This is a genomic window from Actinoplanes awajinensis subsp. mycoplanecinus, from assembly GCF_001509495.1.
Classification (GTDB): Bacteria; Actinomycetota; Actinomycetes; order Mycobacteriales; family Micromonosporaceae; genus Actinoplanes; species Actinoplanes palleronii.
In genome coordinates, this window is record NZ_LLZH01000317.1 from 1 (window position 1) to 57,217 (window position 57,217).

The 57,217-nt window shown below is 72.8% G+C and carries 43 protein-coding genes and 1 pseudogene; 28 read left to right on the plus strand and 16 right to left on the minus strand.

Annotated elements, in window-relative coordinates:
- From ADL15_RS57240 to ADL15_RS41320, 8 genes and pseudogenes are all read left to right on the plus strand, one after another.
- Positions 1 to 109, plus strand: a pseudogene (locus ADL15_RS57240) (DUF6531 domain-containing protein); the annotation flags it as partial.
- A gap of 508 nt (positions 110 to 617) precedes the next feature.
- Positions 618 to 4,133 (plus strand): RHS repeat-associated core domain-containing protein, encoded by a 3,516-nt coding sequence (locus tag ADL15_RS41290; protein ID WP_067703962.1) that lies wholly within the window; start codon positions 618 to 620, stop codon positions 4,131 to 4,133.
- On the plus strand, positions 4,133 to 4,510 hold the full coding sequence (locus ADL15_RS41295; RefSeq protein ID WP_067703965.1) for a hypothetical protein: 378 nt from the start codon (positions 4,133 to 4,135) through the stop codon (positions 4,508 to 4,510). The genes ADL15_RS41290 and ADL15_RS41295 overlap by 1 nt, the downstream gene beginning before the upstream one ends.
- Before the next feature lie 3 nt (positions 4,511 to 4,513).
- Positions 4,514 to 4,885 carry a hypothetical protein gene (locus ADL15_RS41300; protein ID WP_157441946.1) on the plus strand — a complete coding sequence of 124 codons (372 nt, stop codon included), beginning with the start codon at positions 4,514 to 4,516 and terminating at the stop codon, positions 4,883 to 4,885.
- 36 nt (positions 4,886 to 4,921) lie between these two features.
- Positions 4,922 to 5,395, plus strand: a complete 474-nt coding sequence (locus ADL15_RS41305) for a hypothetical protein (RefSeq protein ID WP_157441947.1) — start codon at positions 4,922 to 4,924, stop codon at positions 5,393 to 5,395.
- A gap of 348 nt (positions 5,396 to 5,743) precedes the next feature.
- Positions 5,744 to 6,250 carry a hypothetical protein gene (locus tag ADL15_RS54715; RefSeq protein WP_067703973.1) on the plus strand — a complete coding sequence of 169 codons (507 nt, stop codon included), beginning with the start codon at positions 5,744 to 5,746 and terminating at the stop codon, positions 6,248 to 6,250.
- A 32-nt stretch (positions 6,251 to 6,282) separates the two neighbouring features.
- A complete protein-coding gene (locus ADL15_RS41315) occupies positions 6,283 to 9,990 on the plus strand; it encodes an RHS repeat-associated core domain-containing protein (protein ID WP_067703976.1) in 3,708 nt (1,235 codons plus the stop codon).
- Positions 9,972 to 10,448, plus strand: a complete 477-nt coding sequence (locus tag ADL15_RS41320; protein WP_067703979.1) for a hypothetical protein — start codon at positions 9,972 to 9,974, stop codon at positions 10,446 to 10,448. Before ADL15_RS41315 ends, ADL15_RS41320 begins: the two co-directional genes overlap by 19 nt.
- Before the next feature lie 72 nt (positions 10,449 to 10,520).
- On the opposite strand, the gene ADL15_RS41325 is transcribed toward ADL15_RS41320, so the two are convergent.
- Positions 10,521 to 14,699 (minus strand): FtsK/SpoIIIE domain-containing protein, encoded by a 4,179-nt coding sequence (locus ADL15_RS41325; protein WP_067703982.1) that lies wholly within the window; start codon positions 14,697 to 14,699, stop codon positions 10,521 to 10,523.
- Between the two features lie 75 nt (positions 14,700 to 14,774).
- Between ADL15_RS41325 and ADL15_RS41330 the strand changes: the two genes are divergently transcribed.
- Positions 14,775 to 15,971 (plus strand): acyltransferase family protein, encoded by a 1,197-nt coding sequence (locus ADL15_RS41330; protein WP_067703985.1) that lies wholly within the window; start codon positions 14,775 to 14,777, stop codon positions 15,969 to 15,971.
- Positions 15,959 to 16,516, plus strand: coding sequence for a dihydrofolate reductase family protein (locus ADL15_RS41335; protein ID WP_067703988.1), 558 nt, complete (start codon positions 15,959 to 15,961; stop codon positions 16,514 to 16,516). The genes ADL15_RS41330 and ADL15_RS41335 overlap by 13 nt, the downstream gene beginning before the upstream one ends.
- 318 nt (positions 16,517 to 16,834) lie before the next feature.
- On the opposite strand, the gene ADL15_RS41340 is transcribed toward ADL15_RS41335, so the two are convergent.
- The 3 genes from ADL15_RS41340 to pgi all read right to left on the minus strand — a co-directional run bounded on the left by ADL15_RS41340 (position 16,835) and on the right by pgi (position 21,027).
- Entirely contained in the window at positions 16,835 to 18,163 is a 1,329-nt protein-coding gene (locus ADL15_RS41340) for a carbohydrate-binding protein (RefSeq protein ID WP_067703991.1), read from the minus strand.
- A 125-nt stretch (positions 18,164 to 18,288) separates the two neighbouring features.
- Positions 18,289 to 19,365, minus strand: coding sequence for a winged helix DNA-binding domain-containing protein (locus ADL15_RS41345; RefSeq protein WP_232344875.1), 1,077 nt, complete (start codon positions 19,363 to 19,365; stop codon positions 18,289 to 18,291).
- A 33-nt stretch (positions 19,366 to 19,398) separates the two neighbouring features.
- Entirely contained in the window at positions 19,399 to 21,027 is a 1,629-nt protein-coding gene (pgi, locus tag ADL15_RS41350; RefSeq protein WP_067703997.1) for a glucose-6-phosphate isomerase, read from the minus strand.
- A gap of 140 nt (positions 21,028 to 21,167) precedes the next feature.
- On the opposite strand from pgi, the gene ADL15_RS41355 reads away from it, so the two are divergent.
- The 7 genes from ADL15_RS41355 (at position 21,168) to ADL15_RS41385 (ending at position 30,555) form a co-directional block, all read left to right on the plus strand.
- Positions 21,168 to 23,063, plus strand: a complete 1,896-nt coding sequence (locus ADL15_RS41355) for a glycosyltransferase family 39 protein (protein ID WP_067704001.1) — start codon at positions 21,168 to 21,170, stop codon at positions 23,061 to 23,063.
- Positions 23,064 to 23,128: 65 nt separating this feature from the next.
- Positions 23,129 to 24,070, plus strand: a complete 942-nt coding sequence (locus ADL15_RS41360) for a hypothetical protein (RefSeq protein ID WP_067704005.1) — start codon at positions 23,129 to 23,131, stop codon at positions 24,068 to 24,070.
- Positions 24,067 to 24,201, plus strand: a complete 135-nt coding sequence (locus ADL15_RS56705; protein ID WP_269748429.1) for a hypothetical protein — start codon at positions 24,067 to 24,069, stop codon at positions 24,199 to 24,201. Before ADL15_RS41360 ends, ADL15_RS56705 begins: the two co-directional genes overlap by 4 nt.
- A 33-nt stretch (positions 24,202 to 24,234) precedes the next feature.
- Complete coding sequence (locus tag ADL15_RS41365) at positions 24,235 to 25,575, plus strand: SWIM zinc finger family protein (protein ID WP_067704007.1); 1,341 nt, start codon at positions 24,235 to 24,237, stop codon at positions 25,573 to 25,575.
- The gene (locus ADL15_RS41370) at positions 25,572 to 28,325 is read left to right on the plus strand and encodes a DUF6493 family protein (RefSeq protein WP_067704010.1); all 2,754 of its coding nucleotides are present in this window, start codon (positions 25,572 to 25,574) and stop codon (positions 28,323 to 28,325) included. Before ADL15_RS41365 ends, ADL15_RS41370 begins: the two co-directional genes overlap by 4 nt.
- Positions 28,326 to 28,927: 602 nt before the next feature.
- Positions 28,928 to 29,659, plus strand: a complete 732-nt coding sequence (locus ADL15_RS41380; protein ID WP_232344876.1) for an RNA polymerase sigma factor — start codon at positions 28,928 to 28,930, stop codon at positions 29,657 to 29,659.
- Positions 29,656 to 30,555 (plus strand): CU044_5270 family protein, encoded by a 900-nt coding sequence (locus ADL15_RS41385; RefSeq protein ID WP_067704016.1) that lies wholly within the window; start codon positions 29,656 to 29,658, stop codon positions 30,553 to 30,555. The genes ADL15_RS41380 and ADL15_RS41385 overlap by 4 nt, the downstream gene beginning before the upstream one ends.
- 61 nt (positions 30,556 to 30,616) lie before the next feature.
- Here the strand turns inward: ADL15_RS41385 and ADL15_RS41390 are convergent, their stop codons facing one another.
- Positions 30,617 to 31,657 carry a glycoside hydrolase family 26 protein gene (locus ADL15_RS41390; protein ID WP_067704019.1) on the minus strand — a complete coding sequence of 347 codons (1,041 nt, stop codon included), beginning with the start codon at positions 31,655 to 31,657 and terminating at the stop codon, positions 30,617 to 30,619.
- Positions 31,658 to 31,822: 165 nt separating this feature from the next.
- Between ADL15_RS41390 and ADL15_RS41395 the strand changes: the two genes are divergently transcribed.
- Complete coding sequence (locus tag ADL15_RS41395; RefSeq protein ID WP_067704022.1) at positions 31,823 to 32,974, plus strand: dipeptidase; 1,152 nt, start codon at positions 31,823 to 31,825, stop codon at positions 32,972 to 32,974.
- 378 nt (positions 32,975 to 33,352) lie between these two features.
- On the opposite strand, the gene ADL15_RS41400 is transcribed toward ADL15_RS41395, so the two are convergent.
- A complete protein-coding gene (locus tag ADL15_RS41400) occupies positions 33,353 to 34,780 on the minus strand; it encodes an APC family permease (protein ID WP_232344877.1) in 1,428 nt (475 codons plus the stop codon).
- Positions 34,781 to 34,968: 188 nt separating this feature from the next.
- Between ADL15_RS41400 and ADL15_RS41405 the strand changes: the two genes are divergently transcribed.
- Positions 34,969 to 35,235: a hypothetical protein gene (locus ADL15_RS41405; protein ID WP_067704028.1), complete on the plus strand. Its 267-nt coding sequence runs from the start codon at positions 34,969 to 34,971 to the stop codon at positions 35,233 to 35,235.
- Between the two features lie 10 nt (positions 35,236 to 35,245).
- Here the strand turns inward: ADL15_RS41405 and ADL15_RS41410 are convergent, their stop codons facing one another.
- Together ADL15_RS41410 and ADL15_RS41415 are read right to left on the minus strand one after the other, a co-directional pair.
- Entirely contained in the window at positions 35,246 to 35,839 is a 594-nt protein-coding gene (locus ADL15_RS41410) for a response regulator (protein WP_232344880.1), read from the minus strand.
- Positions 35,840 to 35,895: 56 nt separating this feature from the next.
- Positions 35,896 to 37,224 (minus strand): sensor histidine kinase, encoded by a 1,329-nt coding sequence (locus ADL15_RS41415; protein WP_157441948.1) that lies wholly within the window; start codon positions 37,222 to 37,224, stop codon positions 35,896 to 35,898.
- A gap of 131 nt (positions 37,225 to 37,355) precedes the next feature.
- On the opposite strand from ADL15_RS41415, the gene ADL15_RS41420 reads away from it, so the two are divergent.
- From ADL15_RS41420 to ADL15_RS41430, 3 genes are all read left to right on the plus strand, one after another.
- Positions 37,356 to 38,255: an ABC transporter ATP-binding protein gene (locus ADL15_RS41420; RefSeq protein ID WP_067704045.1), complete on the plus strand. Its 900-nt coding sequence runs from the start codon at positions 37,356 to 37,358 to the stop codon at positions 38,253 to 38,255.
- Entirely contained in the window at positions 38,252 to 39,046 is a 795-nt protein-coding gene (locus ADL15_RS41425) for an ABC transporter permease (RefSeq protein ID WP_067704047.1), read from the plus strand. Before ADL15_RS41420 ends, ADL15_RS41425 begins: the two co-directional genes overlap by 4 nt.
- Before the next feature lie 249 nt (positions 39,047 to 39,295).
- Positions 39,296 to 41,581, plus strand: a complete 2,286-nt coding sequence (locus ADL15_RS41430; protein WP_232344878.1) for an immune inhibitor A domain-containing protein — start codon at positions 39,296 to 39,298, stop codon at positions 41,579 to 41,581.
- Here the strand turns inward: ADL15_RS41430 and ADL15_RS41435 are convergent.
- Positions 41,554 to 42,246, minus strand: a complete 693-nt coding sequence (locus ADL15_RS41435) for a cyclase family protein (RefSeq protein WP_067704050.1) — start codon at positions 42,244 to 42,246, stop codon at positions 41,554 to 41,556. The two genes, ADL15_RS41430 and ADL15_RS41435, sit on opposite strands and share 28 nt — an antisense overlap.
- A 59-nt stretch (positions 42,247 to 42,305) precedes the next feature.
- Here ADL15_RS41435 and ADL15_RS56090 point away from each other — a divergent pair, with 59 nt between their 5' ends.
- The 5 genes from ADL15_RS56090 to ADL15_RS41455 all read left to right on the plus strand — a co-directional run bounded on the left by ADL15_RS56090 (position 42,306) and on the right by ADL15_RS41455 (position 49,590).
- Positions 42,306 to 43,280 carry a helix-turn-helix domain-containing protein gene (locus ADL15_RS56090; protein WP_083972423.1) on the plus strand — a complete coding sequence of 325 codons (975 nt, stop codon included), beginning with the start codon at positions 42,306 to 42,308 and terminating at the stop codon, positions 43,278 to 43,280.
- Entirely contained in the window at positions 43,277 to 45,832 is a 2,556-nt protein-coding gene (locus tag ADL15_RS41440; RefSeq protein ID WP_067704052.1) for a VIT domain-containing protein, read from the plus strand. The genes ADL15_RS56090 and ADL15_RS41440 overlap by 4 nt, the downstream gene beginning before the upstream one ends.
- Before the next feature lie 797 nt (positions 45,833 to 46,629).
- Complete coding sequence (locus ADL15_RS41445; RefSeq protein ID WP_067704055.1) at positions 46,630 to 47,559, plus strand: RICIN domain-containing protein; 930 nt, start codon at positions 46,630 to 46,632, stop codon at positions 47,557 to 47,559.
- A gap of 271 nt (positions 47,560 to 47,830) precedes the next feature.
- Complete coding sequence (locus ADL15_RS41450) at positions 47,831 to 48,484, plus strand: response regulator transcription factor (protein WP_067704059.1); 654 nt, start codon at positions 47,831 to 47,833, stop codon at positions 48,482 to 48,484.
- Positions 48,481 to 49,590, plus strand: a complete 1,110-nt coding sequence (locus ADL15_RS41455; RefSeq protein ID WP_067704062.1) for a sensor histidine kinase — start codon at positions 48,481 to 48,483, stop codon at positions 49,588 to 49,590. The genes ADL15_RS41450 and ADL15_RS41455 overlap by 4 nt, the downstream gene beginning before the upstream one ends.
- On the opposite strand, the gene ADL15_RS41460 is transcribed toward ADL15_RS41455, so the two are convergent.
- Genes ADL15_RS41460 through ADL15_RS41480 form a run of 5 tightly spaced genes read right to left on the minus strand, consistent with a single transcriptional unit; the run spans position 49,562 to position 53,410 of the window.
- Positions 49,562 to 50,782, minus strand: coding sequence for an ABC transporter permease (locus ADL15_RS41460; RefSeq protein ID WP_067704065.1), 1,221 nt, complete (start codon positions 50,780 to 50,782; stop codon positions 49,562 to 49,564). The genes ADL15_RS41455 and ADL15_RS41460 overlap by 29 nt on opposite strands.
- 29 nt (positions 50,783 to 50,811) lie before the next feature.
- On the minus strand, positions 50,812 to 51,471 hold the full coding sequence (locus tag ADL15_RS41465) for an ABC transporter ATP-binding protein (RefSeq protein WP_067704068.1): 660 nt from the start codon (positions 51,469 to 51,471) through the stop codon (positions 50,812 to 50,814).
- On the minus strand, positions 51,468 to 52,481 hold the full coding sequence (locus ADL15_RS41470; protein ID WP_067704071.1) for a peptidoglycan-binding protein: 1,014 nt from the start codon (positions 52,479 to 52,481) through the stop codon (positions 51,468 to 51,470). Before ADL15_RS41470 ends, ADL15_RS41465 begins: the two co-directional genes overlap by 4 nt.
- Positions 52,478 to 52,936, minus strand: coding sequence for a hypothetical protein (locus tag ADL15_RS41475; protein ID WP_157441949.1), 459 nt, complete (start codon positions 52,934 to 52,936; stop codon positions 52,478 to 52,480). Before ADL15_RS41475 ends, ADL15_RS41470 begins: the two co-directional genes overlap by 4 nt.
- 60 nt (positions 52,937 to 52,996) lie before the next feature.
- Entirely contained in the window at positions 52,997 to 53,410 is a 414-nt protein-coding gene (locus ADL15_RS41480; RefSeq protein ID WP_198171255.1) for a DUF2000 domain-containing protein, read from the minus strand.
- A 50-nt stretch (positions 53,411 to 53,460) separates the two neighbouring features.
- Here ADL15_RS41480 and ADL15_RS41485 point away from each other — a divergent pair, with 50 nt between their 5' ends.
- On the plus strand, positions 53,461 to 54,267 hold the full coding sequence (locus ADL15_RS41485) for a helix-turn-helix transcriptional regulator (RefSeq protein WP_067704080.1): 807 nt from the start codon (positions 53,461 to 53,463) through the stop codon (positions 54,265 to 54,267).
- 152 nt (positions 54,268 to 54,419) lie between these two features.
- Here ADL15_RS41485 and ADL15_RS41490 read toward each other — a convergent pair whose 3' ends face one another.
- Together ADL15_RS41490 and ADL15_RS41495 are read right to left on the minus strand one after the other, a co-directional pair.
- A complete protein-coding gene (locus ADL15_RS41490) occupies positions 54,420 to 56,006 on the minus strand; it encodes an amidohydrolase (RefSeq protein WP_067704083.1) in 1,587 nt (528 codons plus the stop codon).
- 102 nt (positions 56,007 to 56,108) lie between these two features.
- On the minus strand, positions 56,109 to 57,217 hold a 1,109-nt coding region (locus tag ADL15_RS41495; RefSeq protein WP_232344879.1), incomplete at its 5' end, for an L-lactate permease.

The following is a 57,217-nucleotide window of genomic DNA, read 5'->3' on the forward strand; positions in this document are numbered from 1 at the left end:
GAGCGGCAACTTCGTACACCAGGCTGTTGATCTTGAAGGGTTTGCTCGGGTCTACAACAGCCGGTCCTCGACCGTCGGCGCGTTCGGACCGGGCTGGTCGTCGTGGGCCGACACCCGCCTGCGCCTGACCGAGAACGGCGCCGAATTCCACGGACCGGACGGGCAGATCGCGTTCCTCGGCCGGCAGGGCACCGGCTACGGCCGCGTCGTCGGCATCGCGGCGACCCTCGACGACGACCTGAGCCTGCGCTGGTTCGACGGCCGGGTGTGGCAGTTCGACGACACCGGACGGCTGCTGACCGCGAACGATCTGAGTTTCGGCTACACGGACGGCCGCCTGACCAGCGTCGGCGATCTTTCCGTGGCCTGGACCGGCGAGCGGATCACCACGGTCGGCGACGTCGCGTTCGCCTACGACGAGTCCGGTGCCCTGATCGGCGACGGCACCCACCGTTACGAAGTGGACGACGGCCGGGTCACCGCGGTGATCGACGCCGACGACGTCGTGCACGCCCGCAACACCTACGACCCGGACGGACCCGGACGGCCGGGTACTGACTCAGACGTCGCGGTTCGGGCACCTCACCCGCTACGTCTACCTGCCCGGACACGTCACCGTGGTCGGCGAGACCGACGTCTACGTCCACGACGACCGGGGCCGCCTGCTGTCAGTGACCGACGCGCACGGTCAGACGCTGCGCCGCACCTACGACGAGTGGGGCCACCCGGTCGCGGTCACCGACCGCAACGGCACGGTGGTCACGATGAGCTGGGACGACCGGGGTCATCTGCTGCGCCGGGACGGGTTCTCCTACCGCTACGACGATGCCGGCCGGGTCGTGGAGGTGGCGTTCGGCGACGCGGCGGTCCGCTACCGGTACGACGGCGCCAACCGCACCCCGTCCGACATCGTCGACGGCGAGGGCGGGGTGACCCGGCTCGAGGTGCGCGGGGACCTGGTCCACCGGATCGTCGATCCGGACGGGGTCACGGTGGACTTCGGCTTCGACGACGCCGGGCGGCTGGTCGCGACGACCGACGCGGACGGCAACACCGCGCGCCTGGAACGCGACGGGCTGGGCCGGGTGGTCACGGCGATCACGCCGCTCGGCCGGCGCACCACGTTCGAGTACGGCCCCGGCGGCCACCTGGTCGCACAGACCGATCCGGACGGGGCGCGCTGGCAGTGCGAGTACAGCCGCGCCGGCCGCGCCACCGCGAGGATCGACCCGCTGGGCGCCCGGCACGAGATCAGGTACGGCCCGCACGGCGAGGCCGAAGCGATCGCGGATCCGCTCGGCAACGTCACCACCCGCGGGTACGACGACCTCGGCAACCTGTCCCGGCTGACCCTCCCGGACGGCGCCGAGTGGCGGTACACCCACGACGCGATGTCCCGGCGGACCGGCATCACCGACCCGGCCGGCGCCACCTGGCTGCGCGAGTACGACCAGGTCGGCAACCTGACCGCCGCCGTCGACCCCACCGGCACCCGGTACTCGGCGACCGTCGACGCACACGGCCGGGTCACCGGTCTGTTCGACGGGATCACCTCGGCCACCTTCGAGTTCGACCCGCTGGGCCGGACCACCGCCCAGCTCCGCCCGGACGGCGTCACGGCCCGCGCCGGGTACGACAGGTGCGGGCGACGGGTCACCATCGAGGACCCGGACGGCGGCGTCACCCGGATCGACTACACCCCGGCCGGTCGACTGCGGCGCACCGTGTCACCGGCGGGCCGGGTCACCGGGTACGAGTACGACCGCTGCGGACGGCTGATCACGGTCGCCGGCCCGGACGGCGCCACCACGTCCCTGCGGTACGACGCCGCCGGGCAGTTGATCTCCCGCGGCGACACCACCATCGAGTACGACCCGGCCGGCCGGCCGATCCGGTACACCCGGCCCGGCGCCGGTGCGGTGACCGTCGAGTACGACCCGGCCGGTCGGCCGGTCGCGGCGTCCTCGCTCGCCACCGGCCCGCGCCGGTTCGGCTACGACGCGGCCGGGCGGATGACCACGGCCACCGACGCCCTGGGCGCCACCACCCGGTACCGGTACGACTCCGGCGGCCGCCTCATCGCGATCACCGACCCACTCGGAGCGGCCAGCACGTTCCGGTACGACGAGGCAGGCCGGCCGGTCGCCGCCACCGACCCGCTGGGCCGGACCCGCACCACCGAGTACGACCCGGCCGGACGCGTGGCGGCGCTGACCGACGCGGCCGGTCGCCGGCAGCGCTTCCGGTGGGACCGGTCCGGCCGGATGCAGTCGACGGCGGCCGACGGCGGCGCGCCGATCGTGGTGGAGCGGGACTCCCTCGGCCGGCCGATACGGGTCGTCGAGGGCCACCGGTCGGTCGCGCTGAGCTGGGACGGGTTCGGGCGGATGACCGGGCGGGAGCGCGACGGGCTCCGGCTGACCTGGAGCCATCCCGCGGACGGCGGGCCGGTCACGGTGCGGGGGCCGGACGGGCGGGTCGTCGACGTACCCCGGCGGGCTCCCTCGCCCGACGGCGACCGCGACGAGTCCGGGCGGCTGCGGTCCGCGGGCGGGCACCGGTACGAGTACGACGCCACCGGCCGGCTCCGGCTCGCCGACGGGGTGACGTTCGAGTACGACGCGAACGGTCGGCTCACCCGCGAGCGGGGCGCCGGACGGGACGTGGGCTATCGCTACGACGCGGCCGGCCAGCTGCTGTCCCGCACCGACGGCGACGCGCGGACCCGGTTCGAGTACGACGCCGACGGCTGCCGTACCGCCGCGATCGGACCGGACGGCCGCGTCGACTATCGCTGGGACGCGTACGGCCGGCTGACCGGCGTCGGCGACATCGTCGTCGAGGTGGATCCGCTCGGCGAGCTCGCCTCGGTCGGCGGCGTGCCGGTCTGGTGGAACAGCGCGGACCCGATCGGCGCGCCGTGCTGGATCGGCGGCGACCCGGTGGTGACCGGCGGCGCACCGGACGGCCGGGACGACTGGGGCTCACCGGCCGCCACCGCGCCGGGCGTCGGATTCCGCGGCGAGCTGGAGTTCGGCGGCCTGGTCTGGCTGCGTAACCGGGTGTACTCCCCGGCCGACCGCACGTTCCTGTCCCCCGATCCGTTGCCCGGACTGCCCGGCACCGGCTGGGCCAACCATCCGTACCACTACGCCGGCAACGATCCGGTCAACCTCACCGATCCGCTGGGCCTGCGTCCGGTCACCGACGCCGAGCTGCGCGCCTATCGCGACGAGATGAGCAGCGGCTTCTTCGAGGACGCCGGCGAGTGGGTCGGCGACAACTGGGAGTACATCGCGGCCGGCGCAATGATCGTCGGCGGTGTCGCGCTGATGTTCACCGGGGTGGGCGGCCCGGCCGGGATCGCGCTGATGGCGGCGTCCGGCGGGCTGCTGTCCGCCGGGATCAGCGCCGGGGTGCAGAAATACACCACCGGTGGCGTCGACTGGGCACAGGTCGGCAAGGACGGGTTGATCGGCGCGGTCTCCGGGGCGGTCGGCGGCGGGGCCGGCATGCTGGTCGGCAAGAGCGCCCTGCTGGCCACCACGAACCCGCTGATCCGCGGCGCGGTGGCCGGCACGGCCAGCAGCCTGACCGCCGGGGTGACCGGGCGGTTCGCGGCCGGCGAGGACCCGTTCGACCCGCGCGGGCTCGCCACCGACCTGCTGATCGGCGCCGGGACCGGCGCGGTCGGCGGGCGGCTCGGCTCGCGCCCGCCGAAGGCCCCGGAACCGCCGAAGGTCCCGGAGCCGCCGAAGCCACCGGAGTTCGTCTTCCGCGGCGGCAGCGACACGGCCCCCAACCTGACCCCGCAAGCGGCCAAGGACCCGACCGGGTTGAGCACGTTCGACGACCCGCTGACCGCGATGGGCAAGGGGAACAAGGCCCAGATCATTCGTACGGACGAGCTCGGGCCGGGCCTGCGCGCGGTGCCGGACCCGCCGCCGCCCGGTCACGTGTCGATCCAGCCCACCGACATGTCGAGGCTGCCGGAGTGGCAGAACACCAGGCCCGCGGTGGAAGCCGGCGCGGATCCGCACCCGTTCACCACGCAGGTGAAGGACGCGATCGGGGGCGTCGTTCGCAAGGATCGGCAGGGAAACCTGACATGGCCTGATTGGTGGGATGGGTAATGCCGGAGGAATGGCTCGCGGCCCAGGAGGCCCTGGTCGGCCTGTTGCGGAGCGAAGGTGATCGGCTGCTGAAGGCCGATCCGACCCTGCTCGCGAACGCGAGTGGCTGGCGCACCGCGCGCGGTGGGTTGTCCTGCTGGCTCAACGTCCGCCGGGCCGATCGGCCGGACGAGCCCAGCATGGAGATCACCATCGCGCTCGAGGGCGCGGGCGGCCGGTATCGCGCCGAGAGTGACATCGGCACCTCCGACGGCCAGGTCGTCGAGCTGCTGCAGACCGGGCCGGAGCTGCGCGGCCTGGACGAGTTGCTGCCACTGCTCCGGGACTTCTACGGCCGGCACGCCGACCTGATCTGGCATCTGGCGCGAGAGGAGTGACGGTTGGACGAAATGCGGGCGGTGCGGGACTCGCTGGTGGATCTGCTGCATCTTGAGGGGGATCGGCTGCGCCGGGCGGAACCGGATCTGCGGCTCTATGCCGGCAGCCGGCACCTGCCGACCGGTGTGCTGTCCTGCTGGCTCACCGTGACGCCGCCGGACGCGGCGCGGCCCAGCATGGAGATCAGCATCGATCTGCTCGGGGAGACCGGGCGGTACCGCCTGCGCAGCGACATCGCCACGTTCGGCGGGCGGATCGACGCCGAGTGGGATTCCGGCCCGGAGCTGCGGCCGCTGGACGAGCTGGTCCCCTCGCTCCGGCGGTTCTACACCCTGCACGCGGACCTCAGCCTGCGCCTGGCCCGGGAGGAGTGACCCGCCCGCCTCCAGCGACCGAAGGACGTGATCCGGATGAGCACTGACGATCGACCCGTCGCCGCGGTGGTGCTGTCGGCCGCCGCCGAAGTGCAGCTCGCCTTCGACGAGCTGGCGGTCTGGGCGCGCGAGCAGCGCGGCATGTCCGGAGTAAGGCCGACCTGCGACCTGCACCGCGGCAACCTGAACCGGGCCCTGGAGGTCGACTGGTACCTCAGCGTCCGGCACACCCGCAGCACGTTCGACCTGGAGTACTGCCTGGAGGCCACGCACGAGGACGGCGAGTGGCTGATCCGGTCGGCGGGGTGCGCCGCGGGCCACGATCCGAACGGCAGCGAGCGGATCTACGAGCTGCCGGACCGCTACGCCGTCACCGACCGGGAGTTCGTCGACGAACTGGTCGGCGCCTGCCGGACGCTCACCGACCACCGCGCCAAGATTCTCGACCTGTTCCTGACCGTTTATGTCCAGGGCTTCACGAAGCCCGGCCGGCCGACGCGGAGGGCCTGATGGGAACCAGTTCGGCACAGCCGGACGACCTCGACGACTTCGTCCGGGACAGCCGCGCCGCCGATGACGAGCTGCGCACCCGGTCGACCCAGCTGCGCAGCGCGTACGGGGAGTTCCAGGACGGCAACCAGTGGGGGCACCTCGACGCGACGTCGCTGCTCACCGCGTTCGGCACGTACATCGACCTGAACGAGGCCGACGCCAAGTGGGTCGCGCAGATCGCCAAGGCGTTCCGGGCCGCGGGTGGGGACGGTGACCTCGCCCGGCTTCCGGATGCCGCGATCGCCGCGAGCCTGCGGGCGGCTGGTCTCGGCGGCGGGCGCGCTTCGGTCACTTTCGACGACCCGATTGCGTACGGGTTCCCGCCCACCAGCGGGTTCGCCGACGATCCGGTCAACACGGCGAGCGGCCCGCCTGCGCCTGACCGAGAACGGCGCCGAATTCCACCGACCGGACGGGCAGATCGCGTTCTTCGGCCGCCAAGGAGCGGGCTACGGCCGGGTCATCGGCATCGACGCGACCCTCGACGACGACCTGAGCCTGCGCTGGTTCGACGGCCGGGTCTGGCGCTTCGACGACACCGGACGGCTGCTGACCGCGAACGATCTGCCCTTCGGATATGCCGACGGCCGCCTGAGCAGCGTCGGCAACGCCGCCGTGACCTGGACCGGCGAGCGGATCACCTCGGTCGGCGCCACCACCTACCACTACTCCGAGACCGGCGAACTGCTCGACGACGGCACCCACCGTTACGAAGTGGACGACGGCCGGGTCACCGCGGTGATCGACGCCGACGACGTCGTGCACGCCCGCAACACCTACGACCCGGACGGACATCGCGGTTCGGACACCTGACCCGTTACGTCTACCTGCCCGGACACGTCACCGTGGTCGGCGAGACCGACGTCTACGTGCACGACGACCGGGGCCGCCTGCTCGCGGTGACCGACGCGCACGGCCAGACGCTGCGCCGCGCCTACGACGAGTGGGGCCACCCGGTCACCGTCACCGACCGCAACGGCGCCGTGGTCACCATGAGCTGGGACGACCGCGGCCACCTGCTGCGCCGGGACGGCTTCGCCTACCGCTACGACGACGCCGGCCGGGTCGTCGAGGTGAGCGCCGGCGACGCCGCGATCCGCTACCGGTACGACGGCGACAACCGCACCCCGTCCGACATCGTCGACGGCGAGGGCGGGGTCACCCGCGTCGACGTCCGCAACAACCTGGTCCGCCGCGTCGTCGACCCGGACGGGGTCACCGTGGACTTCGGCTACGACGACGCCGGGCGGCTGATCACCACCACCGACGCCCTCGGTAACACCGCCCGCCTGGAACGCGACGCCCTCGGCAGGGTCACCGCGGCGGTCAGCCCGCTCGGCCGGCGCACCACGTTCGACTACGACACCCGCGGTCACCTGGCCGGACGCACCGACCCGGGCGGCCGCACCTGGCGTTACCACCACTCGCCCGGCGGCCGGCTCCGCGCCGTCACCGGACCGGACGGTGCCCGGCAGGAGACCGAGTTCGGCCCGCACGGCGAGCCCGCGGCGTCGATCGACCCGCTCGGGCACCGCACCACGCTGCACTACGACGAGCGCGGCAACCCGGCCCGGCGGATCCTCCCGGACGGCACGAAGTGGGACTTCACCCACGACGCCATGTCCCGCCTGACCAGCACCACCGACCCGGCCGGCGCGACCTGGCTGCGCGAGTACGACCCGATCGGCACCCTGGTCGCCACGATCGACCCGGCCGGGGTGCGGCGGACCGCGACCGTGGACGCGAAGGGCCGGATCGCCGCCCTGCACGACGGCCTGACCGGCAGCACGTTCGACTACGACCGGCTCGGCCGCGCCACCGCCCACCTGCGCCCGGACGGCACCGGCGCGCACGCCGGGTACGACCGCTGCGGCCGCCGCACCACCGTCACCGGCCCGGACGGCGGTGTCACCCGGGTCGAGTACACGCCGGGCGGCCGGGTCGCCCGGACCGTCTCACCCACCGGCCGGGTGACCGTTTTCGAGCACGACGAGGCGGGCCGGCTCGCCGCCCGGGTCGACGGCGCCGGCCGCCGTGTCGACTTCCGGCGCGACGCCGACGGCGCCCTGGTCGCCGTGGTCCGCGGCGACCTGGTGAAGACCTTCGAGTACGGCGCGGACGGCCGCCTGACCGCGCGGGTGACACCCGGCCGGGGCCGCTCGACGTATGCGCACGACGCGGCAGGGCGGATCGTGGCGATCACCGACGCGACCGGCGGCACCCGGCGCTTCGTATACGACCCGGCCGGCCGGATGACCGCCGCGATCGACCCGCTCGGCGGCCGGACCACCTACGAGCACCATCCGCGCGGCTGGGTCACCCGGGTCACCGACCCGCTCGGCGCGACCGTCACGTTCGGCTACGACGAGGCGGGCCGGCTGATCCAGCAGGTCGACCCGCTCGGCCGCCGCACCAGCGTCGAGTACGACCCGGCCGGGCGCATGATCAGCCGTACCGACGGCGCCGGGCGGACCGTCCGCTGGTCGTACGACCCGTCCGGGCGGGTCACCACGATCACCGCCGGGGACGGGTCGCCGCTGACGTTCCGGCGGGACCGGCTGGGCCGCCCGGTGTCCGCCTCGGAGGGTGACGACCGGGTGGAGCTCGGCTGGGACCGGGCCGGGCGGCTGATCTCCCGGTCGCGGGGTGGGCGGACCGTCCGGCACCGGTACGACGCCGACGGCCGCCGGACCGCGCTGATCTATCCGGACGGCTCGGAGGCCGGCTACACCTACGACGCGGGTGGGCTGCTCGCCTCGGCCGGGACGGTCACCCTCCGCCGGGACGCACTCGGCCGGCTGATCGAGGCGGCCGGCGCGGACGGCCGGCTGACCTGGGAGTACTCGGGGGCGCTCGGTTCCGCGTACACCTTCATCGGCCGCATCGGGCGGCGCGCCGCCCACCTGGACCACGACGCTGCCGGGCGCGTCGTCCACGACGGCACGCGCGCCTACCGCTACGACGCGGCCGGGCAGCTGATCGCCGCCGGCGAGACCCGGTTCCGCTACGACGCGGCCGGGCGCCTGGTCCACGACGGCGCCGCGACCTGCACCTACGACGCCGCCGGGCAGCTGATCTCCCGCGGCGACACCACTTTCGGGTACGACGGAGCCGGTCGTCGCGTGCGCGAAGGCGACCGGGAGTACCGCTGGGACCGGTTCGGCCGGCTCTCCTCGGCCGGTGGCCTGCCGGTCCGCTTCGATCCGCTGGGTGAACTCGCCGAGGTGGCCGGCCAGCCGGTCTTCTGGGAGCCCGGCCCGGCCGGGTCACCGTGCTGGCTGGGTGATCGTCCGGTCAGCACCGCGGGCGGCGCACCCTGGTCGATCGGCACCGACCGGCTCGTCCCCGACTGGCAGGGCACGCCGGACGACCGGGACGCGTGGGGCGCGCCGGCCCGCGCCGAACCCGGCATCGGCTACCGCGGCGAGCTGGAGTTCGCCGGGCTGACCTGGCTGCGCCACCGCGCCTACGATCCGGCCACCCACGCGTTCCTCAGCCCCGACCCGTTGCCGCCGGTGGCCGGTACGGCGTTCGCCGCGAACCCCTACCACTACGCCGGCAACGACCCGATCGGTCACGCCGACCCGCTCGGCCTGCGCCCGGTCACCGACGCCGAGCTGCGCGCCTACCGCGACGAGATGTCCAGCGGCTTCTTCGAGGACGCCGGCGAATGGGTCGGCGACAACTGGGAGTACATCGCGGCCGGCGCGATGATCGTCGGTGGCATCGCGGTGATGGCCACCGGCGTCGGCGGCCCGATCGGCGCCGCCATGATCGGCGGAGCCCTGCTCAGCGCCGGCAGCAGCGCCGGCATCCAGAAATTCACCACCGGCGAGGTCGACTGGGGCCAGGTCGCGGTGCAGGGCCTGATCGGCGGAGCCGCGGGCGGTCTCGGCGCCGGCGCCGGGATGCTCGCCGGCGGCGCCCGGTTCCTGGGAACCAACCCGTTCGTCCGCGGCGCGGTCGTCGGCGGCATCGAGAACGTGGTCGGCGGCGCGGCCGCCCGGGGCTTCAGCGGCGAGGACCCGTTCAACCCCGGCGGTCTGGCCACCGACCTGCTGCTGGGCGGCGTCACCGGCGGCGTCGGCGGCAAGCTCGGCGCGGGCGGGCGCCAGGGCGGCGACGTGCCGGAGACCATCCCGATCTACCGGGGCACCCGGCACGTCCTGGAGAACGACATCGCCGAGGAGACCGGGATGGTGATGAGCGACGCGGCCCGGCGCGCCTACGCGGAGACCGGGTCGCTCGACGAGGCGATGGCGGCGTCCCAGCGCGCCCACGACCGTGGGGTCGCGGAGTGGGGCAGCGAGGACTACTACGCGCAGGCGCACGGTGCGTTCGGCACCGAGATCGAACAGGTCTCCGGCCAGCGATCCTTGATCTCGTTCACCACCGACCCGAAGGTCGCCGAGGACTTCGCCAAGGGCGGGACCGTGTGGACCACCAACGTCTCCCCGGACCAGGTGATCCCGCAAACCCTGCCCGGGGCGGGAGAATCGGAGGTCCTGATCCGGCACATGATCGAGGTGGAACGGTGGACCGGCAGTTCCTGACCCTGGACGGCATCCGGATGACCTACCTGCCGGCCGGTGTGCTCGCGCCGGCCGGTGAACTCATCCGGAACTTCGACGAGTTGGAGGATCGTGGGCTGGCCGGGCACCCGCGGATGCGCCGGGTGCTGACCCGGCTGCGGCCGAACCTCTCGCTGCTCTACTACTACCTGCACTTCAGCGACGGCGCCGACCTGGCCGCGCTGGACGACCGGGTGGCGGCCGGTGTGGCCACCGACGACGACTTCCGCGGTGCGCTGCTCGGGGAGGCGCTGACCATCTCCTGCCCGCACTGCGCGGCGATGCTGCGGGTGGTCGAGGTGGAGCCGGGCCACCCGTTGTTCCACCGGGACCGGATCCGCCGGCTGAACGAGCACGTCTTCCAGCGGGAGTGCCCGGTCTGCCACCAGACCATCCCGCACTACATCCTCGAACAGATCGACCTCGAGCCGGCCGACTAGGCGGCCTGGCCGAGAGCGGTCAGCAGGTCGAACGCCGGGCCGGCAGCCGGCCGAGAGGGGCGCCCGAGCCGGTCAGCCGCTGACCGCGGCCTGCACGATGTCCCACTCACCGTTGTGGATCAGGTAGCCGCGGCCGGGGCCCAGCCGGACCGGCGCCCGCCGGGGCAGTGTCACGCCGAGCAGGTCGCCGTCCAGGTCGACGTTCGGGCGCAGCAGCAGCCCCACCTTGGACCGGCGGACCGTCTGGGTCCAGTGGCCGTAGAGCGTGCGCAGCGCGTCCGAGCGCCCGGCCACGATCACGTGCAGGTCGGGCCGGCCGGCCGAGAGCAGCCCGGCGATCGCCGAGTCGGTGTCGTCGAACCCCTCCGCGTCGTCGATGAACAGCACCGCCGGGCCGTCGACGGTGCGCAGGTCGGCGAGCATCGCGGTGGCCGCTCCCCCGGCGGCGGCGAACCGGTCCAGGTCCGCGCTCTCGCGCAGCGGGGAACGGCGGCCGCCGGTGGCCGCGAGGTGGGCCCGGCCGCGCAGCACCGCGGCGAGGCTGAGCAGGGTGCTGCTCTTGCCGCTGCGGGCCGGGCCGGTGATCAGCGCGTGGTCGCCCTCGTAGAGCACCAGCTGCGCGGCCTCGAGATCGGACTCGCGGATGCCGACCGGCAGCCGCCACGGCTCGCCGGCCAGCGACGGCGGCGGCAGGTCGGCGGCGGCGACCGCGGCGGGCAGCACGCCGATCCGGGCGGCCAGCACCGGCGCGTCCGGATATTTGGCGGCGACCGCGGCGACCATCGCGGCCGGGGACGGGGTGGGCCGGCCGACCTGCGCCTGCAGTGCGGCCGGCAGGGTGACCATCCGGCCGGGCACCCGGGCCGGGACGTCCTTGCGGGTCAGGCCGGCCGCGACGTAGTCGTACGGGTCGGGCAGACGGAACAGCCAGCGCTGGGTGGTCACCGAGGTCCACGCGGGCGGGACGGTGCTGAACCGGTCGGCGGTCACCGCGAACGTGATCCCGGCCGCGGTGCCGTCGGCGTAGAGCCGGGTCAGCAGGTCCAGCACGGCCAGGCCCTCGACGTCGTCGAACTCCGCGCGCATCGCGGCCAGGTTGTCGATCAGCACCACGATCGTGCGGCGCGGGCCGGTCGCGGCGGTCCGGCGCCGGTCCAGCTCGGCGCGCAGGTGCCGGATCAGCCGGACCTGCCGTTCCCGGTCGTCGGCGGCGATCACCGCGCCGGTCTGCGGGAGCCCGTCGAGGACGGCCAGGTCACCGGTGCCGTAGTCGATCGCGTACAGCTCCAGCTGCTCCGGGCCGCGGGCGACGGCCAGGCTGAGCGCGAGCGACTGGAGCGTGGTCGTGGTGCCGCTGCCGGTGATCCCGAACAGCAGCAGGTTGCCCTCGGCCGGATCCCAGCCGGCCGGGTGCTGCGCCTGCCGGTCCGGGTCGTCGGCGAGCGCCACGGTGGCCCGCCCCGGTTCCGGTGGCAGCGTGGCCAGGTCGAGGTCGCCGCTGAGCGGTTCCGGCCAGGGCCGCCGGGGTGCCGGCAGACCCGAGGCCGCTGCGGCGATCGCATCGACGAGACGCGCCAGGTCCGTGCGTTTCTCTTCGGTACGAGGTGCGGGCCCCGACGTCACCGCCCCGCCGAACGTGAACGGCGCCACCGCGACCGGCGCGTCGTCCTCACCCCCGGACACCGCGGTGACCAGCGCCGTCTGGATCGGCACCACCTCACCCGGCCCGAGCCGCACGTACGCCCGGCCGGGCAGCAACCGGCTCAGCTCGGCCGCCTCCCGGATCCCGATCACGTCGATCGAGTCGGCGGCGTCCTGCACCCGCAGGGCGATCCGCAGGTTGGTGTTCGTGCGGATGTTGTCGTTGACCGCGCCGGACGGCCGCTGCGTCGCCAGGATCAGGTGCACGCCCAGGGTGCGGCCGCGCTGCGCGATCCCGACCAGGGCGGTCAGGAAGTCCGGTAGTTCCTTGGCCATGGTGGCGAACTCGTCGATCACCACGACCAGCCGGGGCATCGGCTCGGTGGCGCTCGCGCCGCTGCGGACGTACTCGATCAGGTTGTCGCAGCGCACCTCCCGCAACCGGCGCTCGCGGTGCCGCAGCTCCGCCTCCAGGGAGCGCAGCGCCCGCTCGCCGAGCTGCTCGTCCAGGTCGGTGACCATGCCGACGGTGTGCGGCAGCCGCGCGCACTCGTCGAACGCCGCGCCGCCCTTGTAGTCCATCAGCACGAACGTGAGCCGGGACGGGTCGGCGTTCGCGGCGAGCGCGGCGACCAGGCTGCGCAGCAGTTCACTCTTGCCGGAGCCGGTGGTGCCGCCGATCAGCCCGTGCGGGCCGTCCCGGATCAGGTCGAGGGTGAACACACCGCGGTCGGTCACCCCGAGTGGCGCGGTGATCGCGACCGGGTCGGCGCGCCGCCAGCGCTCGGCGACCCCGGCGGCGTCCACCCCGGCCAGCCCGATCATCGGCAGCAGCCGCACGCCGTCGGGCAGCCCGGCGCCGGTGCGCTGCAGCTCCGGGTCGTCGAAGCGGGCCAGCCGGCGCGCACAGGTCCGCGCCTGCGGCACGGCCAGCCCGGCGAGCAGCACGTCCGGGACGGCGAGACCGTCGGCGGGCCGTCGTACGATCGCGTCCCCGTCCGGATCGACGATCTCCAGCACGGTGTCACAGGCCGCCGGCAGGCGGTCGACGCTCGCGGCCAGCACGATCCCGGCGACCGGGACCACCGCGGCGGCCTGGCCGAACGGCGTGCGCGGGGCGACCCGGGCCTGGTTCAGCAGGTCCCGGGCCGGTGCCCGGGCACCCTCGGTGAGCACGTCGGAGTCGAGCACGACGAGGGCGGTGCCGAGCGCGGCACCGGCGGCCAGCTGCCGGGCCATCGCCTCGCCGCTCTCCCGGGTGTGCGCGAGCCAGCGGCCGGAGTCGTCCGGGAGCCGGGTGTGCGGCAGCCACTTGCACCAGTCCCACTCCGGTTCCCGGCCGTCGTCGACGAGCACCGCGACGGTCAGGTCGGCCGGGCCGTGGTGCACCGCGGCCTGGCAGAGCAGGCTGCGGGCGACGGCGAGCGCGGCGGCCCGGTCACCGGCGATCCCGACGATCCCGCCGCCACCGAGGGCGACCTCGACCGGCGCGGCGGGCAGCACGGCCTTCGCCACCCGTTCCCGGGCCGGTCCGGCGAGCTTGCCGGTCTCCGCGGTGACCTCCGGCTGCCACGGCCGGTCGGCGATCCCGGCGTAGAGCCGCAGGAAGTCGTCGTGGGCGGGCCGCCGCTCCCAGAGCCGGGTGCTGGGCAGCTCGGCGCGGCGCAGGGCCTCGGCCGGGTCGCCGAGCAGCTCCCGCAGCCGGGTCCGCTCGGTCTCCCTGGCCCGCGCCAAGCCCTGATCCAACGCGGTCAGGCCGGCCGCGAATGTCCGCTTGCCCTCGGCGGTCTCCTTGCGGTTGCGGCGGCGCGACTCGAGATAGGTGCCGATCCCGATCAGCGGGGAGAGCAGCGCGAACAGCCCGAACCGCAGGTCGCGGGTGACCACCACCATGACCACCGCGAGGACCAGCGGGCCGACCGTGGAGGCGACGCTGAAGTGCGGTTTCGCCGGTTCGCGCGGCTCGGCCGGCGCGGTCAGCCCGCCGGGGCGCTCGGGTGGCGCGGCGCGCGGCGGCCGGTTGAACGAGACCGTGCCGCCCGGGCCGAGGTGCCGGCGCAGGTCGAGGCCGGCCGGCCGGTCCCGGCCCGGTCCCGGCCGCAAGGTCATCGCCAGAGCGCCGATGCCGAGCACGTCACCGCTGGTCACGGCGGCTGGTTCGGTCACCCTTACCCCATTGCGCTGTACGCCGTTGGACGCGCCGAGATCGGTCACGGTGACCGTCCCGTCCGGCTCGACGGTCAGCAGGCAGTGCTCCCGCGACACGGTCTCGTCCTCGAGCTGCAGCCCGGCCGACGGCCCGCGCCCGACCACCCAGCGACCGGGGCCCAGCGGGAACACCCGCCCGGCGGTCAGCCCGGCGACCAGCACCGCCTCGTATACCGGTGGCGGGCCCGGCGCGGTGACCCGCGGTGGGCCGGCGTCCAGGGTCGCGCCCTCGTGCAGCCCGGAGTCCTCGATCGGTGTCGTGGTCTCCACCGGGGCCCCGTCGACGGTGGCGACACCCGGATCGGCGGCACCGAGCGCCCGGAACAGGTCCGCGAGGGTCGCCTCCCGGCTGCGCGGCCGCACGTCGATCTCGCGTCCAGTCGGCGCATAGACGATGTGCACCCGCCCAGGCTATCCATTCCCGATGATCGATTCGTCTGTTGATCTCCGCGACCGTGGATGGATTAGGGTGGCCGGATGTCCGGGCGGTGGGGTTGGCTCGACGGGCTGCGCGCGGTCGCGGTCCTGCTCGTGCTGTACGCCCACCTGACCCGGTACGTCTTCACCGACCTGCGCGCGGTCACCGGCGAGTGGCTGCACGCCGGCACCGCCGGTGTGATGCTGTTCTTCCTGGTCAGTGGGTACATCATCCCGGCCTCGCTGGAACGGCGCGGCGACCTGCGGGCGTTCTGGGTCAGCCGGGCGCTGCGGCTCTACCCGATGTACCTGGTCGCGATCGCCGCCGTGGTGCTGCTGGCCGGTTACCGGACCGGCGAGCCGGTGACCTCGGCGGTGGCGCACGCGACGATGCTGCCGTTCCTGCTGGACGTGCCACTGGTCACGCCGGTGCTGTGGACGCTGACCTACGAGATGGTGTTCTACCTGCTGGTCACCGCGCTGTTCACGGTCCGTGCGCATCGGGCGTCGGCGGCGGTCGCGATCGGGCTCGCCGTGCTCGGGGTGGTCACGGCACCCCTGTCCGGGCCGCGGGCGGGGCTGGTGTGGCCGGCTGCCGTCGTACTCGTGATCGGTCTCGGTCTGGTTGTCTCCGGACGAGCCGGGCCGGTGAAAGCGGGCGGGCTGCTGATCGGCGGGCTCGTGGTGACGCTGATCGCTCTCGGTCAGGATCCGGCACACCGGTGGGATGGGCTGCTGATTCTCGCGGTGATGTTCACCGGGACCGCGATCTACCGCGCCGATCAGGGGCAGGTCGGGTGGTGGCAGCCGGCGCTCGCCGGGACGGTGGTGGCCGCCGGGCTGCTGATCAACTGGCTGGCCGAACTGGTCGTGTTCGACGCGCTGACCCCGCGGTACGTGACCCGCTGCGTGCTCACGCTGGTGACCTTCGGCGGGGCGTTCGCGGTCGGCCGGCTGTGCCGTCATCGTCGAACCCCACAGTGGTTGTCCTGGATCGGGGTGGTGAGCTACTCGGTCTACCTGATCCACTACGTCCTGATCCAGATCGGTCACCGGGTCCTGCTCTCGGGGCTGCCCGACCCGCTGGTCGCGGGCGGCTACCTGACCGCGGTGCTCGGGCTGGCCTGGCTCACCCATCGGTACGTGGAGGTACCGGCTCAGCGAATCGGCCGCCGGAAGCGTGCCTCGCCGCCTCCGGAGCGACAGGATGGTCCCGGTGAGTCACCGAGCGTGAAGGAGACGGCATGGCACGGCTGATCTGCACCGGGATCACCTCCCTGGACGGCTACATCACCGACGAGCAGGGCGAATTCGACTGGAGCGAGCCGGACGAGGAGGTGCACGCGTTCGTCAACGACCTGGAACGCTCGATCGGCACCTATCTCTACGGCCGGCGCCTCTACGAGGTGATGCGGTATTGGGAGGACGCGCACACCCACCCGGGGTCACCTGCGGTGGAGCTCGACTACGCCCGGCTCTGGCAGGCCGCCGACAAGATCGTCTACTCGACGTCGCTGGAGACGGTGACCACCGCGCGCACCCGGATCGAACGCGTCTTCGACCCGAAGGTGGTGCAGGCCCTGAAGGACACCGCCGACCGCGATCTCAGCATCGGCGGACCGCACCTGGCCGCGCACGCGTTCCGGGCCGCGCTGGTCGACGAGGTCCAGCTGTTCATCTCACCGGTCGCGGTCGGCGGCGGCACCAGGTTCCTGCCTTCCGGGGTACGCCTGGACCTGCGCCTGGCCGAGCAGCGCCGCTTCACCAACGGCGTCGTCTATCTGCGGTATCGAGCGGCATGACGCCCACGAAAGCCGTCCACCCGAGCCGGGCAGCCACACACTGATCGCCTTCCGGCGCCGGCGACCGGCCCCGCGGTGATCGTTTCCGGCGCCGGCTGGCGGGCGGCCATGCGGTGATCGTGGGGAACAGTGGTCCGGCAATGGAGCGCGGCTGGCTCTCAGGGGTGCGTCAAACCCATGGAGACACCCCCGAGAGCCAGCCGACGACACGGCGCCGCCGCGCGGACCGCGGGCGGGGCGGGCGGAGCGCGGGAGGGCGGGGGAAAAAAGATCACCGGCCCGGGGACGGGCCGGGCCGGTGATCGGGGGGGTCGCGGGTCAGCGGCCCTGGAGGGCCTTGACGTTGTCGCCGAAGGTCCAGTTCTTGGAGCCGTCCCAGTTGATCGACCAGGTCATCAGGCCCTTGATCGACGGGACTGACTGGTAGGCCTGGGAGACCAGGGACGGGTTCATGTAGCCGCCGCCGGCGCCGGACTGGGCGGGCAGGCCGGGGACCTGCTTGTCGTACGGAATCTTGATGGTCGTGCCCTGGATCGTCAGCCCGTTGTTCAAGCACTGGGTCTGGACGGTGAAGCCCTGCACGGTGCCGGCCGCGTAGGAGTCACCGGAACAGCCGTACATCGAGCCGTTGTAGTACTGCATGTTCAGCCACCACAGCCGGCCGTTGTCCAGGTACTTCTTGATGATCGGCAGGTACGAGCCCCAGATCGAGCCGTAGGTGACGCTGCCACCGGTCACGTACGCGGTCTCCGGCGCCATGGTCAGGCCGAAGTTCGACGGCATCTGGGCGAGCACCCCGTCGATGATCCGGATCAGGTTCGACTGCGACGCGGAGAGCGTGGTGATGCTCCCGCTGCCGGAGAGGCCGGTCTCGATGTCGATGTCGATGCCGTCGAAGTTGTTCGCCTTCAGGATCGGCACGATGGTCGACACGAACTTGTCGGCGACCGTGCTCGAGCTCAGGTCGATGCCGGCCGCCGCGCCGCCGATCGACATCAGGATCGTGGCGCCCTGTGCCTTGGCCGCGCAGATCTCCGCGGCGGTCGGCACCTTGACGCCGGCGTCCATGCCGTTCTCCCAGAGCACCGTGCCGTCCGAGCGGATCACCGGGAACGCCGCCATCAGCACGTTGTACCCGTGCTGGGTGATCCGGCTGTCGTTGACCGGGATCCAGCCGAGGCCGGGGTGCACGCCGTTCGAGGCGCCGTCCCAGTTCTCCCAGTAGCCCTGCAGCACCTTGCCCGCCGGACGGCCCTTCGTCGCGCAGCCGGTGCCGCCCGTGGAGGTCGGGGTGGGGGTGGGCGACGCCGTCGGGGAGACCGTCGGGGACGGCGTCGGCGAGGCCGAGGTCCTGGTCGGCGTGGGGCTCGGGGTGCCGCCCCCGGTGCACGCGCCGAGGTCCTTCCACAGTGTCGGGGTGGCGGCCGGGTTCCAGCCGGCGCCGGCCCACGCCGTGTGGGTGACGAGTGCCTGGTACAGCTTGGACTGGTAGGTCACCTGCTGACCGGCGGTGTAGGTGGGCCCCTCGGTCCAGGTCACCGACGAGCAGGCGACAGCGGCCTGGCTCGTCGACGAGAACGCGACGACCGACCCGAGTGCCACCCCCACCCCGGCGACCAGTGCCAACACCTGGCGGCGAATACCCATGGCGACTCCTCGACGAGTGAACGTGACCTGTGCCACCACATCGTGGCTTTCACGTTCACAAATATCAAGGGTTCTTAACAGTCAGTTAAGCAAGTTTCTTAACAGTGATCGGGAGGCCGGCACGGTCACCGAGAGGCCGCCACCGTGACCGGGAGGCCGACGAACGCGCCGAACGGCTGCAGCGCCTCCTCGGCCCGCTGCCAGTCCTTCGCGGTGAAATCGGTCAGCGGCGACACCACGATGGACACGGCCTTCTTGCCCAGCGTGCGTTTCCAGACCGCGCGCACCTTGCCGTCCTGCACCAGGGTGGACTGGAAGACGCCGTTGCCGCCCGGGATGATGCTCTTCAACATCTCCGGGGTGGCCATCATGGCGCGGTCCTTGAAGCCCAGCAGGTACTCGTCGAAGCCGGGCAGCGCGTGCCACCCGCGCACCGGGCCGGCCGCCAGCACCGCCGGGTCGGCCCACATCGGCACCCCGTCGACCTCGACCTGGGCCAGCCCCGCCGCGGCGATCCCGGCCCGGGCGTCGCCCATGGTCAGCGCCGTCCAGCCGGCGAAGTCCTTGGCCGTGGTGGGGCCGTGGCTGCGGAAATACCGATGCGCGAGGATGCCCAGCGCCTCGTCCCGCGAGGGCGTGTTGCGCGTCGCGGCCCACTCGTCGAGCAGCACGAACGTCTGCTCCTTGCCCCGGTTCGGGGCGACCGCCGTCACGCCGCGCTGACTCGCGTACCACAGCAGGTGGTAAGCGAGCGGACCGGTGACCGTGACGCCGCCGTCGTTCATCGCCACCACGCACTCGGATCGCGTCTTGCGGCCGCCGCCCGCCAGGGCGGCGCCGAGGATCTCGACCGCGCGGTCCGCGTCCTTCTCGGACAGGCCCAGGATCTCGCGGCGTTTCTCGACGCCGGCGAACATCCGGACGCCGGTCAGGCCGAGCATCCAGTGCGCGTCGGCCGACGGGATCAGGTGCACGGTGCCGCGCATCGGCCAGGTGCGCACCACGTCGTGCCGCTCGGTCTCGGCGACGATCTCGGCCTGGGTGCGGCCGGGCAGCCGGACGCCCAGCGACCAGAGCACGCTGTTGAGATCCTGCGCCTGCATGGCGCCGAACCACTCGGTGATCCCGAGGACCGTCTGCGGACCACCGCCACCGAGCAGGAGGCTGGTCATGCGCAGGCTCAGTGCCGTTTCCGAATTCACGGCACTGAGCCTAGAACGCCGGTGTGACAGAAATCAGCGGCCGCGCGCGGCCCGGTACCTCTTGATCAGGATGTTCGTCGACGAGTCGGCGTCGTCGGCCGGCGCGTCGGACGCGGTCAGCTTCGGCGCGAGCTGGTTCGCCATCACCTTGCCGAGCTCGACACCCCACTGGTCGAACGAGTTGATCTCCCAGATCACGCCCTGGGTGAACGTGATGTGCTCGTAGAGCGCCACCAGCTGCCCGAACGTGCCCGGCGTCAGCTTCTCCGCCAGGATCGTCGTGGTCGGGTGGTTGCCCTGCATGACCCGGTGCTTCGCGACCTCGGGCTTGGTGCCCTCGGCCTGGACCTGCTCCAGGGTCCGGCCGAAGGCCAGCGCACCGGTCTGTGCCAGGAAGTTCGACATGAACAGGTCGTGCATCTCGCCGATGTCGTGGTTCGGCACGCTGAAGCCGATGAAGTCCGCCGGGATCAGCTTGGTGCCCTGGTGGATCAGCTGGTAGAACGCGTGCTGGCCGTTGGTGCCGGGCTCGCCCCAGAACACCTCGCCGGTCTGGTAGGCGACCCGCTCGCCGTCCAGCCGGACCGACTTGCCGTTGCTCTCCATGGTCAGCTGCTGCAGGTACGCGGCGAACCGGTGCAGGTACTGCGCGTACGGCAGGACCGCGTGCGACTGGGCACCGAGGAACGTGTCGTACCAGACGTTGATCAGGCCGAGCAGGGCCGGGACGTTCTGCTCGATCGGCGTGCTGCGGAAGTGCTCGTCGACGGCGTGGTAGCCGGCGAGCATCTCGGCGAACTTCTCCTTGCCGATCGCGACCAGCACCGACAGGCCGACCGCGGACGGCAGCGAGTAGCGCCCGCCGACCCAGTCCCAGAAGCCGAACATGTTGGCGGTGTCGATGCCGAAGTCGGCGACCTTCGCGGCGTTCGTGCTGACCGCGACGAAGTGCTTGGCGACCGCGGCGTCGTCCTTGAGCGTCGCCAGCAGCCAGGACCGGGCCTCGGCGGCGTTGGTGAGCGTCTCCTGCGTGGTGAACGTCTTGGAGACGATGATGAACAGCGTGGTGGCCGGGTCCAGGTCACGGGTCTTCTCGAACAGGTCCGTGGGGTCGATGTTCGACACGAACCGGCACTCGATGTCGCGCTGCGTGTAGTCCTTCAGCGCCTCGTACGCCATCACCGGGCCCAGGTCGGAGCCGCCGATGCCGATGTTGACCAGCGTCTTGATGCGCTCGCCGGTGTGGCCCTTCCACTCACCGGAGCGGACCTTGTCGGCGAACGCGCCCATCCGGTCGAGGACCTCGTGCACGTCGGCGACCACGTCCTGGCCGTCGACCACGAGCTGCGCGTCACGCGGCAGCCGCAGCGCGGTGTGCAGGACGGCGCGGTCCTCGGTGACGTTGATGTGCTCGCCGGCGAACATCGCGGTGATCCGCTCGCTCAGCTTCGCCCGGCCGGCCAGGGCGACCAGGGCGGACAGCACCTCGTCGGTGACCAGGTTCTTGCTGTAGTCGACGTACAGATCGGCGAGCTCGGCGGCGTAGCGCTCGCCACGCTGCGGCTCGCTGTCGAACAGGTCACGAAGGTGGACCGCTGAGAACTTCTCCGCGTGGCCCTGCAGGGCCTGCCACTCGGCGCTGTCGGAAACGTGTTCGCTCATCTCTCCCACTCCGAACCTGGTTACTCGCACACTTCGCCCATCGTGGCACGTACCGCTGCCGGACGCGGCGAACTGGGGTTCATAGACGACGCACAGATGGATCACAGAGGCGTCGTAGGACCACTCGCGAGGTTAGTCCCATGACGACCACCGCCGCCCACCGGACCCGAAGTGCCCCGGAGCGTACGTCTTTGGGCCTTCTTCTGGTGGCCACCGCCACCCTGTACCTGTGGAATCTCAGTGAATCCGGCTGGGGCAACAGTTTCTACGCCGCCGCCGCGCAGGCCGGCGCGCAGAGCTGGAAGGCGTGGCTGTTCGGCTCGCTGGACGCCGGCAACGCGATCACCGTGGACAAGCCGCCCGCCGCGATGTGGGTGATGGGCCTCTCCGCGCGGATCTTCGGGGTGAACAGCTGGGCGATCCTGGCGCCGCAGGCGCTGATGGGCGTGGCCAGCGTGTGGCTGCTCTATCTGGCGGTCAAGCGCTGGTTCGGGCACGTCGCCGGGCTGCTGGCCGGCGCCGCGCTGGCGCTCACCCCGGTCGCCGTGCTGATGTTCCGCTACGACAACCCGGACGCGCTGCTGGTGCTGCTGATGACCGCGGCCGCGTACACCACGGTCCGGGCCACCGAGACGGCCAGCGGGAAGTGGCTGGTCTGGACCGGGGTGCTGCTCGGCTTCGGGTTCCTCACCAAGATGATGCAGGCGTTCCTGGTGCTGCCGGCGTTCGCGCTGGTCTACCTGGTCGCCGCGCCCACCACGCCCGGGAAGCGGATCAAGCACCTGCTGCTGGCCGGGCTGGCGCTGGTCGTCTCGGCCGGCTGGTTCATCGCGCTGGTGTCGCTGTGGCCGGCGTCGTCCCGGCCGTACATCGCCGGGTCGACGAACAACACGCTGTGGGAGCTGGCGCTCGGCTACAACGGGCTGGGCCGGATCCTCGGCGGCTCGGGCAACGGTGGCGGTGGCGGCGGTGGCAACACCGGGTTCGGCGGGGCGACCGGGATCGGGCGGTTGTTCGGCACGTCGATGGGCACCGAGATCTCCTGGCTGCTGCCGGCCGCGCTGATCGCGATGGTGGCGGTGCTCGCGGTGACCTGGACGGCGCCGCGCACCGACCGGGCCCGGGCCGGGATGCTGCTGTGGGGCGGGTGGCTGCTGGTGACCGGGGTGACGTTCTCGTACATGAGCGGGACGATCCATCCGTACTACACGGTCGCGCTGGCGCCGCCGATCGCCGCGGTGGCGGGGATCGGAGCGCGGGTGCTCTGGCTGTACCGGGCGGAGACGTGGGCGCGGATCGTGCTGGCCGGGATGGTGCTCGCGACCGCCGGGTGGGGATTCGTCCTTCTGGGTCGTACCGGATGGATGCCGGAACTCCGGTGGGCCGCGCTGGCGGCCGGGACCGTCGCGGCGATCGCGCTGATCGCGCCGGCTGCTCAACTGCGCCGGCTGGCCGTGATCGGCGTCGTCGCCGGGTTGCTGTCGACCGGGCTGGGCAGCGCGGCTTACGCGACCGCGACGGTCGGCGTCGCCCATACGGGCTCCATCCCCAGCTCCGGACCGTCCGGCACGTCCGGGATGGGCGGCGGTCCGGGCGGCGGAGGCTTCTCCCGTACGGACAATGAGTCGTCCTCGCGTGGCGAGGCGCCGTCCTCCCCCGCGCCCGGCGGCGGCCGTGGGGGCGGGAGCAGCAGCAACAGTGAGCTGACCGCCCTGCTGAAGGCGAGCACCACCCGCTGGTCCGCCGCGGTCAGCGGCGCCACCTCGGCCGCCGACCTGGAGCTCGCCTCCGGCACCGCGGTGATCGCCCTGGGCGGCTGGAACGGCAGCGACCCGTCACCGACCCTCGCCGAGTTCCAGGCCTCCGTGGCGGCCGGCGACATCCGCTACTTCGTCTCCGGCGGTGGCATGGGCGGTGGCGGCGGGCAGGGCGGCACCGCCACCGAGAGCTCGCAGATCGCCACCTGGGTGGCCACGACCTACACCGCCACCACGGTCGGCGGCTCCACGATCTACGACCTGACCGTCACTAAGTAGACCTTCCCCCGAACAGCGGGCCCCGCGACTCCCCCGGTTGCGGGGCCCGCACCTATCATCCGTCGATGATCATCAGGCTCTCCGCGGCGACCGACCGGCGCCGCGCGCTGATTCCGCTCCTCGCCGCGGCGGTCACCGCGGCGCTGGTGGCCGCGTCCCACCTGCCCGGCGGGCAGATCCCGGCCGTCCTCGCCCTGCTGGTCGAGTGCCTGACCGGCGTCGGGCTCGGGCTCGCCGTCACGGTCGCGGCCCAGCGGACCGCCCAGGCCGCCCCGGCCTTCGTCGTCGACGAGCGGACGCCGGCCCTGCACAGCACGCGCACCGGCGCGCTCCCGCTGCTCAGCGTCGCCATGGTGTCCGTGCTGGGCATCGCGGTCGTGCTGCCCCCGCTGGATCCGGAACTGCGCCCGGTCATGTGGCCGCTCGGCGCGTTCGCCGCCGTGTTCCTGATCCTCTGCGGTCACGGCATCCTGCGCGGGCTCGGGGTGAGCCTCACCCCGGACGGCGTACGCGCCGACAAGCTGGCCGGCGCCGTGACCGTGCCGTGGGAGGCCGTCGACCCGGTGCAGATCTGGTCCGGGCCGTTCGAGGTCCGGATCCGGTACCGACGGCCGGAACTGGTCCGGACCACCGGCTGGGTGGTCAACCCGAACCGGTTCCGGGTGGACGGGAGCTCGCCGGCGTTCACCGCCGCGACCGTCCAGCACTACGCCGCGAACCCCGATCAGCGGGTGCTGATCGGCGCCCCGGCCGGGCAGTTGCACCCGTCGTCGACGGCCGCCGAACCGCCCCGGTCGACCGAGCCCTGGAACCCGAGCACCGTCGTACCGATCCTGGTCCTGGCCGTCCTGATCGGCGCGGGCGCGCTGGCCGGCGACCTCTGGCTGGGCGCGACCTACGGGAACACCTCGGTCGCCGGCCTGGTCGCCCACGTGCTGGCGGTCCTGCTGGCGCTGGTCGCCGCCCGGTTCATCCGTGGCTCGGTCCGACTGCTGCGCCGCCGATGAACGAGCCACAGACCGGACGGGGAACCCTCGTCGTCATCGGTGGTTACCTGGCCCTGCTCGCGATCGGCGCCACCCGGCTGCTCGCCGGCGTCGTCCGGGACTGGTGGCGGGACCGCCGCCGGCCCCGGTGAAAATTGTCGTACCTACGTTCTAGGTTCTCGCGCATGGTTACCGCGGCATACTCGTACCTCGGTTCGTCGACTCTGGACGACGGCCTGACTCTGCAGACCTCCGGCGGCCCGGCGGCGCATCCCCGTTTCTTCACCGGCTTCCTCACCTCGCCCGGCGCCGCGGCGACCGGCCTGCTGGCCGTGGCCGAGGTGGCCCGCACGCGGTATTTCCGGCCGCTCCCCCCGGCCAGCCTCGACCCGGTGGTGACCGCCGGCTCCGACCGGCTGCGGTTCGAGTCGTTCTCCGGCTGCTGCGGCGTCTACGCCCGTCTCGACGTGCTCCCCGGCGGGCTGGACGGCGAGATCCTGGCGCACGGCACCACCAATGTCGACGTCAACCTGCCGCTGCAGCGGGCGCTGACCCGGGTCGGCCGCTCCGACCCGATGCACGTCGCGGTCGGCCCCGACGACCTGACCGTGACCACCTTCGACGGACCGCTGGTGGAGAAGAAGGTGCCGCTGCCGTCCCGCTGGCTGCGCGGCTTCGCCGAGGCGCAGGTGCTGACGTCCCGGTTCGACGCGCGCGCCGCGATCGGCGTCGCCGAGGCCCGCGCGCTCTTCCAGCGCCTGCCGGCCACCGACAAGTCCGTGCTCTGGGCGGTTCCGGCCGGGCGTTCGCTGCGCTTCACGTCCCGGCCGACGCCGGGCGCGGTCTGCCTGCCGGGCGCCGGGCGGCTGTCCGCCCTGAAACCCTTCCTTCGGTACGCGACGGGCCTGCGCGTGTTCGGCCCGGCCGTGTCGGCCGGCAGCGCCCCGGTCGCCAGCACCTGGGAGTTGAGCATGCCGACGCTGCGCCTGTCGGTGACCCTGTCGCCGGAGCCGTCGCGCGGCTTCTCCGGCGAGGGCGCGGTGCTCGAGGCGCTCGCCTCCGACGAGGTGGCCGACGACGCCGACCTGATCAGCGCCCTGCTCTCCTGGGACCCGGCGATCGACGTGGACGCGCTGGCCGGTGCTTCCGGGCTGGCCGCGGGCCGGGTGCGGGACGCGCTGACCCAGCTCGGCACGGCCGGCCGGGTGGGGTACGACGTGGCCGAGGCGGGCTATTTCCACCGCACCCTGCCGTACACGGCCGCCGCCGTCGAGCGGATGAACCCCCGGCTGGCCGGGGCCCGCGCCCTGATCTCGGCGGGTGCGGTGACGCTCGGCGCCGAGGTGTCGGTGGTGGTCAGCGGCGACGAGACCTATCACGTCCGCCACGAGTCGCAGTCCTGCACCTGCCCGTGGTGGGCGAAACACCGGGGCGGGCGCGGCCCGTGCAAACACGTCCTCGCGGTCCGGATGGCACACGCCGGCGAGACCGCCGCGACGATCGAGAAGGCCGAGGCCGCCGCATGACCACGACGACGCCGCTGACCTGGGTCGGCCTGGACCGCCGCGCCCAGCGCAACGAGGTCGGCGCGATCACCGCGCTGCTGCTCGCGGCCACCGAGGAGGAGCGCCTGGCGCTGGCCAAGGACGTCGAGGCCGGCATCAAGAACGCCGACCGGGACGGCTGGTGGCGCGGCGACACCAGCCCGACGCCGGGGCACGCGCTCGCCGTGATCGGCTGCATGCCGACCGCCGCGAAGGCCGCCGCTCTGCTGCTGCGTGGCAACATGCGCAACTGGAGCGCGGTCAAACCACGGCTGTTCATGGAGATCGCCCAGGCGCGGGAGCTGCCCTGGCTGGGTGAGCTGGGTCAGCGCCTCGCCGCGCGGACCCCGGTGCGCGAACGGTGGAACAACGACTGGCCGTTCGCGGTCACGCTGCTGCGTGCCGGTGACGCCGAGCCGCCGGTCACCGAGGGGGTGGTCCGGGCGTGGGTCGAGGGACTGCTCCGGCCCTCCGGGCGGGGAGCGCCGCAACCGCCGCTCAGCGTGCGGATGCGCGACGACCCGTTCCTCCCGGTCCTGCTGCCCGCCGTGTTCACGTTCGACGGTCTCGGCGCCGACCTGCTCAGCGACTCGTGGCAGGAGTCCGGTCCGCAGTTCCCGCCGGTGGTCGCGCACCTGGTCGCCGAGGGCACGCTGGAGCGCAAGACCGTGCTGGACCTGACCGTCGACCGGCTGGTCCGCGGCGACACACCGCACTGCCTGCGCCCGTTCACGCTGCTGCACGACGCGCTGGCGCCCAGCCTCGACGAGATGTCCAGCCACGCGCTCGACTACGCCCGGCTGCTGGCCGAGGCGCCCGGCGCGGTGGCCGGCATGGCGCAGAAGGTGCTGCGGGCCGTCGACGAGGCCGGCCGGCTGGAGCTGGAGACGCTGCTCGACACGAGTGCGGCGACCCTGGCGCGCAAGGAGAAGACCCTGGTCAAGGCGCAGCTCGGCTGGCTGGAGAAGGTGTCGCGCCGCGAGTCCGGCCGGGCCGGCGAGGTGCTCGAGACGGTCGCGGTGGCGTTCGGGCACCCGGCGCTGGACGTACAAGATCGGGCCTTGACCTTGATCGGCAAGCGGATCGGCGACCTGGACCCGGCGGCGGTGGCCCGGCTCGCCGACGCTGCCGCCGCGCTCGCCGGCGACCTGCCGGGCCGGGCCGCCGCGCTGTTCGGCACGGTCGTCGAGGCGGAACCCGCCGAGCTCCCGGAGCTGCCGCCGCCCGCCCCGCCGGCCGCGATGCCCGCGCCGATCGCCACCCCGGCCGAGCTGGCCGAGGAGGTGGCCGCGCTGGTCCACGAGCCCACCGCGATCCGCTGGGAACGCGTGCTGGCCGGCCTGGTCACGCTGAACACGACGGCCGGCCCGGCCGCGCTGGCCACCGCGTTGCAGCCGGTGCTCGACCGGTACCCGGGCGACTTCGAGGAGAACACCTGGAACCGCAGCAAGCCGCTGCTGCACCTGGGCGTCGCGATCCGCTCCGCGATCGGCACCGACAAGCCCGGCGGCCTGTGGCTCTGGCTGGTCACGTCACTGCGCACGGCCTGGCAGGACGGCCGGCGCGGCGGGGTCGACTCGGCGATCGTCCCCACCCCCGACGGCGTCCTGGCGCTCCGGGTCGCCGAGACGGTGACCCAGCTGACCAGCACCATGGTGCCGCTGCTGATGGCCACCCCGACCCACGTGACCGGCAGTCTCGACGCGGCGGTCCTGCTCGACCGGTTGCGCCGGGCCGAGTCCGAGGGCTGGCAGCCGTGGCCGGTCGACTTCGAGCAGGCCCTGCTGCGGCTGCCCCGGGTGACCGATCCGGCGGTCGCCGCCGGGGCCGCGACGCTGACCTCCCCGGCCGGCCGGCAGTTCGCCGCCTGGCTCGCCGACGGTGGCCTGCCCGACCCGGTGAGCACCCGGTTCCAGCAGGAGCCGGCCCGGCGCGGCTACACCTGGTATTCCCCGGTCGGCCGCCGGGTGGTGGCCGCCCTGACCCCGGCCCGGGGCGGCGGCCTCCGCCTGGAACGCCAGCTGCTCACGATCGCCCCGGGCCCGCACCCTGAGGAGTTCCCGAGCGCGTTCCACGACGCCGGCGACGTGCTCGCCATGGTCCTGCCGCACCATCGGGAGGTGACCGCGGCCTGGGCGCTGCCCGAGCTGGCCGCGATGACCGACCAGGAGCAGCGCGAGGGCGCGGCGGTCCTGCCCCTGCTCGCCGAGTGCTCCGGCCCGGTCGGTCCGGCGCTGGCTTATGCCGTGGCGTATGCGCTGACCGCCCGCTATCAGGAGAGCCGCATCGCCGCCGTCGACGCCTTCCTCACCCTGGCCGCCGGCCCGCCCCCGGCCCTTGCCGCTGGGCCGGCCCGTGCCACTGAGGCGGCCCGTGCCGCTGAGCCGGCCCTTCCCGGCGGGGCGGCCCCGTTTGCCGGGGCGGTTGGTGCTGCGGTGGCCGATCTCAGCGCCGATGCCACGCTGAAGTTGTCCCGGCTCGTCCCGGCCTTGGCCGAGGCGTACCGGGCGGGCGCCGCGGTCGCGGTCTGGGAGGTGCTGGCCACAGCCCTGCCGACGATGCTGGCCAGTCCACAGCGGGGGTTGCCCGATCTGCTCGAGCTGGCCAGCCAGGTGGCCGGGTCGGTCCACGCCCACACGGAGATCCCGGGCCTGGCCGAGGTGGCCTCCCGCCCCGGCTCCTCCCGCCTGATCAAGGAAGCCAAGCGCCTGCAAACCGTCCTCACCCCCTAACCAGCCCAGTCACGACCACCGCACCGTCCCGGGGGGCGCCGTCACGGGCGTGCCGGTCGGCGGGCGCGGTGCCGGTCGGCGGGCGCGGTTCAGACGCCATCACCGTCGGCGGGCACGGCCGCCTCGGCCGGCACTTCGCCGGCTGGTGCTGACGGCTGCCTCCGGGCACTCGAAACAGCCACCAGCACCAGCCGACCCCGCACGGCTGGCGGTCACGGCTGTTTGTCGCCGCTGGCTGGCCCTCAGGGGTGCCTCGCGGCCCCTGATAGACCCCTGGGGACCAGCCGGCGGGCCTCAGCCCGCGGTGGACCCCGTCGGCCCGCGGTCGCTGGGCACGCCCAGGTCCCCGGCTGGTCCTGAGGGGTGCCTCGCGGCTCTGGAGTGACCTCTCAGGACCAGCCGGCGAGCTTGGGTTGGCGCTGGAGGTTGCTGGTGGTGGGCGCGGGGGCGCGCTGCGAGGCGGGCGGGGCCAGGACCGCGGCACTAGCGACCGAGGCGGGGCAGGTGAGATGGGGGGCTGGCGGAGCGGCGAGGCAGGGGGCCGCGCGGCAGGCGGGGTTGGGGATTTGGGAACTTGGGGTGGGATGCGGACAGGACTGGGTGTGACAGCAACTATGCGCGGCCGGATCCGGGCCGGGGACGCGGACGCCTTCGGTGACCTGTTCGATGAACATGCGCAGGCCGTTTACCGGTATGCGGCCTGGATGGACGGCGATGCGGCCGGTGCTGAGGACGTGGTGTCGCTGACGTTCCTGGAGGCATGGCGGATCCGGGACACCCTGCGCCCCGACGGTGAGAGCCCGCACCCCGACGGTGAGAGCCCGCGGCCCGACGGTGAGAGCCCGCGGCCCGACGGGGAGAGCCTGCGGCCGTGGCTGCTCGGGATCGCTACCAATGTGCTGCGTAACCGGCGCCGGGCGGCGCGGCGGCACCGGGCGGCGATGTCCCGGCTGCCGGTCGGTGGCGCGGTGCCGGACTTCGCCGACGAGGTGGTCGGCCGGATGCACGACAGTGATCAGCTCACCGCGGCGACCGCGGCCCTGACAGCGCTGCGCCGCACCGACCGGGAGGTGTTCCTGCTCTGCGTCTGGCAGCAGGTGGACTACGCGGCTGCCGCAGAAGCGCTCGACATCCCGGTGGGCACGGTGCGGTCCCGGCTGTCCCGCGCCCGGGTCCGGCTCCGCACCCTGGCCGAGGTCGAACTGCACCACCGCCGCCGGCAAGAGCCCGACGCCGAGCGACACGCGCTCAGAAAACGGCCCGCGACTGAGGAACACACGGCCGGCGAAGCCGCTACCGCGAACCCCGGGTCCGTGCGGGAGGAGTACCGATGACCGACCTGCTCACCCCACCCACCGGGCCGCACCTGCCCGACGAGCGGAAGCGCCTGCTCAAGGCGCACCTGCTGACCACGATCGAGACACCCGCGCGGCAGCCCCGCCGCCGCCGGGCGCTGGTGCTCGCCGGGGGCCTGCTCGCCGCCTTCACCGTCGTACTGATGAATGTTCTTTGGCCGCAAGCGGCGGCACCGCCGTACGTAAAAATCAGTAACGGTGACCACGACGCTGCCGTGACCTTCCTCGGTATGGCGGCGGTGGCGGCGGACGCCGCGCCGGCCGCGGTCGGCGGCCAGGGGAAATACCTCTACGTCCGCTCGCGGGAGAGTCATCTGTCGGTCGACGGCGACGACGACGTGACGCTGGTCGGGCCGCGGGACCGGGAGATCTGGATTCCGCTCTTCGTCGGCGGGCACGGCGTGCTGCGTGACGGCGCGACGCCGAAGGATCTCGGCGCCTTCCGGGCGATCGACATCAACCCGGGGTTGCCGGACGACCCGGACGCGATGCTGCGCAAGGTGTACGCCGACGCCCGCAAGACCGGCAACCAGGTCGACGCGGAAGCGTTCACGCTGATCGGCGACTACCTCAGCGAGAACGAGACGGTCCTCCAGCCGACGGTCGTCGCGGCGTTGTACCAGGCGGCCGCCCGGATCCCGGGCGTGGAGCTGCTGGCGGATGCCGAGGACGGCGCCGGCCGGCACGGTGTCGCGGTGGCCCGCAGCGACGGCGGGATCCGGCACGAATGGATCTTCGATGCGGTGTCCCGCGAGTATCTGGGCGCGCGCAGCTATCTGGTCGAGGACGGCGCGTGGGGCCGGGCCGGCCTGCTGCTCTCCAGCAGCGCGGTGCTGGCAAAGACCGTGGTGGACACCCCCGGCAAAACGCCCTGACATGCGAAAACGCCGCCCGGGCGGGGGCCCGGACGGCGTTTTCAGGGGGGTGGGTGACGATTCAGCCGAGCTTCACGTCGAAGATCGGGTTGGCGGCGAGCTTCTTGAACGAGGCGAGCGAGGCCGGCGTGCTGTCGATGCTGATGTCGCGGTCGCCCTGGTCGTCGTGCTTGGTGTCGAAGTGCACGATGGCCTTGATCGCCGGACGCTTGGCGAGCTGGGCGAGAACGCTGTTGTAGACCGCCGACTTGTCGGCCTTCTTGCCGACCCGGTGGTAGGCGCCCCACTCGGCGATCATGAGAGGCTTGGTGCCGTGCTTGCTGACGGCCCAGTCGTAGAAGCCCAGGCTGCCGCCCTTGGCCTTGCGGTCGAGCAGCGCCGAGAAGTCGCCGAAGTGGTAATAACCCTTCTCCACCGAGACGTAGGAGTCCAGGCCGACCCAGTCCACGACGTCGTCACCGGGGTAGAGGGTGCTCCACCAGGACTGCGCCATCCACTTCTCGTTGCCCATGTAGGCCATCACGTTGACGACGTTCGTCACGCCCTGGCCGCGCAGGCGCAGGATGGTGTGCCGGTACATCGCCGCGAAGTCCTTGGCCTCCATGCCGGAGCCGGCCCGCGCCACCACGTCGTTCTCCGGCTCGTGGTTCAGGACCAGGAAGAACTTCTTCCCGTACGCCTTGGCCCGCGCCGCGAACGCGTCGATCCGCTTGTCCTGCTGACCCTTGGCGACGGCCGCCCAGGTGGTGCCGTACGCGATCTTCCAGTTCTCCAGCAGCACCCGCGGGCTGGCCGGGTCGTTGGTCATCGCGATCTCGGCCTTGGTCGGGAACACCTCGTTGCCCTTGTGGTACTGGTGGAAGATGCTGGCGGTCCGGCCGGACGCCTTCTCCCACGCCTTCAGCGCCTGGTCCCGCGGCGCGCTGGTGAAGCCACCGGCGGCACCGCCCCAGAGCACGCCACAGGTCGGTACCAGCTTCGCGCCGGTCACGCATCCCGCGTCGGCGGCCTGCGCGGCCTGTGCCGGCGTGGCCACCGCGGCGCCGAACCCGGCGGCGAGGGCGGTCAGCGTCAGTACGGTCTTACGCAGCGTCGAACGCATCAAGATTTGGATTCCCCCCGGTTGTCCAGCGGTGTTGCCCGCCGGGCATGGAGAGAAGATTCCGGGACGCGCGGTGCACGCCGAGTGCCCGTGCCGGTGCGGGTCAGTTGCGGACGTCCGGGTGTCTGGCTTGCTTCCCGGGCCGCGCACCGGTAGCCAGAGCAGATGTGGATCTTCGACGGGCACAATGACCTGGCCATGCGGTTGCGCGAGGCGCACGGATCGAGCGTCGACGGGCTCGACCGGGCACGACCGGAACTGCACACCGATCTGCCGCGCCTGCGCACCGGCCGGGTCGGCGCGCAGTTCTGGTCCGTCTTCGTGCCGTCCGACCTGCCCGAGCCGGAGGCGGTGACGCACACGCTCGAGCAGATCGACATCGTGTACCGGCTGATCGCGGCGTACCCGGATACGCTCGAGGCGGCCCGTACCGCCGACGACGTGGAACGGATCGTGGCGGCGGGCCGGATCGCGTCGCTGATCGGCATCGAGGGCGGCCACTGCCTGGCGCGATCACCCGGCGTGCTGAGGTCGTTCGCGCGGCTCGGCGTCCGCTACGTCACGCTCACCCACAACAACCACACCGCGTGGGCCGACTCCGCTGCTTCGCCGCCGGAGATCGGCGGGCTCACGGTCGAAGGACATGCTTTGGTACGGGAGATGCAGCGTATCGGCGTGCTCGTCGACCTGTCCCACGTCGCCACCGCGACCATGCACGCGGCGCTGGACGAGGCGGCCGCGCCGGTGATCTTCAGCCACTCGGGGGCCCGCGCGATCACCGACCACCCGCGCAACGTCCCCGACGACGTGCTGGAGCGGCTCCCCGGCAACGGCGGGGTGGTGCAGTTGCCGTTCGTCGCGTACTTCGTCTCGGCGGCCGCGCTGGCCTGGCGCCGGGCGGCCGACGCGGAGTGGCAGCGGCTCGGGCTCCCGCCGATCGAGGACGACTGGCCGCGGGGCCCGCGCGCCGGGGAGGCCGAGCCGCCGGTCGCCCGGGTGGTCGACGAGCGGGCCGAGCCGGCGTTCCAGGCCTGGCTCGCGGCGAACCCCGAACCGGCGGCGACGGTCGCCGACGTGGCCGACCACGTCGAGCACGCGCGGGCGGTGGCCGGGATCGATCACGTCGGGCTGGGCGGGGACTTCGACGGGACTCCGGCCGTACCGGTGGATCTTCCGGACGTGGCGGGGTACCCGAACCTCCTCGCCGAGCTGGCGGGGCGGGGATGGTCGGAGTCCGAGCTGCGGAAGCTGGCTCATGGGAACGTGCTGCGGGTGTTGCGGGAGGCGGATCAGTACGCCGCTTCTTCCCTGGTGTGACCCTTGCCGTGCGTGCCGTGCGTGCCTTGCCGCGGGCCGGGTTCGCTCACCTTGTGTGACGGAGATTACCGTCCTGGGCGGCGTGCTTTTGCCGCCGCCCAGGGTGCCGGCCTGCAGGATGGGCCGGAAGTTTTCGGATCCGCCGGAGCCCGACCAGTGGGTTCGGATGCCGGGAGCGCCGGCGGATCAGCCGGCTGACCGCCGTAAAACTTCTTGGGTTTCGCGACGGCTGCCGGATGTTCAGCGGTGTGGGACGCGTGAACGTGAAGATCATACGGTTGGTGATCTACGGGTCCGGCAGCCGGGTGGCCCATATCGACGGACATTTCCGCCTCACCACGACAGTGGTGCGGCGGCTCGCAGGCCGCCGCACCCCGTTCACTCTCGGTGACCGTTTTCCGCTTCCTCGACGACCTCCTCGGACGTCGCCCGCTGTGCCGGGATGTCGGGCCCGGCCGTTCCGGGCGGCAGGCCCGTGCCGATCGCGGCGAACACCTCGGGCGCGTCCCGGCGCAGCCGGTGGCCCCACCAGATGCCGGCCAGGTAGACGGCGAGGAACGCCACCGGCGGCAGCCACACCTTGACCGGGTTGTCGGAGTCCAGCAGGTCGCCGAAGAACGCCACCGACAGCAGCAGCATCAGCACCAGGAAGACCGCGGCGATCCACGGCGCGATCGCCCGGCGCCACCGCGTCTCGCCGTGCGCGTCGGACCGGAAGTACCGGACCACCGCGATCGACGCGATCGTCATCAGCGCGAGCACACCCAGACCGCCGGAGACCGTGCCGAAGAAGAACAGGTCGGTGGTCGGGTTCAGCACCAGCGCCGCGAACACCAGCAGCACCACGAGGGCCAGCCCGGACTGGGCCACCGACGCGGCGACCGGCACGCCGTCGCGGGTGCGGGCCAGCGGCCGCGGCAGCACACCCTCGCGGGCCACGGTGAGCGCGTACCGGGCGACCGTGTGGTGGAAGGCCAGCAGCGCCGCGAACAGGCTGGTGGCGAAGAAGACCCGGGCCAGGTCGGTGATCGCCGACGGCAGGAACGGGTCGGGGAGCACGAAGAACAGGTCGTTGAGGTACTGGGCGGCGACGTCGATGATCCGGTCCGGTCCAGCCACCACGGACATCGCCCAGGCGGAGCCACCGTAGAGGACCGCGGCCACGCCCAGCGTCATGAAGATCGCGCGGGCCACCGTGCGGCGCGGGTCCCGGGCCTCCGCCGCGTAGACCAGCGGCGACTCGAACCCGACCATCCCGGCGACCGCACCGACCAGCAGCGACACCCCGCCGGCGCTGGCGATCAGCGTCGGGTTGACGGTGTCGAAGGTGACCGTGCCACCGGCCGGGTGACCGATCATCACCGCGTCGAGGGTGAGCACGATCAGCACCTCGGCGCAGACCAGGACGGTCAGGATGCGGGCGTTGAAGTCGATCTGCCGCAGGCCGAGCACGCCGACCAGCACCCAGCCCAGCAGCGCCCAGACGATCCAGGACATCTTCAGCCCGAAGATCGCCGCGGCGTTGTGCGCGGCCACACCGAACGCGCCGTACAGGCCGATCTGCATGGCGTTGTAGGCGAGCAGCGCGATGAAGGCGGTGCCGACGCCGGCCGGGCGGGTCAGGCCCTTGGCCGCGTACGCGTAGAAGGCGCCGCTGTTCGGAACGTGCCGGGCCATCGCGGTCAGCCCGACCGTGAAGATCGCCAGAACCACGGCCACCAGCACGTAGGCGACCGGGATTCCTTTCTCTTTGACCTCCCCGTACCCGAGGGGAAGCGCACCGGCGACGACGGTGAGTGGCGTCATGGCGGAAACCGCTATGACGAACACCGACCAGGTGCCTAGTTTGCGGGTTTTCTGATCGGTAAGCCCCGTCTCAGCCACGGCGCCTCCTGTCCACAGCGGATCAGTGCCAAGACGCCGAAGATATCGAAGTTACCCGATCTTGGGGCGGTTGGTTTCCGCTGCTGCCCGACACGGGTAGATTCGTGCCTATGCCCATCGGCCCGCAGCCCCGTGGCCGTCGCGGAACCGTCGACGAGCCGTACAGCCCGCTCAACCTCCGGCTGATCCTCGCCGCGTTCGGGCTGCTGGTCTGCACCGTGCTGTCGATCGTGCTGTTCCGCACCGGCTGGACCGTGCCCGGGTGGCTGCTGGCGGCCTGGGCGGTGGTCGCCCTGATCGACATCGTGGTGATCCAGATGCGGCGCCGGGCGCGGGATCGGGCCGAGGGCGGCCGGGGGCACAGCCTCTTCGAGTAGCTCTCCTGGCTCAGGCGAGGCCCGCGTCGTGGACCAGCAGGGCGATCTGCACCCGGTTGTTCAGGTCGAGCTTGGTCAGCACCCGGGAGACGTGCGCTTTCACGGTGGCGACCGACATGAACAGCTGTGTCGCGATCTCCGCGTTCGTCCGGCCCTGCGCCACCGCGAGCGCCACGTCGAGCTCCCGCGTGCTCAGCTGATCCAGCCGCCGCTCGGAGTGCCCGCGGTCCGGGGCCGGCGCGGTGGTGACGTGCGTGATCAGCTGCCGGGTCACGCTCGGTGACAGCGTTGCCTCGCCGGCCGCCACGCGCAGCACCGCGTCCCGGATCCGGGCCGGCGCGGTGTCCTTGAGCAGGAATCCGGCGGCGCCGGCCCGCAGCGCGCGCAACACGTACTCGTCCGCGTCGAACGTGGTCAGGACCAGCACCTCGGGCGCGCCCGGCCGGCGGCGCAGGGTCTCGGTGGCGGCCAGGCCGTCGATCCCGGGCATCCGGATGTCCATCAGCACGACGTCGGGCCGGTGCTCGGCGACCGCGGCCGGCACCTCACCGCCGTCGGACGCCTCCCCCACCACCCGGACGTCGTCCGCACCGCTGAGGATCATCCGCAGCCCGGCCCGGACCAGCGCGTCGTCATCGACGATCAGCACCCGGACCGGGGTCACGGGGCCTCCACCGCGGCCACCAGCGGGCCTGGCGTGCCTTCCCCGGCGAGCGGTTCTTCCCCTGCCACGTCCGGCTCCCTCGCGGCGGCTGGTGCGGCTTCCCAGGGGAGCCAGGCTTCGAGGTGGAAGGCGCCGTCGCGGGGGCCGTAGGTCAGCCGGCCGCCGGCCAGCGAGGCACGCTCGTTGAGGCCGACCAGGCCGGTGCCGGCGCCCGGGATCGGCCGGGCGGGCGCGCTGACCGGCAACGGGTTGACGATCTCCAGGGTCAGACCCTCGCCGGGCCGGCCCGCGACCGTCATCCGCACCACCGCGCCGGTGGCGTGCTTGCGGGCGTTCGTCAGACCCTCCTGCACCATCCGGTACGCCGCCCGCCCGACCCCGGCCGGCACCGCGCCCGGATCGACGGTCACGTCGAACGACACCCGGTCACCCGCCGCCCGGGCCTCCTCGACCAGGGCGGGCAGCGCGCTCAGGGTGGGCTGCGGCCGCTCCGGTCCGGGCTCGGCCTCGGACTGCCCGGCTCGCAGCACCCCGATCACCGCCCGCAGATCCTGCAACGCCTGATGTGCGCTGGCCCGGACCACCGCCGCCGCTCCGGCGATCTCTTCCGGTGGCGCGTCCGGCCGGAACTCCAGCGCCCCGGCGTGCAGGCTGAGCAGCGAGATCCGGTGCGCCAGGACGTCGTGCATCTCCCGGGCGATCCGGGTGCGTTCCAGCGTACGGGCCTGCTCGACCCGCAACTGCTGCTCCGACTCGGCCCGGGCGGCCCGGTCGCGCCAGGAGAGGAGCAGCTCACGGCGGGCCCGGACCACCATCCCCCAGAGCGCGATGATCAGCACGATCGCCACGCCCCAGAAGACGCTCTCCCAGAAGCTGGATTCCTTGTCCGGCCGGGCCCCGGCGAAGATCATATTGGTCAGGACGGCGAGACCGGCATAACCGGCCAGCACCGCGAAACGGCGGTGCACGGCCACCGTGAGCAGGACGATGAACATGGTGAGCGCGCCGGCCACGCTGAACGCGGAGAGCACCAGCGTGAGGATCGCCAGCGGGGTCAGGAAACGACGCCGCCACCACAGGGCGATCCCGGCGATGCCGCTGACCACCCCGTCGGTCACGATCACCCAGTCCGGCGACGGGTGCCACTCCTGCACCAGGGTCGGATTCGGGCCGAGCAGATCGGCAGTGGCCCACACGGTGAACCCGAACCCGATCACGAAGCAGAGACTGTCGACCACCCAGTCACGGGTGGACCGGCGCGCCGGTGTGCCCGGCTCGGCGAACACCACGGCCGGCAACAACCAGCTGAACTCGACACCTCTCACCCGCCCGACTCTACGAGCGGGCGGACCCCGGCCGATACCGACCAAAGTCGTAACCGGAAGCTAGACCAAGGTTCCCGGGCATCGACCCTCGGCCGCAGCAACGGCGACCGTCCGGCCCGCAGGCTGAGCCCATGATTACGGTCGAGAACCTCACCAAGCGGTACGGCGCCCAGCGCGCCGTCGACGACGTGTCGTTCACCTGCGAGCCCGGCACGGTCACCGGTTTCCTCGGTCCGAACGGCGCCGGCAAGTCCACCACCATGCGGATGATCTGCGGGCTGACCCCGCCCACCTCGGGCTCCGCCACCGTGTCCGGCGTGCCCTACCGCCGGCTCGGCAACCCGGGACGGCACGTCGGCGTGCTGCTCGACGCGTCCGCGCAGCACGCCGGGCGTACCGGCCGGGAGACCCTGGCCCTGGCCGCCATGACGATGGGGCTGGACACCGCCCGGGTGCCGGAGCGACTGGCCCGGGTCGGGTTGAACGCCACCGCCGGGAAGCGCCGGGTGCGGGCGTACTCGCTGGGCATGCGCCAGCGGCTCGGGCTGGCCTACGCGATGCTCGGCGACCCGGCCGTGCTGATCCTCGACGAGCCGGCCAACGGCCTCGACCCGGAGGGGATCTTCTGGATGCGGGGGCTGCTGCGCGAGTTCGCCGACCGGGGCGGCACCGTGCTGCTCTCCTCGCACCTGCTGCGCGAGGTGGAGGCGGTCGCCGACCGCCTGGTCATGATCGGCGGAGGCCGGATCCTCACCCAGGGCGACAAGGACGTGCTGCTCGGCGCGGGCGGCACGGTGGTCCGGCCGGAGGACCCGGCGGCCTTCGACGCCCTGCTGCGGCGCCTGGAGCTGACCGGTTCCCGCTCCGCGGACGGGACCGTCCTGGTGCAGTCCGAGCCGGCGCCGATCGCCCGGGCCGCGGCCGCGACCGGGGTGGTGCTGCTGGAGGTGCGCCCGGCCGGCGCCGGCGGCCTCGAGGAGATGTTCCTGCGCCTGACCGGCACCACCGACCCGACCGAGGTGACCCGATGACGACCACCACCAAACCGGCCACGACCACACCGGCCGCCCCGGCCACGATCACCACCGGTCGCCTGCCGATGGCCCGGCTGACCCTGGTGGAGCTGCGCAAGCTGGCCGACACCCGGGCCGGGTTCTGGCTACTGGTGGTGATCGGCCTGGCCACCGCGGGCACCTCGGCGATCATCCTGGGCTGGTCCGCCGACCAGGAGATGACCTTCGAGGGCTTCTTCGCCTTCGGCCTGCTGCCCTCCGCCGTGCTGCTGCCGGTGCTGGGCGTGCTGTCGGTGACCAGCGAGTGGTCGCAGCGCACCGCATTGTCCACGTTCACCCTGGTGCCCACCCGGGGGCGGGTGCTGATCGCCAAGGTGACCGCCGGGGTGCTGATCGCGGTGGCGGCGACCGTGGCCACCGCCGCACTCAGCGCCGTCGCGAACGTGCTCGGCCGGGCCCTGGGCGGCGACGGCGCCTGGCACCTCGACGCGTCGCTGCTCTGGCAGGGCCTGTTGCTGCAGGTGATCTTCGTGCTGATGGGGATCGGGTTCGGCGCGCTGCTGCTGAGCACCCCGCTGGCGATCGTGCTGTACTTCGCGCTGCCGATGGTCTGGACGATCCTCGGCGAGATGATCAAAGGGCTGCACACGGCGGCCGGCTGGCTGGATCTGAACGTGACGACCGCCCCGCTGTCCGACGCCGACATGACCGGCAACGAGTACGCCCGGCTCGCCGTGGCCACCGCGGTCTGGGTGCTCGTGCCGCTGGTCGCCGGGACCGTCCGGGTCCTGCGCCGCGAGGTGACCTGACCGGCGCCGTGCCGGGCCGCCACCCCGAGCGGGGGTGAGCCCGGCGCGGCGTGGGGCCGATTTCGGGTCGCCGGGACCGCCGGGGTGCCATCCTGGAGGGTGGTTCACACCCCTCGTTGACCTGCCGGAACGAGGGTGGCGGGATGGTTCATGATCGAATGCGCGTGTTGATGTCATACGCACGATTAGGCAGGTAACGTCCGCTTCGTGAAACGCACCGGTTTTGCCAGTCTCGCGGCAATCGTGGCCATGACCCCGCTCCTCACCAGCCCAGCCGAGGCGCAGCAGCGGCCGCACGCCCCCGTACGCGGGCAGGCCGGGACGCCGCCGGAGCGGGACGGCCGGGAGCTCACCCGTACCCATCTGAATCTCGGTGGGAAAGCGCTGCCGGCGGCGCGCTATCGGCCGCAACCCACCGCCCGCCGGGCGCCCGCGGCGACGCCGGCGGTCGGCACCGTGCGCAGCTGGGTGGGGCTGGACGACACCGACGGTGACCTGTACCGCAAGGACTACACGCTGCGGGCGGTCGGCAAGCACATCGAGGTCTGGGTCGCCAAGGACATCGCCTTCCCGGCGGCCGACTGCCGCAAGAACGCCGCCGAGGTGACCGACGCGCAGGTGGCCGATCTGGTCGGCCAGTTCGACAACGACATCTACCCGAAGGAGACGGCGGCCTTCAGCACACCGCCGAACCGGTCGGGGGCCGATCCGGGCATGGCCGGCGATTTCACCGGCGACGGCGACAAGACGGTCACCCTTGTCGACAACGTCCGCGACGACAACTACTACCACTTCCCGGAGCGGCCGACCTACATCGCGGGGTTCTTCTCCGCGCAGCTCAACGAGCTGTTCGACCGCAACGTGATGACCATCGACGCCTACGACTGGCAGCACCGGCTCGGCAAGAACCCGAAGAACGAGCCGACCGACGACCTGTGCACCAGCCGCCCGGCCCGGCCCCGGATGTACGAGGGCACCTTCGCCCACGAGTGGCAGCACCTGCTGGAGTACTACTCCGACCCGCGCGAGGCGGACTGGCTCAACGAGGGGCTGTCCGATTATGCACAGACCCTGGTCGGCTATGTGGACGCCCGGATCGGCGTGCACCACCCCGGTTACGACAGTCACCTCGCCTGCTACCAGGGCTTCGGCAACGTGAAGACGACCTACAACGCGAACCCGCGCGAGTGTGGCGGCCCGCAGAACTCGCTGAACCTGTGGGACGAGGGCGACCCCAACGAGGTGCTCGCCGATTACGGCATCACCTATCAGCTGATGGTCTACCTGCGGGACCGGTTCGGCGCGAAGCTGCTCTCCACGCTGCACCGGGACAAGGAGCACCAGGCGCTGGCCGCGGTGCAGGCGGCGCTGCCGAAGGGGGTCGAGCTCACCGACGTGCTGCACGACTTCCAGGTGATGACCCTGGTCGACAAGGAGGTCGGCGGGCCCGGCGGCCGGATCCTCGGGGTGCCTCGGGAGCGGGTCACCGCGGCCAGCCTGCGCTCCACGGTCAACCTGGAGAACAAGGCGTCCTACGACCGGCCCGGCGCGGCGCCGAACGGCGCCGATTACATCCGCCTGCCGCAGGGTCTGATCCGGACGGTGACCTTCCGCGGCGCGGCCACCCTGCCGCCGACCCCGCTCACCTGGAAGATCGACTCCGAGCTGCTCTTCTCCGGCGACGCCCCGGACACCGACGAGACCGCGGCGCGGCAGGCCGAGGTGCCGGTCGACGACCCGGTGCTGCGGATCAAGACCACCTACGGCCTGGAGAAGGACTTCGACTTCGGCTACGTCACGGTCTCCACCGACGGGGGCAGGACATACCAGGTGGTGGCCGGGGACAGCACGGTCAAGGGCCCGCTCGGCGCCGGCCTCACCGGGCTGGCCGCCGACGTGACGGTCAGCTACGACCTGAAGGCCTACGCCGGACAGAAGGTCCTGCTGGGCTTCCGTTACGTCAGCGACGCCGCGGTCAACCAGGGCGGCTGGCACATCGGCCAGATCACGCTCGGCAAGACCTCGGTGGTGAGCACCTCGCTGGACGGCTGGAAGTCGCCCACCCAGTGGCACCCGGTGCCGGTGAACGCGTGGCACGTGCGGCTGGTCGGGCTGAGCCGGGGACGGGCCGCGGTCGTGCCGATCGAGCAGGTGGACCGGCTGCGCGGCTTCGCCAAGGTGGTGGCGATCGTGACCCAGGACGACCCGAGCGGGACGGTCACCCAGTACGCCCCCTACACCCTCACCGTCGACGGCGTGGTGCAGCCGGGCGGGGGCGATCAGCCCGCCGCCGCGTCCGCGGCACGGCCTCGATCCGCCTCCGTGACTTCCGTGGCGCGGCACCGGTCCACCTCCCCGGCTTCCGTGGCGCGGCCTCGCTCCGGCGGCGTCGCACGGCCCGGTGCCGGTGCCGTCGTGCGGCCCGATGCCGGTGCCGTCGCCCGGCCCGATGCCGGTGCCGGTGCCGTCGCGCGGCCCGATGCCGGGATCGGCGCTGATGCCCGTGATCATGTCGCTGGGGGCAGCACGCCGTAGATGAGTGCCGGAGAACCGGAACCGGCTCGATTGATCTGCCCGCCACACAGGACCCAGGCTCCGGTGGCGGGCAGCTCTGCGAGATGGGCCAGCACCTCCAGGCTGATCCGGCGGCGTCGATAGACCAGCTTGGACACGGTGAACTCGGTGTCGGTGCTGACATCCGGACTGAACGCGTCGGTGCCGGTGCCGCCCCGCTCCCCCAGCCGCCCGGTCTCCACCAGCCAGCGCACCGCCTCCGGAGCGAAGCCGGGATGCCGGCCGAACGCCTCCGAGCCGAACAGCTTGGCCCAGCCGGTCCAGATGATCACCACGGACTCGTCCGGGATCCGGCCGTGCTGCTCCTCCCAGGCCTGCAGCTCGGCGACGGTCACCGCGTGCCCCGGGTCGGCGGCGCAGGCGGCCCGCACGTCGACCCGGACCGCCGGGCGGAACAGGTCGGCCGGCTCCAGCTCGTCGGCGAGCAGCCCGCCCGCGGTGAAGTGACCCGGCGCGCCCCAGTGCGTGCCGGTGTGCTCGCTGCCGCGCACCGCCCGCAGGTAATAGCCGTGTTTCTCCAGGGTGGCCACCGTCTCCAGCGCGAAGGGTGGATCACCGGGATAGACGCTGATCAGCGCAGGGTCGTTGACGTGCGACAGGCTCACCAGCTTCAACCGCTCAAGCATGCTGTCATCCTGCCATGAAACGTTGACACTGTCACGATGACAGTGTCATGATTCTTGGCATGTGGACGATGGAGGAGCTGATCGACCGGGTGCGCGCCGCGCTCACCGCGGAATATTCCGGTGCCCCCAACGGCCGTGTCCGAGACCTGCCGGACCGCCGCTCGATCCGGTGGTATTCGACGATCGGCCTGGTCGACCGGCCGCTCGGGATGCGCGGCCGCAACGCGCTCTACGGTCCGCGCCACCTGCTGCAACTCGTCGCGATCAAGCGACTCCAGGCGGCCGGGCGCACTCTCGCCGAGATCCAGGCCGAGCTGGCCGGCGCGTCGGAGGCGACGCTCACCGCGGCCGCCCGGGTGCCGGCCGACCTGCTGAGCACCGATCCGCTGCCGCCGGTCGCGGTCGCCCGGCAGCCGTTCTGGAAGGCCGCGCCCGCTTCTCCGGCCCCGTCACCGGGTCCGATCGGGGCAGGCGTCCCCGCGGCACCCTCCGCCCCCTCAGGATCGCCGGCTGCCGCCTCTCCCGCGTCGCCTGCGGCCGCCGGACCAGCCGCTTCTTCCGGACCACCGGCAACCTCCGACTCACCTGCTTCCTCCAGACCGCCCGCAACCTCCAGACCGCCCGCTTCCTCTGGAGCGGATTCTGGTCCTGGCTCCGGTCCGCTTGTGGAACCTCCTGCGGGGCCAGCCGATCTCGGTGCCGACTGGGCCTTCCCCGCGACCGGCAGGCCGCCCCGCACCGGCCGGGCCGGACCTCGCGAGCGGTCACCGCAGGCGGTTCCCGGCGGGTTTTCCCTCGGAACCCCTTTCGGTACGCCGGAGGTGCCCCCACCTGCGGCCGACCCGCCGGGCGGATGGCCCGCCCCCGCGCTGGACGGACTGCTCACCGGCGTGCCGCTGGGCGCCGGCGTGATCCTGCTGGTGCCCAGCGCCCTGCACCTCGACCACACCGACCGTGCCGAGCTAGCCCTCGCGGCCCGGCCACTGCTCGACCTGCTCGCGTCCCGTGGGCTCAGCGATAGGAGAGATTCGTGATCATCTACGTCAATCCGATGAGCCGGGGCGAACTCGACCGGGTCCGGGACGTCCCGGAGTCCGGCCTCGGCACCATGCGCACCGAGCGGGGCAACCTCCCGCTGGACCGGCTCGACGTGCAGGCCGCGATCAGCGGCCTGGTGGCGCGCACCGAGGTGACCGCCGAGTTCGTCAACACGCACGACGCCGCGCTCGAGGCGACGTATGTGTTCCCGCTGCCCGACCGGGCCGCCGTCGTCGGCATGACGATGACCGCCGACGACCGCACCGTCACCGCTGAGCTGCGCGAGCGCGGCGCCGCCCGCGAGCAGTACGACCAGGCCATCGCGGCCGGCCAGCGGGCGTCGATCGCCGAGGAGGAGCGGCCCGACGTGTTCACCATGCGGGCCGGCAACATCCTGCCCGGCGAGCGGATCGTGGTGCGGCTGCGGTTGGTCGGCCCGATGCCGTTCGAGGACGACGCCGCCACGTTCCGGTTCCCGCTGGTCGTGGCCCCGCGCTACATCCCCGGCGGAGCGCTGCCGGGTCCGTACTCCGGCGAAGGCCAGGCCACGGACACCGATGCCGTGCCGGACGCCTCCCGCATCTCCCCACCGGTGCTGCTGCCCGGCTTCCCCAACCCGTTGCGGCTCTCGATCGGCGTGACCGTGGACCCGGCCGGGCTGGAGCTCGGCGAGGTCCGGTCCAGCCTGCACACCGTCTCCGAGCAGGACGGGACGCTGCGGATCGCTCCTGGCGAGCGCGCCGACCGCGACTTCGTGCTGCGCCTGGCGTACGCGCCCGGCGGCCAGACCGCGGTGGCGGTGCCCGACGACGAGGGCGACGAGGGCACCTACCAGGTGGTCGTCCTGCCGCCCGCCGGCGAGGCACCGCCCCGCCCGAAGGACGTGGTGCTGCTGCTGGACCGCTCCGGCAGCATGGGCGGCTGGAAGATGGTGGCCGCCCGGCGGGCCGCGGCGCGGGTCATCGACACGCTGACCACGGCCGACCGGTTCGCGGTGCTGACCTTCGACCACTACGTGGAGCAGCCGGAGGGGCTGGCCGCCGGGCTGAGCGAGGCCACCGACCGCAACCGGTACCGCGCGGTCGAGCACCTGGCCCGGGCCGACGCCCGGGGCGGCACCGACCTGCTCGCCCCGCTGACCACCGGGCTCGGCCTGCTCGCCGACAGCACCGGGCGGGACCGGGTGCTGGTGCTGGTCACCGACGGGCAGGTGGGCAACGAGGACCAGATCGTCCACGACGTCACGCCGCTGATCGGTTCCACCCGGCTGCACACCATCGGCATCGACCGCGCGGTCAACGCCGGCTTCCTCGGGCGGCTCGCCGCGCTCGGCGCCGGCCGGGCCGAGCTGGTGGAGAGCGAGGACCGGCTGGACACCGCCATGGAGCACATCCACCGGCGGATCGGCGCTCCCCTGGTCACCGGGCTGACGCTGATCGGTGAGGGGTTCACCCCGGTCGAGGGGACGCGTACTCCGCTGCGGCTGCCCGGGCTCTATCCGGGGGTGCCGCTGGTGGTCACCGGGCGCTATTCCGGCACCGCGACGGGGACTGTCACGGTGACCGGGACGACCCGCGACGATCAGGCGTTCCGCACCACTGTGGCGGTGCAGCAGCGAGCCGAGCCGGCGATCACCAAGCAGTGGGCGCGGGCGCGGCTGCGGGATCTCGAGGACGCGTACACCGCCGGGGACTACTCGCTCGAGCAGCAGGTGGTGGACACCTCTCTGCGGTTCGGGGTGCTGTGCCGGTTCACCGCGTACGTGGCGGTCGACGAGCGGGTGGTGAACCAGGGCGGAAAGGTCCAGCGGGTCACCCAGCCGGTCGAGATGCCGTCCGGCTGGGAGTCGCCGGCGCCGGTCGCGGCCGGGATGTTCCTCGCCTCGGCCGCCTCCTCACCGTTCCCGAACCCGACAGGCGCCATGCCGCCGCCCCCGCCGATGTTCGCGCCGCCCGCACCGGCACCGGGCGGGCCGGCGCCCAGCGGGCCGAGCTACATGCCGAGCGGGCCGCCACCCAGCGGCCCGAGCTACGCCCCGGTCAGCGCGGACACCTCTGCCGCGCCGGGCGGGAGCGGCGTCTCCGCCAAGAAGGCCGGTGTCTGGCTCGGCCTGACCGAGTCGGACGACGCGGCGGACGCCGGTGGCCCGGTGTTCGGGGGTCCCTCCCCGGCGCAGCGGCCGCGCGGCGGCATGGCCAGGTCCGCCCCGGTGCGCGGCTTCGCCCGGGCCCGCTCGCGGGACCAGGCCAGTGGCGGTGTGCCGATCGGCGACGTGCGCGCCCTGGCCACGGTCGAGGCGGGCCGGTTGCGCGACGCCGCGGACCAGCCCGCCTACGAGCGGCGCGACCTGCTCGACGACCTGGTCAGCCGGCTCACTGTGCTGCTCACGCCGCTGACGGGGGACGAGTTCGGCCCGCTGCACGACCTGCTCACGTTCCTCGGCGGCGACGCCACCGTCGACGAGAAGTGGGCCACCGCCGTGCAGGTCCTGACCGATTTCGGCAGCGGCACACCCGAGCCCACCGCCAAACCGTTCTGGGAACGCTGACCCGACGGGCTCGTATCCACCCGCTGCCGGCAATCCGCCGGCAGCGGGGCGGTGCCCAGACCTCCGGCCGAAGCCACAGACCACGACGACAGGCCACAGTGCCCGGCGGCGTCGAGGAAAAGAGCCCCACCCCTGACCTCCAGGCCGCCCCTGTCCGCAAGCCCACCCCTGGCCACCCCGAGGCCCGACGCCCAGCGCAAGAACTGACAGGCGACCCAATACCCGACGGACAACGCGCGGCCTGCGGCCTGACGGGCGACGCAATACCCAACCGGCAACGCGCGGCACGACGGGGCGATGGGGCGATGGGGCGATGGGGCGACGCAATACCGGCGGGCGACGCGCGGCGCGACGGGCGGCGGGCGGCGCGACGGGCGGCAGGCGGCGGGCGGCGCGGCAGGCGGCGGGCGGCGCGGCAGGCGGCGGGCGACGGGCGACGGGCGACGGGCGACGGGCGACGGGCGACGGGCGACGGGCGACGGGCGACGGGCGACGGGCGGCGGGCGACGGGCGACGGGCGGCGGGCGGCGCAAGGTCCGACAAAGCGGCGCCAGGAAGGGGCGGCTGGCTGCGCGACTGTAAGGAAATCGACAGATCGGAATGGATGTGGGCGGCCGTCCCGGCGCCACAACCGACCAGCCGCCTGGAGGGATCGGCTGGTCAGCCTCGGTCCGTCGCCGATCAGCGGGAGCGGCGCTCGGTCCGGGCCGCAGAAGCATCAACCGAACGGCCCCCGCGCGGAACCGCGCCTGCCGGTAAGTTGATTCATCGATTGTCGATCAGGGGGTGGCAGGGCAGTGAACGGCGAGGATTTCGGTAGCGACCGGGACCCGTTGCTGGTGCGCCCGTTCGTCGTCCAGGACGACGAACCCGAGGAGCAGGCCTCCTCGGACGCCACCTGGCCGGGCACCGCCGCCGCGGACTCGCCCACCCAGGTGCTGCCGATCTTCTCCGGCGGCGCGGACGTCGCCGCCCGATCGGCGCGGCGTGGACGGCGGCCGTTGCTGCTGGCCGGCGCCGCCGCAGTCGTGATCGTGCTGGGAGCGGCCGGGTACACCGCGATGCGCCCGGACCTCCAGCCCGCGCTCTCGGCGGATCTGCCCGACCACTCGCTGCCCGCGGTGACCGGACCGGCCGTCGTCTCACCGTCCCCCTCCGTCGAGGCGGGGGACGACGGGCGCGGCGCCGATTCCGGGTCCGGCAGCGAGGCCGGCCAAGACGCCGAAAAGCCGGCCACGAGCAAACCGACGTCCGTGCCGGCATCCGCCAAGGCGAGCGTGCCGGTGTCCGCGCCCACGAGCGCGGCGGTGACGACCGCGCCGACGACGCCGGCCGCGCTGGCCCCGTCGCCGCTGATGGCCGGTACCGGCACCCTGGTCAGCGGGAACGGTCTGTGCCTGGACGTTCCCGGCGCGATCCCGAGCGACGACAACAACATCCAGGTGTTCGACTGCAACCAGTCCGTCGCGCAGGTGTGGACCCTCGCCGACGACGGCACCCTGCGCGTGATGGGCCGCTGTGCGCTGCTGGTCGGCGATGACACCGTCCGGCTGACCACCTGCGACGGTCGCACCACGGCCCAGTGGCGGGCCACCGGCGCCCGCGAGCTGGTCAACGCGGCCGGGAGCAGCTGCCTCACCGACCCGTCCGGCGGCGGCCGCCCCGGCACCCGGGTCCTGGTCGTCAAGTGCACCGGCCAGTCCAACCAACAGTGGTCCCTGCGCTGACCAGCAAAACCAACTGACCAGCAAAACCAACTGGCCAGCAAAGACCAGCTGACCAGCAAAAACCAGCTGACCAACAGACCACAACAGCTGACCACCGCGCCCAAAGCGACCACCACAACGCAGCTGCCCACCCCAACCGACCGGTCACCACAACCAGCTGCCCACCACGACCAGCCGGCCACGCAAAACCGACCGGCCACCACAACAGGCAACAACCCGGCACCGGCGAACGTTAACCGGCGCGTGACCCTCCGGATGAGGTGATGGCGGTATGCGGATCCTCGTGGTGGAAGACGAAGAGTTCCTCGCCGATCTGGTCGCCGAGGGCCTGCGTAAACAAGCGATGGCCGTCGACATCGCCCACGACGGTGCCGCCGCACATGAACGCCTCGCGGTCAACGACTACGACGTGCTGGTCCTCGACCGCGACCTACCGGTGATCCACGGCGACGACCTCTGCCGCCAGCTGGTCGCCCAGGGCTCCCGGGTACGGATCCTGATGCTCACCGCCGCCGGCACCGTCCACGACCGGGTCGCCGGACTCGACCTCGGCGCCGACGACTACCTGCCGAAACCGTTCGCCTTCGACGAGCTGGTCGCCCGGGTCCGGGCGCTGGGCCGCCGCACCGTCCCGGCCCTGCCACCGGTGCTGGAGCTCGCCGGGCTGACCCTGGACACGGCCCGCCGCCAGGTGCACCGCGACGGACGCTACCTGCCGCTGTCCCGCAAGGAGTACGCCGTACTGGAGGTCCTGATGCAGGCCCGCGGCCGCGCGGTCAGCAGTGAGGAGCTGCTGGAACGCGCCTGGGACGAGCACATCGACCCGTTCACCACGGTCGTGAAGGTGACGATCAGCAAGCTGCGCGCCAAGCTCGGCAACCCACCAGTGATCATCACTGTTCCCGGCGGCGGCTATCGACTGTGAGACTCCGAACCCGCCTGACCCTCCTCTACGGCGGCCTGTTCGCCCTGGTCAGCTCGTTCTTCCTGCTCGTCGTCGAGCAGCTTCAGCTGCGCGTGTTCGACGAGACGGTGGGTGACGTCCCGTTCGTCGCACCGACCGGCTCTCCACCCACGATCCCGCCGGGCCGGCCCCGGAGCCTGGAGAAGGTGCAGGAGGACCTCTCCGACGCGCAACGCCACCTCACCCTGGTCGCGATCGCCGCGGTCACCGTGCTGGCGTTCGTGGTCTGCTGGTGGCTGACCGGCCGGCTGCTCCGCCCGCTCGCCCGGATCAACGCCGCGGCCCGCCGCCTGTCGGTCGCCACGCTGCACGAGCGGATCGCGCTGGCCGGCCGCCAGGACGAACTGCGGGAGCTGGCCGACACGTTCGACGCGATGCTGGATCGGCTCGAGCAGGCGGTGGCGAGCCAGCGCCGGTTCATCGCGAACGCCTCGCACGAGCTGCGCACACCCCTGGCCATCCAGCGCACCGCGATCGAGGTGGGCCTCGACGATCCGGCCCCGGAGCGGCTGGCCGAGGTCCGCGCCGCGATGCTGCGCAACACCGAACGCTCGGAGCGCCTGATCACCGGCCTGCTGGAGCTCGCGCAGGGCGAGCGTGGCCTGCAGGCGCCGGGCCCGGTGCTCCTCGGTGACGTCGTCGAGCAGGTCGTCGAGGAACACCGGGCACCGGCGGCCGCGGCCGGGGTCACGATCAGCAACAGCACCGCGCCGGTCGGCGTGCACGGTGACGAGGTCCTGCTGACCCGCCTCGTCGCGAACCTGGTGGAGAACGCGATCCGCTACAACAAAACCGGCGGTGTGGTCGAGGTCCGCTGGGACGCCGCCGGGTTGCTGGTCGGCAACACCGGCCCGATCGTACGACCGGAGCGCGTCCCCGAGCTGTTCGAACCGTTCCGCCGCCTGCACCCCGACCGCACCGGCCGGGGCGAGGGCGCCGGACTGGGCCTGTCCATCGTGGCCGCCATCGCCCACGCGCACGGCGCCACCGTCGACGCGACAGCGAACCCGGACGGCGGGCTGACCGTCCGGGTCGTGTTCACGAGCCCAGCGCCTCGGTCGGCGTGAGCAGCGCCGCCCGCCGCGCCGGATAGATCCCGGCGACCGCCCCCATCAGCACCGCGGCCAGCGCACCACCGGCGACCGCGGGCAGTGGCACGGCCAGTGGCCAGCCTTTGACCAGGGCGAACACCGCGCACACGGCCAGCCCGAGCAGCACCCCGGCCAGGCCGCCGAGTGCCGACAGGGTGACCGACTCGGTGAGGAACTGCAGCCGGATCTGCCCGCGGGTGGCACCCAGCGACCGGCGCAGCCCGATCTCCTGCCGCCGTTCGAGCACCGCGATCACCATGATGTTGGCGATCCCGACGCCACCGGCCAGCAGCGCGATCCCGCCCAGCCCGAACAGCAGCGCGTTCAGCGTGCGCTCCGCCTCGGCGCCGGCGAGCAGCGCGTCGGACGGGCGGGACACCGTCACCTGCTCGGGGTGCTCCGGATCGACCGTCGCGGGCAGCAGCTCACGCACCGCGGTGACGGTGTCGTCGCTGGACCGTTCGTACACTGTGGTGGGTTGACCGTCGAAGCCGAGGGTGCGCGCGTATTCCCAGCCGATCAGCGCGGACCGGTTGATCTCGGCGGCGAGCGGTACCCGGTCGGCGACCCCGATCACCAGGAACCAGCGCCCGCCGATGTGGACGTGCCCACCGGCCCGGTCGACGCCGAGCCGGGTGGCTGCCGTCGCGCCGAGCACGACGGCCGGATAGCGGCTGGTCGCGGCGTTCAGGAAGGTGCCGGAGCGGACCGTGGCCCCGAGCGCGCCGAAGAGCCCGGGCCGGGCCGCCTGCACGGTGATCCCGCCGGTGGTGGCGATGTCGATCTTGTCGGTGCGCCGCACCGTCACGGTGTCGACGAGCCCGGTCGCGGACACCCCGGTCACGCCCGGGATCCGCGCGACCATCCGTTCCGCGGTCGCCGGCAGCGTGGCCGGTTCCCCGGTCAGCGTGCTGCCGGCCGAGACGGTCAGCATGTTCGTGCCGAGCTTCTCGATCTGGGCGAGCAGCGCGGCCCGGCTGACCGTGCTGATCCCGACCAGGCCGACCATCGCGGCCACCCCGATCGCGATGCCGAGCGCGGACAGCACCGCCCGCAGCGGCCGCCCGTAGAGCCCGCCGAGCCCGACCGCGGCCAGATCGACGAGGCGCAGCCGCGCCGGCTCCGGCAAGGTGATCAAGCGACGACCACCCTCCGGCAAGTTGATCATGCGATCGCCCTCGTTTCCTGACCGGCTGATCATGCGATCACCGAGCCGTCGCGGATCGCGACCCGGCGGGGCAGCGCGGCCGCCACGTCCCGGTCGTGGGTGATCACCACGACCGCGGTGCCGTCCCGGTTCAGGGCGGCGAGCAGGTCGAGGACCCCGGCGCCGGAGGCGGTGTCCAGGTTGCCGGTCGGCTCGTCCGCGAGGACCAGCGGCGGGTCGCCGACCACCGCGCGGGCGATCGCCACCCGCTGCCGTTCGCCGCCGGAGAGCTGGTGCGGCCGGTGCGTCAGCCGGTGCCCGAGCCCGACCCGGTCCAGCGCCGCGGCGGCCAGCACGCGGCGCCGTCGTGCGCCGACACCGTGGTAGAGCAGCCCGGTCGCCACGTTGTCCAGCGCGGACAGGTGGGCGGTGAGGAAGAACTGCTGGAAGACGAAACCGATCCAGCGGGCCCGGATCGCGGCGAGCCGCCGGTCCGGCAGGAGCGCCACGTCGTGCCCGCGCAGCAGCACCCGGCCGCTGGTCGGCGTGTCCAGAGTGCCCATCAGCTGCAGCAGCGTGGACTTGCCGGAACCGGACGGCCCGACGATCGCGATCAGCTCACCGTCCCGCACGGTCAGCGAGGCGTCGCGCAGCGCGGTCACCCCTCCCGGGTACGTCCTGGTCACCCGGTTCAGCTCGACGAGGCTCATGTCCGCGGCACCCTGACGAGCATTCCCGGTGCCAGGTCGCCGGTCACCTCGACGTCGTCCCCGGCGAAAATCCCCAGGTGTACGGGTACCGAGCGCACCGTCCCGGACTCGTCCAGCACCTCGACGGCGTACTGGTCGGGTGACGTCGCGAGCAGCGCGGTGATCGGCACCGCCAGGACTCCCCGGCGTACCGAACCTTGAAAAGCGGCAGTGACCGGCGCGCCGTCGAAAGCACCCGCGGTCCCGGCCTCCGGCAGCGTCACGGTGACCGGAAGGCGCGCCTCCTGCGTCGCGGACCCGGTCGCCACCGTGCCGACCGCCGTGATCGTGCCGGTCACCCGCGCACCACCCGGCAGCGTGACCCGCACCCGCGCGCCGGTACGGGCCAGCGCCGGCGCGTCACTGACCGGCAGCTCCACGGTGACCTGCCGCCGGGTGCCGCTGACCGTGCACACCGTGCCACCGGCCGGCCCGCCGAGCGTGGCCCGCACCGCGGTCACCCGGACCGGGCCCGGCTGGACCACCACGTCACCGGGCGCGACCACCCCGGTACGACTCCGCCCCCGATCCCGCTGCCAGTCCCGGATCGCCGCGGCGGTGGCGCCGGTGAAGTCGCGATCCACGGTCAGTTCCGCGCCGTGGCCGAGCGCCGCCAGGTTGCGCTCCAGCTCCAGCACGTCGTAGCCGTCGGTGACCCCGGCCCGCAGCTCATGCCAGAACGGCGTCGAGCCGTAGAACAGCGGCACCGCGACGCCGTCCACCCCGTACACCCGGTTCCCGCGCCGCAGCACCGCGCCGGCCACCGGAAGCCAGGTGATCCGCCCCGGCCCCTCCCCCAGCACGCCGCGGCTCGCACCGAACCCGAGTGTCCCGGCAACCTCGGCAGTGCTGCTCAGGTCGGTACGCCGCACCTCGACGGCGGGCAGGCTCCCGGTCGACGCCGCGACCGGCGCGCTCCGGTCCGGCCAGAGCAGCCAGCCGCCGCCGGCCAGCAGCAGGCGGCGTCTCACCGGGGCACGTCCTTGTCACAGACCGTGAACGCGTCCACGAGCTGCTGCTGCGGATACGTCGCGCCCTCCGCCAGGTGGACCGCCGGATCGCCGCCGGCCTCCGGATCCTCGGCCCGGATCCCGTGCCGGCGCAGGCACTCGGCGAGCCGGAGTGCGTGCTCCTCGACCGCCGGATCGGGGTCGCCCTCCCGATGCCCGGGCGGCGCGAGCCGGGCGCACGCGGACAGCGCGGCCAGCGTCTTCGGGTCCTTGGTGTTGAGCGTGAACCCACCGGCCTCGTCGACGTCGTCCATGTCCGGGACGTCGACACCCGCGCTGCGCATGCACCTGTTGTGCTGATTCGCCTGGGCCAGCTCGGCCGCCGACGGCTCCGGCCCTCCGGTCTTCCCGCACGCCGCCGGACCCAGCGTGAGCACGACCGCCAGGGCCACCCCATATCGTACGAATGTCCTCATGCCCCCCGAGTCTCGGCACCGCGCGGTTGCGCCTCGGTGAGCGGGACCGTTAACCGGGACTCAACCGTGCATCGACGCACCCTTGAGCACCTTGTCGACGGCGTTGCGAGGTCCGTGCACGGCCAGCCCGACCAGGTCCAGCCCCGCGGTGGGCACCGCCCGGACGGCGGCCCGGTTCGCCTCGTCGTGGCCGGTGGCGAAGAGATCCGACGTGAAGATCGACATTTGTACGCCCCGGGCCAGCCCCCGGGTGTGCGCCTCGCGCAGCAGTTCCTTGCCGCCCTCGAGGACCAGCACCGGCTGGCGGAACATCGGCAGGTACTCGACGTCGTCGCCGTCGACGTACGGCTGGCCGAGCGTCTCCGGCTGGGCGGTGGCCAGCCCGGAGACCAGGAAAGCGGTGACGTTGAGCCGTTGCCAGACGAGCAGGTCGTCGCGGAGCAGGACAGCGATCTTGGTGGTGAATCCGGTCATGCCACTCATCGTCGACCGTCCCCCACCTGCGGGTCTTGTACGATCGTGACGTGCTGCCGGGCCCGTCGATCCGCGCGTGGCGACCCCCGCTGGACGGTGTCGCCGAGGTGCTGCACGCCCGGTTCGGCACACACGCGTACCCGATGCACGCGCACGACACCTGGACGCTGCTGCTCGTCGACGACGGCGCGGTCCGCTACGACCTGGACCGGCACGAGCGTGGCGCGTTCGGCGAGATGGTCACCCTGCTGCCACCCCGGGTTCCGCACAACGGCACCGCCGCCGACCGGCACGGCTTCCGCAAACGCGTGCTCTACCTGGAACCCGGTCAACTGCCCGACAACCTGGTCGGCGCGTCCGTGGACACCCCGGCACTGGCCGACCCGGCGCTGCACCGGATGATCTCGACGGTGCACCGGCTGGTCCGCTCCCCCGGCGACGAACCGGCCGCCGACGACCTGCTCACCGTCGCCCTGGAACGGTTGCGCAGCCGGCTCGGCGACCACCCCGCGCCGCCGCCGCACGGTGGCGCGGCCCGGGATCTCCGCGAGCTGCTGGAGGCGCACATCGTGCCGGGCCTGCCACTGCGCACGGCCGCGGCCACGCTGCACTTCGCGCCGGCGCACCTGGTCCGGTCCTTCCGGCGCGAGTTCGGCATGACCCCGCACCAGTACGTCATCTCCCGCCGCGTCGACCTGGCCCGCCGCCTGATCCTGGCCGGGCAGCCGATGCCCGCGGTCGCGGTGGGCAGCGGCTTCTACGACCAGCCCCACCTGATCCGGCATTTCAAGCGGATCCTCGGGGTGAGCCCGGGCCGCTTCGCCCGCCCGCGCTGGGCGACCTCGTCCGCCCTCTGACCTGCCCTTCCCCGAACCTTTCGCCGGTCTTACTCCGGCCTTACTCCGGCCTTGGGCCGACCTCGGCTCGGCCTCTCGGGCGGTCTTGACTCTGACCCAAGGGGAAGGTTCAGGCTGGTTGCCGAGGGCGGGTTTCCGATGTGGGACGGGGGTCAGGAGCGATGGGCGACGGTGCCGTCCACAACGGTCAGCGGGACCGCGGACTCGGCGAATTCGTCCGGGCCGGCGGTCAGCGGGTCCAGGGCGAAGGCGGAGAGGTCGGCCCGGAAGCCGGGCGCGATCCGGCCGACGTCGGTCCGCCCGGCAGCGGCCGCAGCCTGCGTGGTGTATCCCTCGAGGGCCATCCGGGCGGTGAGCGCCTGGTCCGGCAGGATCGGCTCCACCTCCGGCGCACCGGCCGGCCGGCGCAGCCGGGCCGCCGCCATGATCCCGCGCGGGTCGAAGGACGCGATCGGCCAGTCCGACCCGAGCGCCAGCCGAGCACCCTGATCCCTCAGGTCACGGGCCCGGAAAGCGCGGTCGGCGCGCTTCTTGCCGAGCCGCCGCGACCAGTTGTCGGTGTGGTCGGCCCGGGTGTAATGCGTGCAGTGCGTGGGCTGCATGCTCGCGGTCACGTCCAGCTCGGCAAACCGCGCGACCAGCTCGGACGGCATGGTCTCCAAGTGTTCGACACGGTGCGGCACCCGCGGCCGGGGCAGCCCGGCGAGGGTGTCCAGGACGTAGCGGATACCGGCGTCGCCGATCGCGTGCGTGACGATCGGGATGCCGTGCCCGGCGAGGTGTCCGGCCGCCGCGGCGTATTCGGCCGGGTCGGGCCAGAAGCAGGCGGTCGACTCGCCGTGCGTGTCCGGCTCGTCGAGCCAGGCCGTGCCACCGTCGATGGTTCCGTCGATCATGAATTTGGCGCCCTCGACCCGCCACCGGCGGCCGCTCAGCCGCTGCTGCTCGACACACTGCTCCAGCCCGTCGCCGGGCATCACGAACGGGGCGCAGCGCCAGGTCAGCGGCAGGTCACCGTCGGCCTCCAGGTCACGGAACAACTCCAGCGAGTCCAGCCCGAAATCCATCGCGTTGGCCGAGGTCAGCCCGCTGGCCGCCATCCGGTTCATCAGGTCGCGCAGCCGGGCGCGCCGGTCGCACGGGTCGTCCGCCGGCAGCATCTCGTGCACCACCATCGCCGCTTCGAGTTCGAGCAGGTGCCCGGTCGGCCGCCCGGCTGGGTCACAGACCACGCTCGCCCCGGAGGCGAACTCCCGCGGCCCGGTGATCCCGGCGATCTCCAGCGCCCGCGGGCTGACCAGCGCCGAGTGCGCGTCGAAGAGCACCAGGAAGACCGGCACGTCCGGCCCGAGCGCCTCCACCAGCGGCGCGTGGGTGACCGGGGCGCCCTCGAACGCGTTCGGGTCCAGCCCGAATCCCTCCAGCCATTCCCCGGCCGGGCCGGCCGCGGCACGCAGCGTCTTTTTGAGCTCGTCGCGGGTGCGCACCTGGGACAGGTCGACGCCCCGCGTCATGCTGAGCCCCATCACCGGGTGCGCGTGCCCGTCGACCAGGCCCGGCGTGATCGTGGCGGCGCCCAGCTCGATCAGTTCGGTGCCGGGGCCGCGCCAGTCACGGACGTCCGCCCGGTCGCCGACCGCGGTGATCACCCCGTCCGCGACGGCGATCGCGGTCGGCTGTGGACCGGGAAGGAGGGTGTGGATCCGATCCGCCATCAGGATCAGGTCGGCGGCGGTCATGTGCGCGCTCCTCACGGACGGTGGTCACACGGCTACTACTTGCCTGTGTACCGCCTCCGGTGCCACCCGGTTCAGCCCCCGTTCCGGCAAATCTCGGCCGGACTACTCGGACGGGACCATCCAATCCAGCACCGGTGTCCCCTGCAGAGTGACGATTACGCACATCAGGAGCAGCAGCACCCCGCTCCAGAGCACCACCTTGCGGAAGATGTCGCCTTCCCGACCGGCCATCCCGACGGCGCCCGCGGCAATCGCCAGGTTCTGCGGGCTGACCATCTTGCCGAGCACCCCGCCGGAGGAGTTGGCGGCGGCGAGCAGCAGCGGGTCCAGTCCAGCTTTCGCCGCGGTCTGCACCTGCAACGCGCCGAACAAGGCGTTCGCCGAGGTGTCCGAGCCGGTCACTGCCACCCCGATCCACCCGAGGATCGAGGAGAGGAAGACAAAGACACTGCCGGCCGTGGCCAGGAACGCGCCGAGGGTGCTGGTCTGGCCCGACTGGTTCAGCACGTAGGCCAGGGCCAGCACGGCCATCACGGTGACGATGGCATGCCGCAGCTCGACATAGGTCCTTCCGTAGGCCCGCAGCGCCGCACCGGGCCGGACCCGCAGCACGACCGCGGTCAGCACACCGGCGATCACCATCAGCGTGCCGGCCGCCGGCAGCCAGCCGAAGGTGAAGTTGGTCGAGGCCAGAGGTTTGCCGTTGGTCCCGACGACATCCAGGCCGGGCCATGCGAAGACCACCGTCCACGGCTCACCGGCCAGCGCCTCCTTGACCGGCCCGAGGTTAGCCACCGCAAATATCACGATGATGATCAGATAGGGCGCATAGGCCCGCGCAACCTCCACCGGCGCATCACGCCCCGCAACCACAGGCGCATCACGCCCCGCAACGCCGCCCCCAGCCCGCCCGGCCACACCCTGCCCGGCCCTCGCGGACTCAACCGCGGCCCGATCCGGCCGCGCCCGATCGCCGCCCGCCCCACCGTCTGCCCCACCGGCCGCATCCGGATCGCCCAACGCCGCCCCACCCCCAGCGCCCGCGCCCACGCCCACGCCATCTAGCCCACCCGCAGTGCCCACATCGCCCGACCCACCCAAGGCACCCGCGCTGCCCGCGTTGCCCGCGTTGCCCGCGTTGCCCGCGTTGCCCGCGTTGCCCGCGTTGCCCGCGTTGCCCGCGTTGCCCGCGTTGCCCGCGTTGCCCGCGT

What these genes read in the sequence shown, in the direction of transcription:
- ADL15_RS41295 (WP_067703965.1), top strand. Translation starts at nt 4,133, where the DNA reads ATGCCGGAGGAATGGCTCGCGGCCCAGGAGGCCCTGGTCGGCCTGTTG.
- ADL15_RS41305 (WP_157441947.1), top strand. Translation starts at nt 4,922, where the DNA reads ATGAGCACTGACGATCGACCCGTCGCCGCGGTGGTGCTGTCGGCCGCC.
- ADL15_RS41330 (WP_067703985.1), top strand. Translation starts at nt 14,775, where the DNA reads ATGTCCGGGCGGTGGGGTTGGCTCGACGGGCTGCGCGCGGTCGCGGTC.
- ADL15_RS41335 (WP_067703988.1), top strand. Translation starts at nt 15,959, where the DNA reads ATGGCACGGCTGATCTGCACCGGGATCACCTCCCTGGACGGCTACATC.
- ADL15_RS41340 (WP_067703991.1), bottom strand. Translation starts at nt 18,163, where the DNA reads ATGGGTATTCGCCGCCAGGTGTTGGCACTGGTCGCCGGGGTGGGGGTG.
- pgi (WP_067703997.1), bottom strand. Translation starts at nt 21,027, where the DNA reads ATGAGCGAACACGTTTCCGACAGCGCCGAGTGGCAGGCCCTGCAGGGC.
- ADL15_RS41355 (WP_067704001.1), top strand. Translation starts at nt 21,168, where the DNA reads ATGACGACCACCGCCGCCCACCGGACCCGAAGTGCCCCGGAGCGTACG.
- ADL15_RS41360 (WP_067704005.1), top strand. Translation starts at nt 23,129, where the DNA reads ATGATCATCAGGCTCTCCGCGGCGACCGACCGGCGCCGCGCGCTGATT.
- ADL15_RS56705 (WP_269748429.1), top strand. Translation starts at nt 24,067, where the DNA reads ATGAACGAGCCACAGACCGGACGGGGAACCCTCGTCGTCATCGGTGGT.
- ADL15_RS41365 (WP_067704007.1), top strand. Translation starts at nt 24,235, where the DNA reads ATGGTTACCGCGGCATACTCGTACCTCGGTTCGTCGACTCTGGACGAC.
- ADL15_RS41370 (WP_067704010.1), top strand. Translation starts at nt 25,572, where the DNA reads ATGACCACGACGACGCCGCTGACCTGGGTCGGCCTGGACCGCCGCGCC.
- ADL15_RS41385 (WP_067704016.1), top strand. Translation starts at nt 29,656, where the DNA reads ATGACCGACCTGCTCACCCCACCCACCGGGCCGCACCTGCCCGACGAG.
- ADL15_RS41390 (WP_067704019.1), bottom strand. Translation starts at nt 31,657, where the DNA reads ATGCGTTCGACGCTGCGTAAGACCGTACTGACGCTGACCGCCCTCGCC.
- ADL15_RS41395 (WP_067704022.1), top strand. Translation starts at nt 31,823, where the DNA reads ATGTGGATCTTCGACGGGCACAATGACCTGGCCATGCGGTTGCGCGAG.
- ADL15_RS41400 (WP_232344877.1), bottom strand. Translation starts at nt 34,780, where the DNA reads ATGACGCCACTCACCGTCGTCGCCGGTGCGCTTCCCCTCGGGTACGGG.
- ADL15_RS41405 (WP_067704028.1), top strand. Translation starts at nt 34,969, where the DNA reads ATGCCCATCGGCCCGCAGCCCCGTGGCCGTCGCGGAACCGTCGACGAG.
- ADL15_RS41410 (WP_232344880.1), bottom strand. Translation starts at nt 35,839, where the DNA reads ATGATCCTCAGCGGTGCGGACGACGTCCGGGTGGTGGGGGAGGCGTCC.
- ADL15_RS41420 (WP_067704045.1), top strand. Translation starts at nt 37,356, where the DNA reads ATGATTACGGTCGAGAACCTCACCAAGCGGTACGGCGCCCAGCGCGCC.
- ADL15_RS41425 (WP_067704047.1), top strand. Translation starts at nt 38,252, where the DNA reads ATGACGACCACCACCAAACCGGCCACGACCACACCGGCCGCCCCGGCC.
- ADL15_RS41430 (WP_232344878.1), top strand. Translation starts at nt 39,296, where the DNA reads ATGACCCCGCTCCTCACCAGCCCAGCCGAGGCGCAGCAGCGGCCGCAC.
- ADL15_RS41435 (WP_067704050.1), bottom strand. Translation starts at nt 42,246, where the DNA reads ATGCTTGAGCGGTTGAAGCTGGTGAGCCTGTCGCACGTCAACGACCCT.
- ADL15_RS56090 (WP_083972423.1), top strand. Translation starts at nt 42,306, where the DNA reads ATGTGGACGATGGAGGAGCTGATCGACCGGGTGCGCGCCGCGCTCACC.
- ADL15_RS41450 (WP_067704059.1), top strand. Translation starts at nt 47,831, where the DNA reads ATGCGGATCCTCGTGGTGGAAGACGAAGAGTTCCTCGCCGATCTGGTC.
- ADL15_RS41460 (WP_067704065.1), bottom strand. Translation starts at nt 50,782, where the DNA reads ATGATCAACTTGCCGGAGGGTGGTCGTCGCTTGATCACCTTGCCGGAG.
- ADL15_RS41465 (WP_067704068.1), bottom strand. Translation starts at nt 51,471, where the DNA reads ATGAGCCTCGTCGAGCTGAACCGGGTGACCAGGACGTACCCGGGAGGG.
- ADL15_RS41475 (WP_157441949.1), bottom strand. Translation starts at nt 52,936, where the DNA reads ATGAGGACATTCGTACGATATGGGGTGGCCCTGGCGGTCGTGCTCACG.
- ADL15_RS41480 (WP_198171255.1), bottom strand. Translation starts at nt 53,410, where the DNA reads ATGACCGGATTCACCACCAAGATCGCTGTCCTGCTCCGCGACGACCTG.
- ADL15_RS41490 (WP_067704083.1), bottom strand. Translation starts at nt 56,006, where the DNA reads ATGACCGCCGCCGACCTGATCCTGATGGCGGATCGGATCCACACCCTC.